Origin of the sequence: Gilliamella apicola (assembly GCF_003202655.1) — a bacterium.
GTDB classification, from domain to species: Bacteria; Pseudomonadota; Gammaproteobacteria; order Enterobacterales; family Orbaceae; genus Gilliamella; species Gilliamella apicola_R.
The window spans coordinates 57,672-115,342 of record NZ_QGLR01000013.1 but is presented as its reverse complement, the minus strand read 5'-3'; the positions used below and the strand labels follow the sequence as shown (position 1 = coordinate 115,342).

The 57,671-nt window shown below is 37.2% G+C and carries 48 protein-coding genes and 1 tRNA gene (2 of these 49 cut by a window edge); 25 read left to right on the top strand and 24 right to left on the bottom strand.

Annotated features, from left to right (window positions below):
* The 11 genes from DKK70_RS11850 to truB all read left to right on the top strand — a co-directional run.
* A protein-coding gene (locus DKK70_RS11850) for an anthranilate synthase component 1 (protein WP_110434202.1) crosses the window boundary here: on the top strand, positions 1-685 show its end. The gene continues 878 nt to the left of window position 1, outside the view; the window shows 685 of its 1,563 coding nt (coding positions 879-1,563); the start codon falls outside the window, past its left edge; its stop codon occupies positions 683-685.
* Entirely contained in the window at positions 685-2,316 is a 1,632-nt protein-coding gene (trpD, locus tag DKK70_RS11845) for a bifunctional anthranilate synthase glutamate amidotransferase component TrpG/anthranilate phosphoribosyltransferase TrpD (RefSeq protein WP_110434201.1), read from the top strand. The genes DKK70_RS11850 and trpD overlap by 1 nt, the downstream gene beginning before the upstream one ends.
* Before the next feature lie 15 nt (positions 2,317-2,331).
* Entirely contained in the window at positions 2,332-3,714 is a 1,383-nt protein-coding gene (gene trpCF, locus DKK70_RS11840) for a bifunctional indole-3-glycerol-phosphate synthase TrpC/phosphoribosylanthranilate isomerase TrpF (protein ID WP_110434200.1), read from the top strand.
* Positions 3,715-3,737: 23 nt separating this feature from the next.
* On the top strand, positions 3,738-4,931 hold the full coding sequence (gene trpB, locus DKK70_RS11835; RefSeq protein WP_034882724.1) for a tryptophan synthase subunit beta: 1,194 nt from the start codon (positions 3,738-3,740) through the stop codon (positions 4,929-4,931).
* Positions 4,928-5,734 carry a tryptophan synthase subunit alpha gene (trpA, locus tag DKK70_RS11830; RefSeq protein ID WP_110434199.1) on the top strand — a complete coding sequence of 269 codons (807 nt, stop codon included), beginning with the start codon at positions 4,928-4,930 and terminating at the stop codon, positions 5,732-5,734. Before trpB ends, trpA begins: the two co-directional genes overlap by 4 nt.
* A 222-nt stretch (positions 5,735-5,956) precedes the next feature.
* Positions 5,957-6,033 (top strand) — tRNA-Met (locus DKK70_RS11825).
* Positions 6,034-6,223: 190 nt separating this feature from the next.
* Positions 6,224-6,685: a ribosome maturation factor RimP gene (rimP, locus tag DKK70_RS11820; RefSeq protein ID WP_110434198.1), complete on the top strand. Its 462-nt coding sequence runs from the start codon at positions 6,224-6,226 to the stop codon at positions 6,683-6,685.
* Positions 6,686-6,702: 17 nt separating this feature from the next.
* Positions 6,703-8,178 (top strand): transcription termination factor NusA, encoded by a 1,476-nt coding sequence (gene nusA / locus DKK70_RS11815; RefSeq protein WP_110434197.1) that lies wholly within the window; start codon positions 6,703-6,705, stop codon positions 8,176-8,178.
* A 17-nt stretch (positions 8,179-8,195) separates the two neighbouring features.
* Positions 8,196-10,865, top strand: a complete 2,670-nt coding sequence (infB, locus tag DKK70_RS11810; protein ID WP_110434196.1) for a translation initiation factor IF-2 — start codon at positions 8,196-8,198, stop codon at positions 10,863-10,865.
* A gap of 81 nt (positions 10,866-10,946) precedes the next feature.
* A complete protein-coding gene (gene rbfA, locus DKK70_RS11805) occupies positions 10,947-11,324 on the top strand; it encodes a 30S ribosome-binding factor RbfA (RefSeq protein WP_034882735.1) in 378 nt (125 codons plus the stop codon).
* A gap of 66 nt (positions 11,325-11,390) precedes the next feature.
* Positions 11,391-12,293, top strand: coding sequence for a tRNA pseudouridine(55) synthase TruB (gene truB, locus DKK70_RS11800; protein ID WP_110434195.1), 903 nt, complete (start codon positions 11,391-11,393; stop codon positions 12,291-12,293).
* A 32-nt stretch (positions 12,294-12,325) separates the two neighbouring features.
* Here truB and DKK70_RS11795 read toward each other — a convergent pair whose 3' ends face one another.
* On the bottom strand, positions 12,326-13,375 hold the full coding sequence (locus tag DKK70_RS11795; RefSeq protein ID WP_181415997.1) for a LacI family DNA-binding transcriptional regulator: 1,050 nt from the start codon (positions 13,373-13,375) through the stop codon (positions 12,326-12,328).
* 179 nt (positions 13,376-13,554) lie between these two features.
* Between DKK70_RS11795 and DKK70_RS11790 the strand changes: the two genes are divergently transcribed.
* Genes DKK70_RS11790 through dnaB form a run of 3 tightly spaced genes read left to right on the top strand, consistent with a single transcriptional unit; the run spans position 13,555 to position 16,806 of the window.
* On the top strand, positions 13,555-14,562 hold the full coding sequence (locus tag DKK70_RS11790; RefSeq protein ID WP_110434193.1) for an aspartate-semialdehyde dehydrogenase: 1,008 nt from the start codon (positions 13,555-13,557) through the stop codon (positions 14,560-14,562).
* Positions 14,549-15,340 (top strand): tRNA pseudouridine(38-40) synthase TruA, encoded by a 792-nt coding sequence (truA, locus tag DKK70_RS11785; protein ID WP_110434192.1) that lies wholly within the window; start codon positions 14,549-14,551, stop codon positions 15,338-15,340. Before DKK70_RS11790 ends, truA begins: the two co-directional genes overlap by 14 nt.
* Positions 15,341-15,387: 47 nt before the next feature.
* Positions 15,388-16,806 carry a replicative DNA helicase gene (gene dnaB, locus DKK70_RS11780; protein WP_110434191.1) on the top strand — a complete coding sequence of 473 codons (1,419 nt, stop codon included), beginning with the start codon at positions 15,388-15,390 and terminating at the stop codon, positions 16,804-16,806.
* A 58-nt stretch (positions 16,807-16,864) separates the two neighbouring features.
* Here dnaB and DKK70_RS11775 read toward each other — a convergent pair whose 3' ends face one another.
* The 6 genes from DKK70_RS11775 to DKK70_RS11750 all read right to left on the bottom strand — a co-directional run bounded on the left by DKK70_RS11775 (position 16,865) and on the right by DKK70_RS11750 (position 25,067).
* Positions 16,865-17,701: a metal ABC transporter permease gene (locus tag DKK70_RS11775; protein WP_110434190.1), complete on the bottom strand. Its 837-nt coding sequence runs from the start codon at positions 17,699-17,701 to the stop codon at positions 16,865-16,867.
* Positions 17,698-18,558, bottom strand: coding sequence for a metal ABC transporter permease (locus DKK70_RS11770; protein WP_110434189.1), 861 nt, complete (start codon positions 18,556-18,558; stop codon positions 17,698-17,700). Before DKK70_RS11770 ends, DKK70_RS11775 begins: the two co-directional genes overlap by 4 nt.
* Positions 18,558-19,454, bottom strand: a complete 897-nt coding sequence (locus tag DKK70_RS11765) for a manganese/iron ABC transporter ATP-binding protein (RefSeq protein ID WP_110434188.1) — start codon at positions 19,452-19,454, stop codon at positions 18,558-18,560. Before DKK70_RS11765 ends, DKK70_RS11770 begins: the two co-directional genes overlap by 1 nt.
* Positions 19,454-20,374 (bottom strand): metal ABC transporter substrate-binding protein, encoded by a 921-nt coding sequence (locus tag DKK70_RS11760; RefSeq protein WP_110434187.1) that lies wholly within the window; start codon positions 20,372-20,374, stop codon positions 19,454-19,456. Before DKK70_RS11760 ends, DKK70_RS11765 begins: the two co-directional genes overlap by 1 nt.
* Positions 20,375-20,716: 342 nt before the next feature.
* Positions 20,717-22,732: an autotransporter outer membrane beta-barrel domain-containing protein gene (locus DKK70_RS11755; RefSeq protein WP_110434186.1), complete on the bottom strand. Its 2,016-nt coding sequence runs from the start codon at positions 22,730-22,732 to the stop codon at positions 20,717-20,719.
* Positions 22,733-22,973: 241 nt separating this feature from the next.
* On the bottom strand, positions 22,974-25,067 hold the full coding sequence (locus DKK70_RS11750) for an autotransporter outer membrane beta-barrel domain-containing protein (protein ID WP_110434185.1): 2,094 nt from the start codon (positions 25,065-25,067) through the stop codon (positions 22,974-22,976).
* A 235-nt stretch (positions 25,068-25,302) separates the two neighbouring features.
* Between DKK70_RS11750 and DKK70_RS11745 the strand changes: the two genes are divergently transcribed.
* Positions 25,303-26,226, top strand: a complete 924-nt coding sequence (locus tag DKK70_RS11745) for an L-lactate dehydrogenase (protein ID WP_110434184.1) — start codon at positions 25,303-25,305, stop codon at positions 26,224-26,226.
* A 498-nt stretch (positions 26,227-26,724) separates the two neighbouring features.
* Here DKK70_RS11745 and DKK70_RS11740 read toward each other — a convergent pair whose 3' ends face one another.
* A complete protein-coding gene (locus DKK70_RS11740) occupies positions 26,725-27,588 on the bottom strand; it encodes a hypothetical protein (protein ID WP_110434183.1) in 864 nt (287 codons plus the stop codon).
* Positions 27,589-27,599: 11 nt separating this feature from the next.
* Positions 27,600-28,580: a Gfo/Idh/MocA family protein gene (locus DKK70_RS11735; RefSeq protein ID WP_110434182.1), complete on the bottom strand. Its 981-nt coding sequence runs from the start codon at positions 28,578-28,580 to the stop codon at positions 27,600-27,602.
* A 357-nt stretch (positions 28,581-28,937) separates the two neighbouring features.
* Here DKK70_RS11735 and DKK70_RS11730 point away from each other — a divergent pair, with 357 nt between their 5' ends.
* The 4 genes from DKK70_RS11730 (at position 28,938) to DKK70_RS11715 (ending at position 36,025) form a co-directional block, all read left to right on the top strand.
* Positions 28,938-29,588: a DUF7424 family protein gene (locus DKK70_RS11730; protein ID WP_110434181.1), complete on the top strand. Its 651-nt coding sequence runs from the start codon at positions 28,938-28,940 to the stop codon at positions 29,586-29,588.
* A 724-nt stretch (positions 29,589-30,312) separates the two neighbouring features.
* Positions 30,313-31,569: a hypothetical protein gene (locus tag DKK70_RS11725; RefSeq protein WP_146210876.1), complete on the top strand. Its 1,257-nt coding sequence runs from the start codon at positions 30,313-30,315 to the stop codon at positions 31,567-31,569.
* 650 nt (positions 31,570-32,219) lie between these two features.
* Positions 32,220-33,722, top strand: coding sequence for a hypothetical protein (locus DKK70_RS11720; RefSeq protein WP_110434179.1), 1,503 nt, complete (start codon positions 32,220-32,222; stop codon positions 33,720-33,722).
* A gap of 956 nt (positions 33,723-34,678) precedes the next feature.
* Positions 34,679-36,025, top strand: coding sequence for a hypothetical protein (locus DKK70_RS11715; RefSeq protein WP_110434178.1), 1,347 nt, complete (start codon positions 34,679-34,681; stop codon positions 36,023-36,025).
* 325 nt (positions 36,026-36,350) lie between these two features.
* On the opposite strand, the gene ilvA is transcribed toward DKK70_RS11715, so the two are convergent.
* The 5 genes from ilvA to ilvG form a co-directional block, all read right to left on the bottom strand.
* Positions 36,351-37,883 (bottom strand): threonine ammonia-lyase, biosynthetic, encoded by a 1,533-nt coding sequence (gene ilvA, locus DKK70_RS11710; RefSeq protein ID WP_258363944.1) that lies wholly within the window; start codon positions 37,881-37,883, stop codon positions 36,351-36,353.
* A gap of 1 nt (position 37,884) precedes the next feature.
* Positions 37,885-39,735: a dihydroxy-acid dehydratase gene (gene ilvD / locus DKK70_RS11705; RefSeq protein WP_110434176.1), complete on the bottom strand. Its 1,851-nt coding sequence runs from the start codon at positions 39,733-39,735 to the stop codon at positions 37,885-37,887.
* Between the two features lie 124 nt (positions 39,736-39,859).
* Positions 39,860-40,789 carry a branched-chain amino acid transaminase gene (locus DKK70_RS11700; RefSeq protein ID WP_110434175.1) on the bottom strand — a complete coding sequence of 310 codons (930 nt, stop codon included), beginning with the start codon at positions 40,787-40,789 and terminating at the stop codon, positions 39,860-39,862.
* 157 nt (positions 40,790-40,946) lie between these two features.
* Complete coding sequence (gene ilvM / locus DKK70_RS11695; RefSeq protein ID WP_110434174.1) at positions 40,947-41,177, bottom strand: acetolactate synthase 2 small subunit; 231 nt, start codon at positions 41,175-41,177, stop codon at positions 40,947-40,949.
* Between the two features lie 3 nt (positions 41,178-41,180).
* Entirely contained in the window at positions 41,181-42,857 is a 1,677-nt protein-coding gene (gene ilvG, locus DKK70_RS11690; RefSeq protein ID WP_110434173.1) for an acetolactate synthase 2 catalytic subunit, read from the bottom strand.
* Positions 42,858-43,334: 477 nt separating this feature from the next.
* Here ilvG and DKK70_RS11685 point away from each other — a divergent pair, with 477 nt between their 5' ends.
* The 4 genes from DKK70_RS11685 to DKK70_RS11670 all read left to right on the top strand — a co-directional run bounded on the left by DKK70_RS11685 (position 43,335) and on the right by DKK70_RS11670 (position 46,225).
* Positions 43,335-43,769: a hypothetical protein gene (locus DKK70_RS11685; protein WP_110434172.1), complete on the top strand. Its 435-nt coding sequence runs from the start codon at positions 43,335-43,337 to the stop codon at positions 43,767-43,769.
* A gap of 118 nt (positions 43,770-43,887) precedes the next feature.
* A complete protein-coding gene (locus DKK70_RS11680) occupies positions 43,888-44,376 on the top strand; it encodes a hypothetical protein (protein ID WP_146210875.1) in 489 nt (162 codons plus the stop codon).
* A gap of 306 nt (positions 44,377-44,682) precedes the next feature.
* Positions 44,683-45,570 (top strand): SDR family oxidoreductase, encoded by an 888-nt coding sequence (locus DKK70_RS11675; protein WP_110423889.1) that lies wholly within the window; start codon positions 44,683-44,685, stop codon positions 45,568-45,570.
* A 178-nt stretch (positions 45,571-45,748) separates the two neighbouring features.
* Positions 45,749-46,225 (top strand): hypothetical protein, encoded by a 477-nt coding sequence (locus tag DKK70_RS11670; RefSeq protein ID WP_110434170.1) that lies wholly within the window; start codon positions 45,749-45,751, stop codon positions 46,223-46,225.
* 56 nt (positions 46,226-46,281) lie between these two features.
* Here the strand turns inward: DKK70_RS11670 and DKK70_RS11665 are convergent, their stop codons facing one another.
* The 6 genes from DKK70_RS11665 to DKK70_RS11640 form a co-directional block, all read right to left on the bottom strand.
* On the bottom strand, positions 46,282-47,505 hold the full coding sequence (locus DKK70_RS11665) for an MFS transporter (protein WP_110434169.1): 1,224 nt from the start codon (positions 47,503-47,505) through the stop codon (positions 46,282-46,284).
* Between the two features lie 286 nt (positions 47,506-47,791).
* Positions 47,792-48,904 carry a ribosomal protein uL16 3-hydroxylase gene (locus DKK70_RS11660; protein WP_110434168.1) on the bottom strand — a complete coding sequence of 371 codons (1,113 nt, stop codon included), beginning with the start codon at positions 48,902-48,904 and terminating at the stop codon, positions 47,792-47,794.
* Entirely contained in the window at positions 48,897-49,679 is a 783-nt protein-coding gene (locus DKK70_RS11655) for a YchF/TatD family DNA exonuclease (protein WP_110434167.1), read from the bottom strand. Before DKK70_RS11655 ends, DKK70_RS11660 begins: the two co-directional genes overlap by 8 nt.
* A gap of 21 nt (positions 49,680-49,700) precedes the next feature.
* Entirely contained in the window at positions 49,701-50,870 is a 1,170-nt protein-coding gene (gene lapB / locus DKK70_RS11650) for a lipopolysaccharide assembly protein LapB (protein ID WP_110434166.1), read from the bottom strand.
* A gap of 12 nt (positions 50,871-50,882) precedes the next feature.
* Positions 50,883-51,188, bottom strand: a complete 306-nt coding sequence (locus DKK70_RS11645) for a LapA family protein (protein WP_110434165.1) — start codon at positions 51,186-51,188, stop codon at positions 50,883-50,885.
* Positions 51,189-51,263: 75 nt separating this feature from the next.
* The gene (locus DKK70_RS11640) at positions 51,264-51,983 is read right to left on the bottom strand and encodes a phosphatase PAP2 family protein (protein WP_110434164.1); all 720 of its coding nucleotides are present in this window, start codon (positions 51,981-51,983) and stop codon (positions 51,264-51,266) included.
* Between the two features lie 100 nt (positions 51,984-52,083).
* Between DKK70_RS11640 and ribA the strand changes: the two genes are divergently transcribed.
* Entirely contained in the window at positions 52,084-52,689 is a 606-nt protein-coding gene (gene ribA / locus DKK70_RS11635; RefSeq protein WP_110434163.1) for a GTP cyclohydrolase II, read from the top strand.
* Between the two features lie 75 nt (positions 52,690-52,764).
* Here the strand turns inward: ribA and DKK70_RS11630 are convergent, their stop codons facing one another.
* From DKK70_RS11630 to zipA, 4 genes are all read right to left on the bottom strand, one after another.
* A complete protein-coding gene (locus tag DKK70_RS11630; protein WP_034884944.1) occupies positions 52,765-52,953 on the bottom strand; it encodes a 2-hydroxymuconate tautomerase in 189 nt (62 codons plus the stop codon).
* A 9-nt stretch (positions 52,954-52,962) separates the two neighbouring features.
* Entirely contained in the window at positions 52,963-53,478 is a 516-nt protein-coding gene (gene luxS / locus DKK70_RS11625; protein WP_110434162.1) for an S-ribosylhomocysteine lyase, read from the bottom strand.
* A gap of 68 nt (positions 53,479-53,546) precedes the next feature.
* Positions 53,547-55,607 (bottom strand): NAD-dependent DNA ligase LigA, encoded by a 2,061-nt coding sequence (gene ligA / locus DKK70_RS11620; RefSeq protein ID WP_110434161.1) that lies wholly within the window; start codon positions 55,605-55,607, stop codon positions 53,547-53,549.
* 165 nt (positions 55,608-55,772) lie between these two features.
* Positions 55,773-56,669, bottom strand: a complete 897-nt coding sequence (gene zipA / locus DKK70_RS11615) for a cell division protein ZipA (protein WP_375334990.1) — start codon at positions 56,667-56,669, stop codon at positions 55,773-55,775.
* A 376-nt stretch (positions 56,670-57,045) separates the two neighbouring features.
* Between zipA and DKK70_RS11610 the strand changes: the two genes are divergently transcribed.
* A protein-coding gene (locus tag DKK70_RS11610) for an efflux RND transporter periplasmic adaptor subunit (protein WP_110434159.1) crosses the window boundary here: on the top strand, positions 57,046-57,671 show its 5' portion. Its footprint extends 568 nt past the window's final position; 626 of the gene's 1,194 nt are visible here — the first part of the coding sequence; the start codon lies at positions 57,046-57,048; the stop codon falls past the right edge of the window.

Genomic DNA, 57,671 nt, shown 5'->3' with positions numbered 1-57,671 from the left:
GTTTTATATGCAAGATAAGGATTTTACCCTATTTGGCGCTTCACCTGAAAGTGCACTTAAATATAACAAAGCCAATAATCAAGTAGAAATTTATCCTATCGCCGGTACCCGTCCTCGTGGTTTAACAGCCAATGGCGAAATTGATTATGACCTAGATAGCAGATTAGAGTTAGAGATGCGTACCGATAAAAAAGAGCTTGCTGAACATTTAATGCTGGTTGATTTGGCTCGCAATGATTTAGCCCGAATCTGTCAGCCAGGAAGCCGATATACCAAAGAGTTATTAAAAGTGGATCGTTATTCCTATGTTATGCATTTGGTTTCGCGAATCGTTGGTCAGTTAAGGCAAGATCTTGATGCCTTGCATGCTTATCAAGCCACCATGAATATGGGAACATTAACTGGCGCACCAAAAGTTAGAGCAATGCAGTTAATTGCTGAATCGGAAAAGATAAAACGAGGAAGTTATGGTGGGGCTGTTGGGTATTTTACTGCTAATGGTGATCTTGATACCTGTATTGTCATCCGCAGTGCCTATGTGGAAGATGGTATAGCAACCGTACAAGCCGGATGTGGGGTGGTTTTAGATTCAGAACCACAAGAAGAATCGGATGAATCACGTAACAAAGCTCGTGCTGTTGTTCGCGCGATTATGGCAGCGCATAATGTAGAAGGTGTATTCTAATGGCTAATATCTTATTTATTGATAATGTTGATTCGTTTACTTATAACTTGGTTGATCAGTTACGTCATAATCAACATAACGTGACAATTTATCGCAACACTATTCCCGCCGATGTGATCATTGAAAAATTATCACAAATGCAAAATCCTATTTTAATGTTATCCCCAGGGCCGGGAGCGCCAAGTGAAGCAGGTTCAATGCCGGAACTACTTAAACGTTTAAAAGGAAAATTACCGATCATCGGTATCTGTCTTGGACATCAAGCGATTGTCGAATCTTATGGCGGTATGATTGTGCCCGCAGGTGATATCTTGCATGGTAAAGCCTCATTAATTGAACATGATGAGCAAGCGATGTTTAAAGGTTTACCCAATCCATTACCGGTGGCACGCTATCACTCATTAAAAGGTGAAAACATTCCAAAAACACTAACCGTTAATGCTATGTGTAATAATATCGTTATGGCGGTACGTAATGATGAAGATCGGGTTTGTGGTTTTCAATTTCATCCTGAATCGATTTTAACCATTCAAGGGGTAAAATTATTAGAGCAAACTATTGAATGGGCACTTAATCCAGTTCAAAAACAACCGCAAGCAAAACAAGAGGCAATTGTCGATAAGCAAGAATATAATATCCAACCGATTTTAAATAAATTGTATTTAGGACAGGTATTATCTCAAGAAGAGAGTAAAATACTGTTTAATCTTATAATTCAAGGTAAAATCGAACCAACAGTTTTGGCAACTGCGATTATAAGTATGAAAGTGCGAGGCGAAAAACCAGATGAAATCGCTGGTGCGGCGCAAGCCTTACTTGAAAATGCCGATGCTTTTGAAGTTCCTGATTATGATTTTACCGACATTGTCGGTACCGGTGGTGATGGTACTAACAGTATCAATATCTCAACAGCCAGTGCCTTTGTTACTGCTGCTTTAGGGTATAAAGTGGCCAAGCATGGTAATCGTGGTGTATCAAGCAAATCAGGATCATCAGACGTGTTATCCGCGTTAGGTATTAAACTAAATATGTCAGCGGAAGCATCGAGAAAAGCGCTTGATGAATTAGGGGTGTGCTTCTTGTTCGCTCAGCAGTATCATTCAGGTTTCCGTCATGCTGCTCCAGTGCGTCAACAATTAAAAACACGAACAATTTTTAATGTTCTTGGGCCGTTGATTAATCCATCTCGACCAAAACGTATTTTACTCGGTGTTTATCACCCTGATTTGATAAAACCGATTGCAGAAACATTAAAAATGTTAAATTATACTCATGCTTATGTGGTACATGGTGCCGGTATGGATGAAGTCGCGATTCATGGCGAAACCCAAGTTGCTGAAGTAAAAAACGGCGAAATTCGCTATTTCACCCTGACACCACAAGATTTTGGTTTACAACAATACACCTTAAAAGATATTGAAGGTGGTACGCCGGAAATGAATCGCGATTTATTGCTAGCGATTTTACAAGGACAGGGTAAACCCGCCCATGAAGCAGCGATTGCCGCAAATGTGGCGATGTTGATCAGTCTATTTGGTGAGTCAGATTTAAAACAAAATGCCCAACGCGCAATTGAATTGATGCATAGTGGCAAAGCCTATGAGCTTTTACAGAAGTTAGCAGCAAGATAATAAGTGGAGAATATAATGGCAATTGCAGCATTAACCGAAAATGTTGAAATGGCAACAGTGTTAAAAAAGATTATTGCAGATAAACAACTATGGCTGGCTGAACAGCAAGCTAAAAATCCACTGGCTAACTTTAAAAGCAAAGTTGTACCAAGTGATCGTGATTTTTATCAAGCATTAAATCAACCGAAAACGGTATTTATCTTAGAGTGTAAAAAAGCATCGCCATCAAAAGGTTTAATTCGTGATGATTTTGATCCGGCAACGATTGCTAAAGTTTATAAAGATTATGCCTCGGCAATTTCAGTTTTAACCGATGAAAAATATTTTCAAGGTAGCTTTGAATTTTTACCAATGGTGCGTAATGAAGTTACTCAACCGGTACTTTGCAAAGATTTTATTATCGATGAATATCAAATTTATTTAGCGCGATATTATCAGGCGGATGCTATCTTATTAATGTTATCGGTGGTAAATGATGATGAGTATCGCCATCTTAGCCAAATTGCTCATCAACTTAATATGGGGGTTTTGACTGAAGCCAGTACGGAACAAGAAGTTGAGCGAGCCATTTATCTTGGTGCTAAAGTTATCGGTATTAATAACCGTAATTTACGTGATTTATCAGTTGATTTAAATCGGGTAAAAATATTATCTAAATCTATTCCTGATGATCGGATTATTATCAGTGAATCGGGGATTTATACCCATAATCAAGTTAAAGATCTTAGCCATTATGCTAACGGTTTTTTAATTGGTAGTGCGTTAATGTCTGAACCAAACTTAACCTTAGCTATCCGTAAAGTGATGCTAGGAGAAAATAAAGTGTGTGGTTTAACCAGAGCGCAGGATGCTATCACCGTTTATCAAGCGGGGGCGGTTTATGGTGGATTAATCTTTGTGGCAAATTCACCAAGATATATCACAGCAACTAAAGCACGTAGTGTTATAGCAGCAGCTCCGTTAAATTGGGTCGGTGTATTTAAAAATAGTGATATTGAAGATGTTTGTGAAATAGCTAAACAACTATCACTTTATGCGGTGCAATTGCATGGTCATGAGGATGATAATTATATTCAAACACTTCGCCAACAATTGCCGGCAGCCTGTCAAATCTGGAAAGCATTAAGTATCGGCGATAGTATTCCAAATCATGATAATCCATTGGTATCAAGGTATATATTTGATAATGGCGCCGGTGGAACAGGTAAAAGTTTTAATTGGTCGCTATTACGTGGCAAAGATTTAAGTAACGTCATTTTAGCTGGTGGTATCAATCCGCAAAATGTTAGTGAAGCACTCGCTACCGATGTCATAGGTGTTGACCTTAACTCGGGCGTTGAAGTTTCACCCGGCATTAAAGATAAACAAAAAATTACAGCAGTATTTGAACAAATTTAACTAATTATATTGAAGGAATGGTTATGTCTAAATTAAATCCTTATTTTGGCAAATTTGGCGGTCAATATGTACCGCAAATTTTAATGCCAGTGCTTGAACAACTTGAGGATGCTTTTATATCGGCGATACACGATCCGAGTTTCCAAAAAGAATTTAACGATCTTTTGGTTAACTATGCAGGTCGTCCAACAGCCTTAACACTATGTAAAAATCTCACTGCTGGGACCAAAACCAAACTTTATTTAAAACGCGAAGATTTAGTTCACGGTGGTGCGCATAAAACAAACCAAGTATTAGGCCAAGCGCTCTTGGCTAAAAGAATGGGTAAAACCGAAATTATTGCCGAAACGGGTGCTGGTCAGCACGGTGTTGCTTCGGCATTAGCTTGTGCATTATTAGGCTTAAAATGCCGAATCTACATGGGAGCCAAAGATGTTAAACGTCAAGCACCGAATGTATTTAGAATGCGACTGATGGGCGCCACCGTTATTCCGGTGGAAACAGGTTCAGCAACGTTAAAAGATGCTTGTAACGAAGCACTACGCGATTGGTCTGGTAGTTACCAAACCGCACACTACATGTTAGGTACGGCTGCTGGTCCGCACCCATTCCCGACTATTGTGCGTGAATTCCAACAAATGATTAGCCGTGAAGCAAAACAACAAATTTTGGAAAAAGAAGGGCGATTACCAGATGCCGTTATTGCTTGTGTTGGTGGTGGTTCAAACGCTATTGGGATGTTTGCTAATTTTATTGATGATAAATCAGTCAGATTAATTGGTGTTGAGCCAGGTGGGCATGGTATTGAAAGTGGTGAACATGGCGCATCACTTAAACATGGCAAACTAGGCATCTACTTCGGTATGAAAACACCAATGATGCAAACCGACGAAGGGCAAATTGAAGAGTCTTATTCGATTTCCGCAGGGCTTGATTTTCCAGCGGTAGGTCCACAACATGCTTATTTAGATAGTATTGGGCGAGCAGAATATGTCTCTGCCACTGATGACGAAGCCCTTGAAGCATTTCAAGCTTTATCACGTCATGAAGGGATCATCCCAGCTTTAGAATCATCACATGCATTAGCATATGCACTGAAAATGATTAAAGAAAATCCAAACAAAGAGCAACTACTAATTGTCAATCTATCTGGTCGTGGTGATAAAGATATCTTTACGGTTTACGATGTATTAAAAGCAAAAGGAGAAATAGAATGAGTCGTTATCAAAAACTGTTTGACCGCTTAACAGTCGAAAAACGAGGTGCATTTGTTCCTTTTGTTCCTGTTGGCGATCCCAATCCCCAACTTTCATACCAAATTATTCAAACCATGATTGACGCCGGAGCTGACGCGTTAGAATTAGGTATTCCTTTTTCTGATCCGATGGCGGATGGTCCAACCATACAAAACGCCAATATTCGGGCTTTTAATGGTGGTATAAACGTTGAAAAATGTTTTGAAATCTTAAGCAAAATTCGCACAAACAATCCTGATGTGCCAATCGGATTATTAATCTATGCTAATTTAGTTTTTAAAAATGGTATTGATAACTTCTATGCTAAATGTGCCAAAGCTGGAGTGGATTCGGTATTAATTGCTGATTTACCGGTTGAGTATGCGGAAGAATTTACTGGCGCCGCCGAACAACATGCTATTGCGCCAATATTTATTTGCCCACCTAATGCTGACGATGATGTGATCAAAAATATTGCTAAACATGGTAAGGGGTATACTTATTTAGTATCGCGAGCAGGGGTAACTGGTACGGAAAATCGAGCTAATAAACCACTTACACATTTACTCGAAAAATTGACTGAATTTAAGGCTCCACCAGCAATTCAAGGGTTTGGTATCTCAGAACCGGCTCAGGTCAGTGAAGCGATTAAATCAGGTGCAGCAGGGGCTATTGCCGGTTCAGCAACAGTTAAAATTATTGAGAACAATCTTGATAATCCAGAAAAAATGCTGAGCGAATTAGCCGCATTTGTGAAAACCATGAAAGCAGCAACGCCAAAATAACTTTACCAAATGATTAATCCGCTATATGTATTAAGCGGATTAATTCACTTGAAAAATGACCAATTGAACACATATTAATCGCAACTAAAGATTAATCTTGATTGTCTACAATTCAAAATTATAGCAATTTAGTTTTCAATAACTTTAAGGTTTTTTTGTTAATTATGCTATGATTTTCGGTTGCAATTTTTACAAAAGACAGTATAATCTTCAGCCATCTATCGCGGGGTGGAGCAGCTTGGTAGCTCGTCGGGCTCATAACCCGAAGGTCGTTGGTTCAAATCCAGCCCCCGCAACCACTTAAATTTTCATTCATATTAATCTATCCCATTTTTATTGTCTGAAAGTTCGAATCAAGTGGCTTCATTATATTATGTTTTAAATGTAGCCTCGCTTGTCGAGGTTTTTTTATATGTTATGATTTAAACGCGAGTTTAAAAGGAATGTTGGGCTTTATGCCCTTTTTTATTTTCTGCAGTGGAGGTTTGTTTGGCTAATTTAGAACAGCAATTGACCGATATCATTCGAGAGCCTGTTAATGCCCTTGGTTTTGAACTAGTTGGGATTGAATACATTCGTGGTCGTTACCCTGTTTTGCGCGTATATATTGATAGTGAAAATGGTATTACCGTTGATGATTGTGCTGATGTTAGTCGACAAATTAGTGCGGTACTTGATGTAGAAGACCCTATCAAAGATGCTTATAATCTTGAGGTTTCGTCACCAGGTATGGATCGGCCTTTGTTTACGCTTGAACATTATCAACGTTTTGTTGGTGAAGAAGTCACAATCAGTTTGCGTATTCCGGTTGCCAATCGCCGCAAGTGGAAAGGACAGATTAAAGCCATCGATAATGAAATGATTACTTTAATCGTCGATGGTAGTGATGAAGTGTTTGCCTTTAGCAATATTCAAAAGGCAAACATTGTACCTAATTTTAACCTTAAATAGAGTACGGGTGTAAAAGGATGAATAAAGAAATTTTAGCTGTTGTAGAAGCGGTATCAAATGAAAAAGCACTTACCCGAGATAAGATTTTCGAAGCGCTAGAAAACGCGTTAGCAACGGCAACTAAAAAGAAACATACTGTTGATATTGATGTTACCGTAAAAATTGACCACAAAACCGGAGATTATGATACCTTCCGTCGTTGGTTAGTGGTTAATGAAGTTACTCAACCTACTAAAGAAATCACACTGGAAGCAGCAAAGTTTGAAGATCCAGATGTGAAAATAGGTGATTATGTTGAAGAACAAATTGAGTCAGTCGCATTCGACCGTATCACGACGCAAACGGCTAAACAAGTTATTGTACAAAAAGTTCGTGAAGCTGAGCGTGCTATGGTTATTGACATGTTTAGAAACCGAATTGGTGATATCGTAACCGGTATTGTTAAAAAGACCAATCGTGATAGTGTTATCCTTGATTTAGGTAATAACGCTGATGCGATGATGTCTCGCCACGATATGTTACCACGTGAAAACTTTCGCATTGGTGACCGTGTGCGCGGCATTTTATATCTTGTTGAACAAGATAATAAACCAGCGCAACTCTGTGTTAGTCGTTCCAATCCTGAAATGATGGAAGAACTATTCCGCATTGAAGTGCCAGAAATCGGTGAAGAGATGATCGACATCAAAGGTGTTGCTCGTGACCCAGGTTCTCGCGCTAAAATTGCCGTTAGCAGTAACGACCGTCGTATTGACCCGGTTGGTGCCTGTGTTGGTATGCGCGGCGCGCGGGTACAAGCGGTTTCGAATGAATTTGGTGGCGAACGTATTGATATCGTTTTATGGGATGATAATCCAGCCCAATATGTCATTAATGCGATGGCGCCAGCCGATGTAGTATCTATTGTGGTTGATGAAGACAAACACACTATGGATGTTGCCGTTAATGCCGATACCTTACCGCAAGCTATCGGGCGTAATGGCCAAAATATCCGTTTAGCATCGCAACTTACTGGTTGGACGTTAAACGTAATGAGTACTGAAGATTTACAAGAAAAACATCAAGCGGAATCTTTTGCAGCCATCAATAATCTAATGAAATATCTAGATATTGAAGAAGAACTTGCACAACTTTTAGTCGAAGAAGGCTTTACTTCACTAGAAGAACTTGCTTATGTACCAGTTGATGAGTTACTTGAAATTGAAGAACTTGATGAAGAATTGGTTGAAGCATTAAGAAATCGAGCAAAAGATGCATTAACAACAATTGCTCTTGCTCAAAGTGGTAACAAACAACCTGAACAAGATCTTTTAGATCTACCAGGTATGACACAAGAATTAGCCTATCAATTAGCGCAGCATGATATAGTCTCTTTAGAAGATTTAGCTGAACAAGGTACAGATGACCTTGCAGATATTGAAGGTTTAACAAGCACACAAGCTGGCGATTTTATTATGGCTGCCCGTAATATTTGTTGGTTTGCAAATGAATAATTGAGGGAAAGTAATACATGACCAAAGTATCAATCGAAACACTGGCTCAAGAAATAAAGACACCAGTGCAAACACTTTTGCAACAGTTTGCTGATGCTGGTATGAAAAAAACTGCATCTGACACTGTGACCCAAAAGGAAAAAGAAGCTTTGCTTGCGCATTTAAAACCTCAGCAAGGCCCAACAAAATTAACTTTGCAACGTAAAACACATTCAACACTCAATGTGTCTAGCGGTGGTGGTAAGAGTAAAGAAATCAAAGTTGAAGTTCGTAAAAAACGTACGATTGTTAAACAAGATCCCGCTGAGTTAGAAAAAGCACGTCTTGAAGCGGAACAAAAAGCCAAGCAAGAAGCTGAATTAAAAGCGCGTAAAGAAGCTGAAGAAAAAGCAAAATTAGCGGCTGAAGAACAAAAGAAACGTGAAGAAGAAGCTAAAGCTGAGGCTGAAGCTGAAGCTAAAAAACGTATGCAGGAACAGAAAGCTAAAACTGCTCAGGAACAAGCTGTTGATCCAAAAGTCAAAAAAGCACAAGATGAAAAAGCACGCTTAGAAGCAGAAGCAAACGAAATCAAGCGTAAAGCGGAAGAAGAAAACCGTCGTAAACTTGAAGAAGATGCCAAACGTATGGCAGAAGAAGCGCGTAAACTTGCTGAACAATATAGCGACAGCGAAGAGACAGATAATAGTGACGATGACGATTATCATGTCACTACTTCTAAATATGCTCGTGCTGCTGAAGATGATACCGATCGTGAAGTTGAAGGTGGTCGTGGTCGTGGACGCGGTAATAAACAAACTAAACAGAAGAAATCGAGCAAGTTATCAGAAGGTAAAGCAGAGCGTGAAGAAGCTCGTGCCGTTACTCGTGGTAATCACAAGAAGAAAGGCAAAAGTTCTTTACAACAAAGCTTCACAAAACCAGTTCAAGCTATCAATCGCGATGTGGTTATTGGTGAAACCATCACAGTTGCTGAACTAGCTAATAAAATGGCAGTTAAAGGCTCAGAAGTGATTAAAACTATGATGAAAATGGGTGCCATGGCAACCATCAATCAGGTTATCGATCAAGAAACTGCGCAACTTGTTGCTGAAGAAATGGGACACAAAGTGGTACTTCGTCGTGAAAACGAACTTGAAGAATCATTAATGAGTGACCGTGATACCGGTGCGGAAAAAGTTTCTCGTGCGCCAGTTGTAACCATCATGGGGCACGTTGACCATGGTAAAACCTCATTACTTGACTATATTCGTAAAGCAAAAGTGGCGTCAGGCGAAGCGGGTGGTATTACTCAGCACATCGGTGCTTACCACGTTAAAACTGCTAGCGGTGAAATCACTTTCTTAGATACTCCGGGTCATGCCGCGTTTACCTCAATGCGTGCTCGTGGTGCTAAAGCCACCGATATCGTGGTATTAGTGGTTGCTGCCGATGATGGTGTGATGCCACAAACCATCGAAGCGATTCAACATGCGAAAGCCGCAAATGTGCCAATTGTTGTTGCGGTAAACAAAATTGATAAACCAGAAGCAGATCCAGAACGTGTTAAAGGTGAACTCGCTCAATATGGCGTAATGTCAGAAGATTGGGGCGGTGACACTCAGTTCGTTCATGTTTCAGCGAAAGCAGGTACCGGAATTGACCAACTACTTGAAGCAATTCTATTACAAGCAGAAGTCCTTGAACTTACAGCTTATGAATCAGGTATGGCCAGTGGGGTGGTTATCGAATCCTTCCTTGATAAAGGACGTGGTCCGGTTGCGACTGTACTGGTTCAATCAGGTACCTTACGCAAAGGCGATATCGTACTGTGTGGATTTGAATATGGCCGTATTCGTGCCATGCGTAACGAATTAGGTAAAGAAGTGACCGAAGCTGGACCTTCAATTCCGGTGGAAATTTTAGGTCTTTCTGGCGTACCGTCAGCAGGTGATGAAGCCACTGTTGTTCGAGATGAAAAGAAAGCCCGTGAAGTTGCCTTATATCGTCAGGGTAAATTCCGTGATGTTAAACTTGCTCGTCAACAGAAAGCGAAACTGGAAAACATGTTTACTAACATGACGGAAGGTGACGTATCTGAACTTAATATCGTTCTTAAAGCTGACGTACAAGGTTCGGTTGAAGCGATTTGTGATTCATTACTTAAACTATCAACAGATGAAGTTAAAGTTAAAATCATTGGTTCAGGCGTAGGTGGTATTACCGAAACGGATGCATCACTTGCAGCCGCATCTAACGCAATCATTCTAGGTTTTAACGTTCGTGCCGATGCGTCAGCGCGTAAAGTTGTCGAAGCAGAAAACTTAGATCTCCGTTACTATTCGGTTATTTATGACCTAATTGACGAAGTCAAACAAGCCATGAGTGGTATGCTTGCTCCAGAATACAAGCAAGAAATTATTGGTCTTGCTGAAGTGCGTGATGTATTTAAATCACCTAAATTTGGCGCAATCGCTGGTTGTATGGTAACCGAAGGTGTGGTTAAACGTCATAACCCAATTCGTGTATTACGTGATAACGTGGTTATTTATGAAGGCGAACTTGAATCATTACGTCGCTTCAAAGATGATGTTAACGAAGTTCGTAACGGCATGGAGTGTGGTATTGGTGTTCGTAACTACAATGATGTTCGCGTTGGCGATACTATCGAAGTCTTTGAAACTGTCGAAATCAAGCGTACTATTTAATTAATTGGTTAATTAATAGGTTAACATGTGATAAGCAAGGTTTTTTAAGCCTTGCTTAAACATATTTTAAGGAAAATAGATATGGCAAAAGCATTTAATCGATCATCTCGCGTGGGACATGAATTACAAAAAGAGATTGCGATTATTTTACAGCGCGAAATCAAAGATCCACGTTTAGGCATGGTAACTGTTTCCGGTGTAGATATCTCACGTGACCTCTCTTACGCAAAAGTATTTGTGACGTTTTTAAATGATGATGATCCGCAAGTTATCGAGCAAGGATTGAATGTCTTAAATGATGCAAAAGGGTATATTCGTACACTAATTGGTAAGGCGATGCGTTTGCGAATTATTCCTGAAATTAAATTCTTCTATGATGAGTCGCTGGTTAAAGGCATGCAGATGTCGAGTTTAGTCTCGGATGTTATCAAACAAGACAACGAGCGTCATAAAGATTAATAACTAAAAACTGCTCAATGTTGTAAAAAATATTGAGGAGTATGATCCATTTCAGATTAAATATTAATGATGAATATAAAGAAAACTCGCCGTGATGTTCACGGCGTTTTGTTATTAGACAAACCGCAAGGCATGACATCAAACGATGCCTTACAAAAAGTGAAAAGAATATTCAATGCTAAAAAAGCAGGACACACTGGTGCGCTCGATCCATTAGCAACCGGAATGTTGCCGATCTGTTTTGGTGAAGCGACTAAGTTCTCACAATACTTATTAGATTCTGATAAACGTTATCGCGTGATTGCTAAATTAGGTGAACGTACCGATACGTCTGATGCTGATGGTCAAGTAATCTGCACTAAACCGGTCAATGTCACTCAAACACAAATCGATGAGGCCTTAAGCCATTTTCGCGGTGATATTTTACAAGTGCCTACCATGTTTTCGGCTTTAAAATATCAAGGCAAACCACTTTATGAGTACGCTCGCCAAGGTATTGTCATTGAGCGAGAAGCCAGACCGATTAGCGTTTACGAAAATCAGTTTATCCAATACGATTTTGCTAAACAGGAATTAACTTTAGAGATCCATTGCTCAAAAGGGACTTATATTCGAACCATTATCGATGATTTAGGTGAATTACTTGGCTGTGGTGCGCATGTGATCTATTTAAGACGCTTGCAGGTATCAAATTATCCCGTCGATAAAATGATCAGCCTAGATGAGTTGCAAAATATCAGTGAAAAAGAACCATTACTTATGCCTGTCGATAGCCCATTACAAGCGAGCCGAAAAGTGGTATTGAGTGAAAGCCAAGGGAAAGATATCTTATTAGGTAGAACCGTTACTGTTGAAAGCTCTGTACCCGTTGAAACATTAGTGAGAATTTATATGGAGCAACAATTTATTGGTGCAGGAAGCCAAATCCTCAATAAATTATCGCCAAAAAGATTGATATCAATCTCCTAACTAATAGGTTATTTGATATAAAAAATAGACGATTATTTAACAAAAAACATTTCGGTATCGATAATATGACATTGTGATAATGATGTCATATCTTGTTTAAGAATTTGACATAATAACTGGGCTGATTTACAACCCATTTGGTATAAAGGTTTATTGACTCTACTTAGCCGATCTAACTCATTATATTGAAGATCATTGGAATAGCTAATATAAGTAATTGCAAGCGGATGTAGCAGTTGCGATTGACTCTCTTTAGCTTGGTGTAATGCACCAAAAAGTGAGCGATAACTCGATATATAATTTTGTGCATGATAGCTATCGCAATCAAAACAAGATAGGCTACTATGATCCTCAAAAATAATCGCTGATGGTGGCTTATTGCTTTGAAGTAAACTCCTAACGGCTTCTCGCCCATGTTCATAGGTTAGGCAACCTTGAATGATATAATCAGTATCGATTGGCATATTAATGCGTTGCAATGCCTGTTGATAGCCCTGTAAAAAAAGGGAGGAGTTGGCATTTTTATCGCTATTAACAAAAATGGCGATTTTATTATGCCCTTGATCAATCAAATGCTGAGTGGTTTGAAAACCAATGGTCAGATGATCGAAATGGACACACGAAAAGTTATTCTTAAAGTGATTAACAAATATGATTGGTGGTAATGATTTTTTATAATTATACAACTGGCTGAAGTAGGGTGCTTGATTGATAATTATAATACCAATAAAGCAATTTTGTTTAATATATTGAATTAAATGATAAATATCATTTTTGGCATGATAAGAAAATTGCCAATAAAACCATTGAAATCCAGTTTCATGTAACACTTGTTCAATACCAAAATTAATCAGACTTTTAGAGATGAGCTGGTTATCAATAATTAAAATTTTATTGCTTTGATGTATTAATTGGTAGTCTTTTAAATTTTTTGATATATCAACATTTAAAGCCTTCATCGCTTGGTAAACTAGAAGTTGAGTTTGTGGAGCTGTTAAGTTTGGTGTTCTTAATACTCTTGATACAGTAGCAATTGAAACCTTCGCCTTTCGGGCTATGACCGATAATGATGTTTTTGTCATAATCATCAATAAAATTAAATAATCGATAAAATTACTTTAGCGAGAATTGTCGAAGTTGTAATTAATAAAAATTCAATTTTTCGAGCAAGATTCCAAATTTTAGAAAATATCTTTTTTCAAAAATCTTTAACAATAAAGTGGTATAATTGCCACTAAATTTTTTAATTCGGGTTTATTATATGTCTGCATGGAATATCGCCATTGTTGGTGCGACAGGACAAGTGGGTTCTGCGCTAATTGAGTTATTAAATAACTCAAAAACTATTGAAATTGAAAATCTCTATTTAGTCGGTAGCGACAACAGCGCCGGTGAAGTTGTACGCTTTGCGGGTAAAAATTTAACCGTGATTGATAGTCAACAAATGGATTGGAGCCAATGCCATTTTGCCTTTTTTGTTGCTGGCAGTAAAACCAGCGAAAAATATGCTCAAACAGCCGCACAAGCAGGTTGTATTGTTATCGATGCTAGTGGCTTTTTTGCTGATCAAGATCATATTCCATTAATTGTGCCTAAAGTAAATAACAGTGTATTGACCGAATATCGCAATGAAAACATCATTGCTGTAGCTAGTCCAACGGTATCTCAATTATTGCGCTGTGTGGCGTCATTAGCTGATATCCAATTGTTAACTAATCTACATGTAAGTAGCTTTATTCCATCATCACTATATGGCAAACCAGGTATTGATGAACTTGCAGGACAAAGTGCTCGGTTACTTAATGGTATGCCAGTTGATAATGAGCTGTTTGACAATCAATTGGCTTTTAATCTATTACCAATTTCTCATGAGTCTGATCACCGAAGTTTAGGTGAACATTCGCAGATTAACCAAATTCGTAAAGTGATAAGTAATTATGATTTACCTATCTCTATTGAATCAGTTATTGTGCCGGTATTTTACGGATTGGCTCAAGCGGTGAATGTTTCCAGCAGCTTACCAATTGAATTAGATATGGCTCGTTTTAGTGAATTTGGGGTAGAAGTGAAAAGTGAAGATTTACCAACCCCAGTAACCGAAGTAAACACCGAAGCTGAAAACAACTTAACCATTAAGCTGGCTAATTTACGACACAGCTATGGCAATTATGAGCAAATTCAATTTTGGTCAGTGGCGGATAATATCCGTTACTTAGGTGGACTAATGTTAATCGAGACGCTTGAGATCTTAATTAATGACTACCTGTAAGATTGCATTAGGTATCGAGTATGATGGCAGTGGCTATTTTGGTTGGCAACGTCAACAGCACGTTGACTCTATCCAACAAAGATTAGAATCTGCCTTATCAGTGATCGCCAATGAAACCATAACGGTATTTTGCGCCGGAAGAACTGATGCCGGCGTCCATGCAACAGGGCAAGTTATTCATTTTGAAACCACTGCTCAGCGTGCACAAGGAGCATGGACAATGGGTGTCAATTCCCATCTTCCTGACAATATCGCTGTACGCTGGGCAAAAAGTGTTGATGATAGTTTTCATGCTAGATTTAGCGCAACAGCTCGCCGTTATCGATATGTGATTTATAACCACCGTTATCGTCCGGCTATTTTAGCTAAAGGGGTATCACACTATTATCTGCCATTAAATGAACAACTCATGCATCAAGCAGCACAATATTTATTAGGTGAAAATGACTTTTCATCGTTTAGAGCGGCGCAGTGTCAATCACGGACACCTTGGCGTAATATTCATCATATTGCAGTTACAAGACAGGGCGAATATGTTATTGTCGATATCAAAGCCAATGCCTTTGTTCACCATATGGTGCGTAATATTGTCGGGAGTTTGCTAGAGGTTGGTGCTGGCAATCAACCACCGCAGTGGATCGATGAGCTATTAAAAGCTAAAGACCGTACTCAAGCGGCAGCAACAGCAAAACCAGAAGGTTTATATTTGGTTCAGGTGGATTATCCATTAGAATATCAAATTCCTAAATGTGCTTTAGGACCATTATTTATACAGTAAGCCAATTAGCTAACGATTAAATTAATTTAAATAAAAAGATGAATGCAATGAATACTGATGATTCAAATAAAGAACTGAAAAATCAAGACGCAAAAAAATCAAAAGTACAAAATATTAAATTGCCGCCTCACTCTATCGAGGCCGAGCAGGCTGTACTAGGCAGTCTAATGCTAGATAATCAGCGTTGGGATGTTGTTGCTGAAATGATTACTGACCGTGATTTTTATTCTCGTCATCATCAACTTATCTTTTCAGAAATGCATACCCTAGTCAGTCGTGGTACCCCGATTGATTTGATCACACTTTCTGAAAGCTTAGAAAGTAAAGACCTACTAGTCGATGTCGGCGGATTTGCTTATTTAGCAGAGCTTTCCAAAAACACCCCTAGCGCCATTAATGTGGTGGCGTATACGGATATCATTCGTCAACAAGCGATATTGCGTGAACTGATTAGCGCTTCAAATGAAATAGCTGACAACTGCTACTCAACCGAAGGTCGAGATAGTACTGAAATTTTAGATTTGGCCGAAAGTAAAATTTTCCAAATTGCCGAAAGTCGTACTACGCAAGGTGAAGGGCCGAAAAATATCACTGAGGTGCTAGAAGCTACTGTGGCAAAAATTGAAGAGTTGTTCCAACGCCCACATGATGGGGTGACTGGAGTATCAACCGGCTTTCTTGATTTAGATAAAAAAACCGCAGGTTTACAGCGTTCAGATTTAATTATCATTGCGGCTCGTCCATCAATGGGTAAAACTACTTTTGCGATGAATCTTTGCGAAAACGCAGCTATGATGCAAGAAAAACCAGTTCTTATCTTTAGTTTAGAGATGCCATCTGAACAGATTATGATGCGTATGTTAGCGTCGTTGTCACGCGTTGACCAAACTCGTATTCGTACTGGTCAATTGCAAGATGATGATTGGGCAAGAATATCGAGCACCATGGGCTTACTCCTTGAGAAGAAAAATATCTATATCGATGACTCATCCGGTTTAACACCTATGGAGTTGCGTTCACGGGCAAGACGAATCTACCGTGAACATAAAGGTTTAAGTATGATCATGGTCGATTACTTACAGCTAATGCGAGTGCCAAATATATCCGAGAACCGAACGCTTGAGATTGCGGAAATTTCACGTTCATTAAAAGCTTTAGCGAAAGAGTTACAAATCCCCGTCGTAGCTTTATCACAGCTTAACCGTAGCTTAGAGCAACGCGCTGATAAACGGCCGGTTAACTCAGACTTACGTGAATCTGGATCTATTGAACAAGATGCTGACGTGATTATGTTTATCTATCGTGATGAAGTTTATAACGAAGCATCGGAACATAAAGGTATTGCTGAAATCATTTTAGGTAAACAGCGTAATGGTCCAATAGGCAAAGTACGCTTAAAATTCCAAGGTCAATTCTCACGGTTTGATAATTATGCTGATGCCGGTAAATATTTGGATGATGAATAGTTAAGCCTTAATAACTAGTGTAAATGTTGAATAATGCAAAGCATTTACACTAGCTCAATTAATGCCTTACTTTATGATTAACATAGACTCGATAAAACTGAGCCATAACAAAGATAAACGCCTGTAAAATTACAATACAAGCACTGGTTGAGGCATCTAAATGAAAACTGATTAATGTACCGGTTACCGTCGAAAAAGCTGATACAATCACCGCAATCACTAACATCTTCTCAAAACGTTTGGTTAACAAAAATGCAGTAATACCTGGGGCGATTAGCATTGCAATAACTAAGATAACACCAGCGGCTTTTAGTGAGCCAACAATGGTTAACGCCAATATACTCAATAAACCATAATGTAATAATTTAACAGGCAAACCAACCACTTTCGCTTGCACCGCATCAAAACAGTACAACATCAGATCGCGTCGTTTAATAATAACTAAAATCGAAACAATACTCGCAATGGCGATGATTTGTATTAATTCTTGATAACTTGTTCCTAATACGCTACCGAATAAAATATGGTTCAAATGTTGCGATGTTTCAACTTTAGAAAATAGTACCAAACCAAAGGCAAACATCCCCGAAAAGACAATTCCCATTACGGTATCCTCTTTTATTCGACTATTTTCCTTAATGTATCCGGTAGCGACAGAACAAAATAATCCGGAAGTAAACGCACCTATTATCAGTGGGATACCGGCCAAATAAGCGAGTACAATGCCTGGTAATACGGCGTGAGAAATAGCATCTCCCATCAATGACCAGCCTTTCAACACTAAAAAGCACGACAGCAGGGCACAAACAATTCCAGTAGCTAAAGCGGCCAAAATAGCCCGTTGAACAAAAGGAATGGTTAAGGGATGATAGATAAGTTCCCATAATGCGGTCATAGAGATCCCCCTCGTCTTGCTTGTCTAATTCGGCGTCGGTTGGAAAGCAAACCTTGTTTAGGTGCAAATAAGAAGACGGTTAAAAAGACTAATGTTTGTAGTGTTACTATTACGCCACCGGTTTCGCCATTTAAAAAGTAACTGATCCAAGCGCCAATGGCACTGGTTAGCGCACCAATAATTACCGAAATAATTAATAACCGTGAAAACCTATCGGTAAGTAGGTAAGCGGTTGCCCCTGGGGTTACTACCATCGCAATAACTAAGATTGCGCCGACGGTTTGCAATGCTGCCACAGTACAGGCACTTAGAATGGTAAAAAATAGGATCTTTAACGCTAATGGTCTTAAGCCGATGGAACGAGCATGGGTTTCGTCAAAAAATACCACTAACAGATCTTTCCAAAAAAAGAGAAGCAAAATAAACGAAACCAAAATAATGATTTGCACTTGCCACATATCACTATCATCAATTCCCAAAATGTTACCAAAAATAATGGTTTGAGCATTAATGGAGGTTGGGTTTAGGGAAATAATTAAAAGTCCAATAGCAAAAAAGGTTGAAAAGATAAACCCAATAATGGCATCTTCTTTTAAGCGGGTAAAAGCACGTACAATCGTTATTGACAAAGCAGCTAACAATCCAGTAAAAAAAGCACCGACCGAATAAGGCAAACCGAGCGCATAAGCACCGGCCACACCAGGCACGACAGAGTGCGAAAGGGCATCGCCCATTAATGACCAACCTTTTAACATCAAAAATGCCGATAAAAATGCACATGCGGCACCAACAATACTACTTACCCAAATGGCTTTTAACATAAAACCATAGGTAAATGGTTCAAGAAGTAGTTCCATTAGTGTTGCCCTTTAGTTTCAATAACCGTTGGTTCGACAAGTAAATCCTGATGAGCAGAATTATCACTGCCTTCACCATAAAATACTGCGGCACGTTCATCATCGGTTAAAATTGACATCTTGCGAGGATCTTCATCTTGGTGCAATTGTTCGCCAGATAAACTTAAATAACGTAGTGCACCACCAAACGTTGTCATTAGATTTTGTGGTGTAAAGGTGGTTTTGGTTTCGCCAAAAGCTAACACTGTTTGGTTGATTAATACCACTTGATCACAAAATTCAGGCACACTACCTAAATTGTGGGTAGAAACTAAAATCAAATGACCTTCATCTCGCAGAGCTTTAAGCAGATCGATAATGGCATTTTCGGTTTTAACGTCAACGCCGGTAAATGGCTCATCTAACAATAAAACCTTACCTTGTTGAGCTAAAGCTCTTGCCAAAAAGACCCGCTTTTTTTGACCGCCAGAAAGTTGACCGATCTGGCGATGTTTAAAATCCAACATATTGACTCGGTCTAGTGCTAAATCGACCTGTCTCTTGTCTTCTTTACTCGGTATTCGTAAAAAAGACATATGACCATAACGACCCATCATCACTACATCCGATACCAAAACTGGAAAATCCCAATCGACCTCCTCGGTTTGCGGAACATAAGCAATAATATTTTGCTTTAATGCCTGTTTTACCGAGATATTATTAAATGTCACCTGACCTTTAGTAGGTTTTATCATCCCCATAATGCTTTTAAATAGTGTTGATTTTCCACTACCATTAACGCCTACCAGCGCACAGATTGTGCCACCATTTAGCCGAAAACTAGCATCATGAATCGCAGTGTGACCATTATTATAAGTCACGGTAATATCATCAACATTTAAGCAAATTTGTGTCATTATTTTTCGAATCCTTTAGCGATTGTTTCAACCGTTACTTTTAATAAATCGATATAAGTTGGAACTGGACCATCTTTGGTCGAGAGTGAATCGACATAAAGCACACCGCCATATTTAGCGCCGGTTTCTTTACTTACTTGCTTAGCAGGCTTATCGGAAATAGTACTTTCACTAAATAACACAGGGATATTATTCGCTCGGACTAAATCAATAAGATTTTTAACTTGCTTAGGTGTTCCTTGTTGCTCGGCATTAATTGGCCATAGATATGCTTCTTTAAGATTATAATCACGGGCTAAATAACTAAATGCACCTTCACTAGTGACTAACCAACGTTGTGATTCGGGGATCTTCGCTAAACGCTCACGTAGTGGGGCATCAAGTGCCTTAATTTTCGCCACATATTCTGCGGCATTCTTATTATAAATCTCGGCATTTTTTGGATCATATTTAACCAAAGCGGCTCGAATATTTTCAACATAAGTTAAAGCAAGGGTTGGTGACATCCATGCATGTGGATTGGGATTACCTTTATAACTACCTTCTTGAATTGGCATAGGATCAATACCTTCTGTCACAACAACGGAAGGCACATTTTTGACATCCTCAAAAAAACGTTCAAACCACAGCTCTAAATTCAAACCATTCCACAACACCAAATCAGCAGAAAGGGCTTTAGTAATATCTTGCGGAGTTGGATCGTACTCATGAATTTCAGCGCCGACTTTAGTAATTGATTCAACAACCGCGGCATCGCCAGCTACATTTTGAGCAATATCTTGGATAACGGTAAATGTGGTAACCACTTTAAATTTTTTTTCATCAGCTGATGCTGAGTTAGTTAAGCCGGTCAAAATCAACAGCGATGTTAAAATCGCATTTAATAATGTTTTACGGCTTTTAAAAAAATTGAATTTCATTGATGGATCCTTATTGTATACTATCTGCTCGAACTTAATCGGACACAGAAGATAAGTTATAGATAAAACGATCAAAAATGTGTGAAATCGCTTTTTTGATCACTCCCTAATACTTAAAAAATGCAAAATCATGTTTTAAATGTTAATGAGAATTATTATCATTAATAAAATAAAAGTCAAATTTTTTATTACTCAATATTAAATAAAAATACAAAAAAAACGTAGATAGATACATCTATTAGAATGATAGTTAATGTAGTGTCAAAGGCGAGATAATTGGAAATTCCCACGCCAAATAATCAACGTGGGATGAATAGATAAAAATTTAAGCTAAATAATGAATTAAAAAGAGTAACGATATCCACCATTAACCTGTAATAAATCAAATTTATTACCCGGAGAACTTTCTAAATCCAAATAGATATTATGTTTTTGGTTGAAATTAGCGTTTATGCCAACACCATTATTCCACCAATTACCTTTGAATGAGTGGCTTTCTTTATGATTATTTAGTTTATAGTAGGTATCACCATCAAACTCTCTAACGATACCGGTTTTAGCATAAATATTGATACTATTTTCATCTGAATTAAATTCATAGCCCAAAAGTGCTGATGCTCGGCCAATTAATGAATTGTAATTACCTAATTTAACTTTAAGTCCATTCGATGCATTAATTGAATTATCATTTTGATGGCTGTAAGAGAATTGCGTTTGTGGTTCGATATAAAAATCATTAATTTTGAATTTTTGACCTAATTCCATTGATAAGCCAAGCCCATTAGAGTGTCCTGTACCTTGAATGTGGTTATTAGCGGTATCTTTAACTTTAAAGTGATTTTTTTGCCGATCATATTTGACTACACCGTCAATATAAAAACCACTGTTATCTAAATAAGTTGCATATATCCCGGTGTTGAATGAACGTAATGACCCATCACCATTTTTATAATCAGGATTGCCATAAGTTTGCCCGACAAAAGCCCCAATAACCAAAGGTGAATTTTCAGATAGTTGTTTATCTGCACCAAATTGGAAACCATGGTAACTCATATCAAATTTGCTTAATTTACCGCCAGAAAACGAATCTAATTTACCAGTAAAACCTCGTAACCAAACATCCCCAAACTTACCACTAGTGCGCATATCACCTAAACGTTTTAAAAGGGTTTGAGTTTCAACATAATTCATTAAATAATTGGCATTAAGAAAACCAGCACTGGCCATAGCTGATGAAGTAATCGGCTTAGCAGTTAGCACATAATCTTTCCCATCTTTATCTAAACTATACTGATAACCACCAAGCTCAACATCATGATTAGTTTTAAATTCAGCGGTATTTGTCGCATTGTCATCGATTTCAACTAAAGTTAACTTTTCATTACCAGTAGTTTGCGCAGAACCATTATTGATTAAGTTTATCGTATGGGTGCCTTCTGCTGAGACAGTTCGGTTGGCGTCAGATGATTTTGAGATAATAATTTTATCACTTTGTTGTGAAGCAATATCGGTGCGTAAATTAAACGTCGAAGCCCCTTTTAAATTCTCAATTACTAGCTCACCAAAGTTATTACTTCTGGTAAAACTAGTGAAGGTAATATTTCCTTGACCGGATAGTTCAGTTAAATAAGAATCGTCACCCTCAAGTTCCCAAGAAGAACCCTTGGCGAGATTCATTTTTATAATTCCGGTGGTATCTTGACCAGGGTAGTCGGGATCATCTGGATCACCAAATGCTGAAACCTCACCGACAATTTTAGAACCAGCAGCTAGGTCTAATATAACCGTACCACCAAATTCTGTGAATATATCGCCTTTTATTATTGATTTATTATTTATTTTTAAGGTTCCATTATTAGTAACAAAAATATCGCCACTAATATTTGATTCACCATTTAATGTTAAGTTTGATCCTAATATGGTAATTGCTCCACTTTCGTTATGAGCATCAACGGTTAAGGTTGTTTTTCCATTAATAATAACCGTTGCATTATCATCGTGTAAACCAATAGCATCAAAATACTCCCCTCTCATGTTAATATTGAGGTCGCCATTAAAAACAGTAGACGAAGAAACTCCATTGGTCATAAAAGCTCGAAGACCGTCAATTGTCATTCCATCATTGACTGATGAAAAACCATCTCTTGACATATTTATTGTGACATTTTTTTCAAATACTGTATTACTCCCTGATTCGATGTCTATATTTGAATATACAGAATCTCCATTTTTTTCTATATCATGCGTTACAGGAATATTTACTTCATCAGTAAATATTTGTGTGCCTTGTAATTTTAAAGCGTTAACCGTTAATGGCATTGCTAGGGATAATAATATAATTAATTTCTTTTTTTTCATCTCTTTTCCTTTTTCTTTTCTATTTCCTTTTTTATACTTTAAAACAGCCTAGCATATTGAAAGGTGTCACTAATATTAGTAATTATGATTGCTGAATAATTATTAAAAAATTTTTATGTTAATTTTTTAAATCATATTAGATTAAAAGTCACTTGAGTATTTAATTTACTGATTACTGAAAAATCACACGCTTAATTAATATGCGTGTGATTGATATAAAAAATTTAAATAAAATCATAAATTAGAAAGAATAGCGGTAGCCACCATTAACTTGTAATAAATCAAATTTATTACCCGGAGAACTTTCTAAATCCAAATAGATATTATGTTTTTGGTTGAAATTGGCGTTTATGCCAACACCATTATTCCACCAATTACCTTTGAATGAGTGGCTTTCTTTATGGTTATTTAGTTTATAGTAGGTATCGCCATCAAACTCTCTAACGATACCGGTTTTAGCATAAATATTGATACTATTTTCATCTGAATTAAATTCATAGCCCAAAAGTGCTGATGCTCGGCCAATTAATGAATTGTAATTACCTAATTTAACTTTAAGTCCATTCGATGCATTAATTGAATTACCATTTTGATGGCTGTAAGAGATTTGCGTTTGTGGTTCGATATAAAAATCATTAATTTTGAATTTTTGACCTAATTCCATGGATAAGCCAAGTCCATTAGAGTGTCCTGTACCTTGAATGCGGTTATTAGCGGTATCTTTAACTTTAAAGTGATTTTTTTGCCGATCATATTTGACTACACTATCAATATAAAAACCACTGTTATCTAAATAAGTTGCATATATCCCGGTGTTGAATGAACGTAATGACCCATCACCATTTTTATAATCAGGATTGCCATAAGTTTGCCCGACAAAAGCCCCAATAACCAAAGGTGAATTTTCAGATAGTTGTTTATCTGCACCAAATTGGAAACCATGGTAACTCATATCAAATTTGCTTAATTTACCGCCAGAAAACGAATCTAACTTACCAGTAAAACCTCGTAACCAAACATCCCCAAACTTACCACTAGTGCGCATATCACCTAAACGTTTTAAAAGGGTTTGAGTTTCAACATAATTCATTAAATAATTGGCATTAAGAAAACCAGCACTAGCCATAGCTGATGAAGTAATCGGCTTACCAGTTAGCACATAATCTTTCCCATCTTTATTTAAACTATATTGATAACCACCAAGCTCAACATCATGATTAGTTTTAAATTCAGCGGTATTTGTTGCATTGTCATCGATTTCAACTAAAGTTAACTTTTCAATACCAGTGGTTTGTGCAGAACCATTATTGATTAAGTTTATCGTATGGGTGCCTTCTGCTGAGACAGTTCGGTTGGCGTCAGATGATTTTGAGATAATAATTTTATCACTTTGTTGAGTGGCAATATCGGTGCGTAAATTGAACGTCGAAGCCCCTTTTAAATTCTCAATTACTAGCTCACCAAAATTATTACTTCTGGTAAAATTAGTGAAGGTAATATTTCCTTGCCCTGATAGTTCAGTAATATAAGAATAATCGCCTATAATTTCCCAAGAAGAGCCTTTGGCGAGATTCATTTTTATAATTCCGGTGGTATCTTGATTAGAATAGTCAATATCATCAGAGGGATCAAATGCTATGACATTGCCAACAATTTTAGAGCCGGCGGCTAAATCCATAATTACCTTACCTCCATAATCAGCCCATATATCGCCTTTTATTATGGATTTATTTTTGATTTCTAATAATGCATCTCCATAAGATTCAATGTTACCATTTATGTATGAGTCACCATTAAATATTATATTTGTTCCTTCTCCAGCTAAGTAGATAGCATCAAAATTATTATCTATATGCGTTTCACCATTAAATACAAGTTTTCCGCCCGTTACGAAAATAGTCTCATCATCATCAGAATATCTACTATCAACGCTCAAGTTTGCTTTCCCATTAATTATTACGGTACTATTTTTATCAGCTAAATATATTGCGTACACATCTTCACTTTTCATTTTGATATTGAGATCTTGTTTAAAGATGGTAGATGATGGTGCCGTTATAGTCGGTGATATTAACCCTTGAATTCCGCTAATAAAAAAATTATCATCTTCCGATAATTGATCTCTAGAGAGGTTAAGTGATACGTTTTTTTCAAAAACAGTATTACTTCCAGAAGTTATATTTATGCCCGATGTAATCTTATTCTCAAAAGTTTCAAAATCATGGGTAACAGGAATATTGACTTTATCAGTAAAAGTTTGGCTGCCTTGTAAATTCAGCGCGTTAACAGCTAGGGGGGTAGCTAGGGATAGTCCTATAAGTACTCTTTTCTTCATTGATTTGTTCCTTCTTTCCTTAGTTAATCAAAAAGTCTAACATATAAACACTAACCGCTCAAAAAATATTCGCTAACATTATTATAATTAATGATTGTTAAAAGATTTATATAGATACTTATATGAACAGTTAGGCAATTGTTGTTTATGTTGGATAAAAGTATATGATGAGAGGTAATCAATGACATTGTTAGAGATATCTATAATTTGACAACTTAAATAGGTAGGATTAATTATGAAACTACGTAAAGTGATGGTTATTGGGGTAGGTAATGTTGGTTCAACCACAGCTTATACATTGGTAAATCGTGGTTTTTGTGAAGAGATCGCACTGGTCGACCTTAACAAAGATCTAGCTTACGGCCATGCGCAAGATTTACTTGATGCCGCAGCCTATCGACAAAACATGATAAAGGTCAGCTTGCGCGAATCAACGGACTGTGCTGATATTGATATTGCGATTATTACTGTTACCTCGGGATTGGCGCAAAAAAGTAGGGCAGAAGAATTGGCCGGCACCTCTAAAATCATGGCGAGCATTGTTCCCAACATGATGAAAAGCGGATTTAAAGGGATATTCTTAATCGCCACAAACCCATGTGATGCCATCACTTACCAAGTCTGGAAATTATCTGGTCTACCTCGTCATCGGGTTATTGGTACTGGTGTCTGGTTGGATACTGTTCGCCTACGTCGATTGCTCGGTGAGCAAATGGACATTGGTCCACAAAGTATTGATGCATTTATTGTTGGCGAACATGGTGATTCGCAATTCCCTGTTTGGTCTCACTCCTCGGTTTACGGTATCAATCTTAACGATTTAGAAAGCAAAAAAATTGATTTCAATGACATTGGGCTAAAAGCCAAAAACAAAGGCTTCGAAATCGTCAAATATAAACATTGCACCGAATACGGCATAGCCAGTACCATTACTGAAATCTGCCAACACATCTTCACCAACAGCCACCGGGCTTTAGCACTAAGCTGTGTGTTAGATGGCGAATATGGTTATAAAAATGTCGCCATTGGTGTTCCAGCAATCCTTGATCAACATGGTATTAAAAAAGTCATTGAACTCGACTTTAGCGATAACGAAAAAGAACTATTTACAAACAGTATTAATATTGTGAAGGGTTATATTGAACATATAAATATCTGATTTACCTAACTAATTATGATTAGTGGGCGTTTTCAAACTTATTATTGTTAATTGATTACGCCCAATTTCATTTAAATCTTTATCATTTAATTAAGCTTTCATGTGGAAGATTAACAATACGATTTAGATTTTTTATCATTGTTAGTTGACGTTTGCCATTTAAAATTTAATAAATTTGCTTAGGTTGATTAATTGCATAGCTAAATTCTTAGCAGTTAATTCTTGTTGTTTCATGCTTAATTTTATGGCCTCCATAAGATCAGCTAATGTAATTGGATAGTGCTCACTTTGCTATTTTTCAATCAATAATGCCATAGTTTCTAAAAAAATCAGACTCTAGACTGACTTATGTATACGCTTTATCAAAAAAGGTTCAATTAACGTTGGAGCTTTTTGATAATCTTTTTCTGGATTAATTGGTGTAACTGTTTCCATAGCTTTGCCCGAAAACATGAGGTAAGCGTTTTTTTAAACGCCTTTGCTCATATTTCATCATTGTTAATCTTGCTTAATCGTTTTAAGCACATTATCCCATTTTTTTAATTCGGATGAATTGAAAAAACCTGGATCACCGTTTTCAAGATAAAATGCTAATTCTTTATAAGTTTTTAGATTTTCTGAAATAGGATAACAAGCTAAATAATCATCAAACGCCACAATATCTTCAGCATAGGCAAATTGTTGTTTAGTGAGTTTAGTTAAATAGCCGTTTAAATTAAATTCTGTACAATTAGGGTATTGTTGTTTGCGTTGAAATTGGTTATCGCTAAATTGATAAGTGATATTGGCGTTGGATTCTGCATGGTAAACATTATCGACCACCTCAATCATATAATTTAGCTCATAATGAGCTACGATATGCACATTAAATAAATTATCGAAAACTAAAGCAGAATAGTCAAATATATGATCTTCATGACCGGTATGTGCCGAAAGTATCAACTCGTCTAAATACTCGCCATCTTGATTAAATGCATTAAGTAAATATAAATCCTCATAAAAACCTTCGCCTAAACTATCAAAAGTGAAATGGTAAAGAATAAATTGAGTATTCTCGATGGTAAAACGACCAACAGCGGTTAAGTCTTGCAAAGTAAAGTAGGATTGCTCTGCAACGACAGGTTTATCATAGTAGCTAAAATCATCATCAGCAAAATGAAAAAATCGGCTATCTACATATTGTCCTTTAGCTAGATTATGGGTATCAAAAGGCATATTTAAAACAGGCAAACTTTGATAGAAATCGTTAAAGTTTTCGAAATGCTGACGCTGATTATATTGCACTTGGTTGCTATTGGGTTCAGCAAAGGAATAAAAACTGAACAATAAGCTAAAACTTAAAAGTAGTGTAAATTTTTTCATCTTATTTTCCATTAAAAATCATCAGCGGGATATTGTACGCCGATTTGTTTCCTTATTTCAGTTAACATCAATGACGATAGTAAAGTCTGCTCCAAACCTTTATGATCAATTTTTCGTTGTTGATAAAGCTTGGCAAACTCAAGCGCCTCGTAATACATCTCATTGTCTTGCTGTTGGATACTAATAATTTGTTTTTCACCTTGACGAGGATAATAGGTGACTTGTTCGCATACCGAAAGATGATCAATAACCAACGCACCATCTTCGCCCTGAATTTCGCTAGGAATATAAGAGTTGGTTACCTTTGAATGCCAAATGATCACATCAAAATCCTCATAATTACACAGCACACTACCATGCGCATCAACACCAGACGCTAATAAGCTTGATGTGGCATAAAACTGATTTGGTTTTCCCCACAAACCAAGTCCAAAATTGAGTGGGTATACACCAATATCCATTAAAGAGCCATTAGAAAACTCAGGATTAAAGGTATTGGGATTATGACCATTTAAATAACTCTCATAACGGGACGAATATTGGCAGTAATTCAATAGCGCTTTACGTAACTTACCTAATTGGGGAAGATAACTTTTGATTAATTCATAATTGGGTACATAAAAAGTTTTCAAAGCTTCGAAAATAATACACTGATTTTGTTTAGCTATCTTAATCAATGCCTGAGTTTGTTGATAATTCGAGGTTAACGGTTTTTCACAAATTACATCTTTACCGTGTTCCAACATTAATTTAGCTTGTGAAAAGTGCAATGAATTTGGGCTGGCAATATATATTACATCGACATTTCGATCACTGGCTAATTGTGTTAAATCATCAAACACCATCTTTGCCCGATATTTATCAGCAAATACTTGAGCTTTAGTTAGATCTCGCGAATATACCGCAACCAGTTGATATTGTTTTGATTTCAATGCGGCATCGATAAACTTTTCAGTTATCCAATTGGTGCCAATTATTGCAAGTTTAATCATTGTTCACCTTTTGTTCTAATTTGCCTTGGTTAGTGGGAGTTTCATAAAATCAGTAATTAAGTGTTATTAAAATAGAATGGAGTATAGCAAAACCGATTAATTTGAAAAGCGATAATCTTTCAAACATTTTACCAATTTTTTATCTCTATTTTCATCACGTTGAAATACTATGTTTACGATTAAATAAACTCTTATGAAAAAAATAATTCAGTAGTTACTAAATTTAGCGGCTATTTGCTTTTGGGTCATATTTATTATCTTATGAATTATTTTTGTTAGTTATAATGTTAACTTGAAATATTGCAAATAAAATATAATAATTCTAACAAAATTGTTTTTAATAAAAGGAAGTAATACATGAAAAAAATACTCATTTCGCTAATGTCAGTCGTTTTATTATCCGGTTGTAAAGTAGAACTAGCCCCAACTGTTAATTTAAGCGACATAAATAGTGATACCGCGAAAACCATCCAATCAAAATTAATTGTTGAAGTAACTTCGTGTACTGATTATAAAGATTCTCGCAATGAATCATCCAGCTTAATTGAAGCGAAAAAAGGGATTACCGACGTATTTAGTGATGCCAAATATGTTGAATGTTATAGAGAAAATATGGACTCAAAAGCATTATTTGAAATTCCTATAACTGTCGGAGGAAAAGAGTTTACCGGTGATATTCAATTAGCTAATGCTGATTTTGGTGGTGGCTTAGTGATAAAAATGTCTCCAAGCTTAAAAACTAAAATCGATAAAGCTAGCAAGGCTGGTATGTCTAAAATACAATCATCTGTGACAGTAAAATTAAAAAATGATACTAGTTCAAATGTTGATATTGTGGCACATTCAGTTTACTTAAATGACAAACCAGTAACCATATCGACTTACACACTATTAGCAGGAAAAGAGAATACATTTAAATTATCCGATGTCTCAGTATCATCTGCATTTGATAATGGTGTATCAATCATTTATGAAGATTTAAATAATAGAATGAAGTTAGAAAAATAAAAACTAACATCTAACAAAATAATAAAACCCTCGTATGAGGGTTTTGTATTCTTTCAATGCTAAGCAAATAAATTTAGCAAACTCACTGATATCTAAACTAAATCAATATATAGTTGCTTTTTGAACAAGTATGATATTCAAATAGATATCACGCCATGTCTCTATATATGGATAAATTGACTTTAACAAAATCAAGTAAAAATTTCGTTTCTTAAATATCCTCAATAGCATCATCTCAAAAAGTTGATGTCTCTTTTGCAATAGCATAAGCAAAAAAAGCATATGGTTTATTACATCTGCAAACTAGTTCTTTATTAAAGTTAGCAAATAGACGAAGAAAATGGGTTGCGGGGATTTTTTTACATCTTTATACTATCTTAGTATTTTAAAAGAAGTTAGAGGCTATAGTTTAGTCGCTCAAAGTCATAAAATGTAAATTAAACATAAAGTTATTTGACAGGAACGTCGAAATGGATTATAATTTTCAACACCCAACACCCAACACCCAATCTGGACAACCTATAATTTAAATTCGGTTAAATTAAGCGCCCAACTTTTATTTTTTGCTCCAATCTATTTTTTATCAAAATTGCACGGAATTTTGCAATTTTTTGTGCGGCGATTTTTATATCGCTTCCTTTTTTCCCGGCGAATCCTTTTAAGATCAATTTTTTGTTTGTTGTTAATAACTTCCTATTCTAGCCTTGCCTTAACCGCTAAAACAATGAATATAATTAATGGCAATGCGCCTTATTTAACCTTCGATGGTGGTCGTACCCAAGCGAAAAACACCAATGGTCTGCTCGAGATATCTCTTTCTGATGGTAGCTCATTTACTCCCTCATTCCCTAATTCAAAAAACAATCCTATCGTTTTACCTGTTGCAGGTCAGAGTTTTGCGGATATCGATATGTTGGTACCAACGAACACAGACTCTATTGCATTAAGTTCACTTATTGGTCCTCCTTATAATTATTGGGGGGATGATGATGGTGATGGTCAAGGGATTAATGGTATTACTGCTACCGGTAGTTTAAGCTTATCCATTGTTGATAGAGATAATCAGCCAGTTGCTCGCAACACGAAGTTAGAGATATGTAAAGGACCTTATAAATTAACCTTATCTAATACTAGTGGTTCATTAAAAACACGTTATGGTGTGCCTAATGAAAGTCTTTTTAGTGCGAGTAATGTCACTTATTATATTAATCCTAAGTCAGTACCAGAGATTTGTTTTGTTAGACCTATCATGAGTGCTAATTTTTCATCAGGTAAATATGCAGGTCCAGCTTCCATATGGGACCCTCGTAATGGTTTTCTTCCCCAGTCAGTTACGCCATCGTCTTATGGTTTAAATTTCCCTACAACGGGAGCTAATAATTTATATTTTGATTTAGATATAGGTGGTGTAGCTCAACCTTTAACGTGGAAGGCGGTTTCAGCTAATGGTGATATTAAGGTAACGATGACCAATTCAAAACGGGATAGTGTTCGGATCACATTAACTGGCCCAGTCGCAAAAGACTCGCAATGGAGTTTAGATAACCCGGGTAATATCGATAAACCATCTTTGCCTCAGGTAATTGAGTTAGTCGGTCTTGACAGTAATAATAATGAAGTCCTTAAGTATGGTTTTGTGTTAAAGCATTGGTTCGTAAATCGCGGTAATAGAATGTACACTTATGCTAGTATGTCATCTTGGTGTACTAATATTGGTTATCGTTTGGCTAAAATTAAAGATTTAACTAATGCTAATTATAATAATTTAGGTGCTACACCTTCGTCATCGGGCAATCATCTTCAGCGTACCATTGGAGCCGGGTTCTTCTCAGAGTGGTCCATTCCCGCTTCTTACAAGGGTGGCAACTTCGTCAACTATTACTATTGGACAAGTGATCCAACGAATTTTATCGTTGTAGCGCATACAGGTGAGGTGAAGGAGTTGAGAACTGAAAGCTACGGGGTTTGCGTCTATCCTTAGCTTTTGGTTCTTAATCCTTGGGTGCAGGTGTTGAGGATAGGAAAAATCGAGTTAGTTAGCTATAGAATAATTGCCTTTAAATGACGTTGAGTCAACGAAGTGAGCGATAAAAAGTGATTTATAAACGTTAGCATGAACTATCCGCTCTAATTGGGCGGATTTATGTTTGAGGTATATTTTTTGGGGCTAAAAATATGTGAGGAAAGTGTTTTTTGGCAAAATTTATCATTTTATATATTAAATTACTAAAACTGCATTGAGTCGAATAATTAAACAAAACACTTAAAAGGTTTAGGAAACATTTTTTACAGTTCAAAATCCGATATAAAAATTCCGAATATCGAGCATAAACGTATAAAAAAGATTATTTTTACCTAAAACAAAGCTTTTTATCGTCAATACGCTTAAGTTCGTAAGGATAGGTAACGAGTGTATTCTTTAGTTAGAATGACTTTAAGGCGATGCGATTTTAGCGCCTTTAGCGATCCTCTTTATTAAAGTTAGCAAATAGACGAAGAAAATAGGTTGCGGGGATTTTTTTACATCTTTATACTGTTCTGATTTTTTAAAAGAAGTTAGCGGCTATAGTTTAGTCGCCCAAAGTCATAAAATATAAATTAAACATAGAGTTATTTGACAGGAACGTCAGAATGGAGTATGATTCCCACCCCCTAACATGGACAACCTATAATTTAAATTCAGCTAAGTTAAGTTTACAACCTTTATTTTTCACTCCAATTTATTTTTTATTAAAATTTTGCGGAATCGTGCGAGTTTTATCGCGATCATTAGATCGTTGCGTTTTATTCCAGCAGATCTTTTTAGGATTAATATTTGGTTTATTGTTAATAACTTCCTATTCTAGCCTTGCCTTAACCACTAAAACTACGAATATAATTAATGGCAATGCGCCTTATTTAACCTTCGATGGTGGTCGTACTCATGCGAAAAACACCAAAAGTTTGCTCGAGATATCCCTTTCTGATGGTAGATCATTCACTCCCTCATCCGGTATTTCAAAAAGCAATCCTATCGTTTTACCTGTCGCAGGTCAGAGTTTTGCGGATATTGATATGTTGGTACCAACGAACACTGATTCTATTGCATTAAGTTCACTTATTGGTCCTCCTTATAATTTTTGGCGGGATGATGATGGTGATGGTCAGGGGATTGATGGTATTACTACTACCGGTAGTTTAAGCTTATCCATTGTAGATAGAAATTATCAAACAGTTGCTCGCGATACGAAGTTAGAGATATGTAAAGGACCTTATAAATTAACCTTATCTACTACTAGTGGTTCATTAAAAACACGTTATGGTGTGCCTAATGAAAGTCATTTTGGTGCGAGTAAGGTCACTTATTATATTAATCCTAAGTCAGTACCAGTGATTTGTTTTGTTAGACCTGCCATGAGTGATAGTTTTTCAGCAGGTAAATATGCAGGTCCAGCTTACATATGGAACTCTCGTAATGGTTTTCTTCCCCAGTCAGTTACGCCATCGTCTTATGATTCAAATTTCCCTACAACGGGAGCTAATGGTTTATATTTTGATTTAGATATAGGTGGTGTAGCTCAACCTTTAACGTGGAAGGCGGTTTCAGCTAATGGTGATATTAAGGCAACGATGACTAATTCAAAACGGGATAGTGTTCGGATCACATTAACTGGTCCAGTCGCAAAAGACTCGCAATGGAGTTTAGATAACCCGGGTAATATCGATAAACCATCTTTACCTCAGGTAATTGAGTTAGTTGGTCTTGACAGTAATAATAATGAAGTCCTTAAGTATGGTTTTGTGTTAAAGCATTGGTTCGTGAATCGCGGTGATAAAAGGTACACTCATGCTAGTATGTCATCTTGGTGTACTAATATTGGTTATCGTTTATCTAAGATTAAGGATTTAACTAATGCTAATTATAATAATTTAGGTGCTACACCTTCGTCATCAGGCAATCATTTTCAGCGTACCATTGGAGCCGGGTTCTTCTCAGAGTGGCCCAGACCCGTTTCTTACAAGGGTGCCAACTTTGTCCACTATTACTATTGGGCGAGTGATTCAACGAATTTGGGTGTTGTAGCGCATACAGGTCAAGTGGCGAAGCTTACAGCGAATAACGCAAGCTATCACGGGGTTTGTGCCTATCCTTAGCGCTTATTTGTTAGTCCTTGGGTGAAGTTGCTGAGTATAGGAAAAATCGAGTTAATTAGCTATAGAATAATTGCTTTTAAAAGACAATGGATTAACGAAGTGGACGATAAAAAAACGATTTTCAAGCGTTAGCATGAACTATCCGCTCTAATTGGGCGGATTTATTTTGAGGAATGATATTTTTTCAGTAAATATTTTATTCAATAAACATCGATTGATGATATAGATTTCCTGATTTTTTACCAAAAGATAACCTATTTTATAAAATCCGAAATGAATTTTAATAACAACAATTTTCTATTGTTCTTTATTCTTAACAGTTGTTGTATTAGGGAGGTTATTAATATTTGTTAACTAGTTATTTCTAATCAATAAATATCTACTGACGATATGGACATCCTTGATGAATTTGACAAAAGAATAACCATTTTATAAAGCGCTAGCGAATCTATTCAACAGTAATTTTTTATTGTTCTTTATGCTAAATAGATTTTATATGGGGTAATCGTTTAGATTATCAATTTCGCTGGCGTTGAAGAAACTGTTACCATTTTCAATCTTATTAAAAATTCATTACATTTCAATGTGTTATTTGTCACCTTTACGAAAGTTAACAATTAAAAATAAAAAAATGTTGCATCGTGTTTTTTCAGTCACTATACTTTTTTCACCGTTTAATGTAAGCGGTTAAAATCTAAATGATAAGCATAAAATATTAAATAAATCAAAAGATTAATTGACAGGATTGTCGAAATGGATTATAATTTTCAACACGCAACACGCAACACGCAACATGGACAACCTATAATTTAACTTCGTCAAAGTTAAGTTCGCATCTTTTATTTTTCACCACAATTAATTTTTTATCGAAGTTGCACGGAATTCCGCGAAATTTATCGCAATTCTGTCATCGTTCCTTTTTATCCCGGCAGATCTTTTTAGAGTTATCGTTTGGCTTGTTGTTAATAACTTCCTATTCTAGCCTAGCCTTAACCGCTAAAACCTCGAATATAATTAATGGCAATGCGCCATATTTAACTTTCGACGGTGGTCGGACACAAACGACAAATACCGATGGTCTGCTTGGGATATCCCTTTCGAATGGCGATAAATATACACCTACAACCAATAATTCAAGTTTAACCAATCCTATCGTTTTACCTAGTGCTGGTCAGAGTTTTGCGGATATTGGTATGTTAGTGCCAACGAATACCGATTCTATTGCATTAAATTCACTTATTGGTCCTCCTTATAATTACTGGGGAGATGATGATGGTGATGGTCAAGATATCAATGGTATCACTGCTACGGGAAATTTAAGTTTAACTATTTCTGATAAAAATAATCAACTTGTGGCGCGTAGCCAGATACTGGATATTTGTAAAGCACCTTATAAATTAACCTTATCTAATACGCAAGGTATATTAAAAACGAGTTATGGTGTCCCAAATGAAAGTCGCTTTAGTGCAGGTAGCGTCACTTATTATATTAATCCTAAGACATCGCCAACACTTTGTTTTGTAAGACCTAACTTGAATAACGGTAAAAGTTATTTTGCAGGTCCTGTTTCCATTTGGAACCCTGATAAAGGTTTTATTCCTCAGTCATTTACGCTTTCATCATACGATTCAAATTTTCCTACTACTGGCGCCCATAATTTGTATTTTGATTTAGATATAGCTGGTGTTGGTCAGCCTTTATTGTGGGAGGAGGTTTCTCCTAATGGTGATATTAAGGCGACAATGACCAATTCAACAAATACTAGTGTTCGAGTCACCTTGACTGGTCCAGTAGCAAGCGAATTACAATGGCCTTTAGATAATCCTAGTAACATCCTTAGGCCATCTTTGCCACAGATATTTGAGTTAGTCGGTCGTGATGGCCTTGGTAATACCGTTGTTAAGTATGGATTTAAGTTAAAGCAATGGTTTGTCAATCGTGGTGCTGCGAGTTACACTTATATTAGGGCATCATCTTGGTGTACTGCTATTGGATATCGTCTACCTGAGATAAAAGATTTAACTAACGCGTCATGTCAAGGAGTGAATTCTGGTTCTCTCTGTCAAGGTGCTGTTGGTGCTACTCCATCGTCACCTAATAATTACTACCAGCGTCATATTGGTGCGGGATTTTTTACGGAGTGGGGCTCCGCCAGCGATTATAGAGATGCCAACTTTACCGTCGGTGGTTATTTTACAAGTGAGGCGATAAGCGGAGAAGCCTCTCAGCCTGTCGTTGGTTCGCAAAGTGGTAACGTGACTCGCCATTATAATGGTGGCAAAGTGCTTTGCGCCTATCCTTAACGTTTATTTATTAGTTCTTAATTTGCGGGTAGAAGAGCTGGAGATAGCAAAACAGAGTTAGTTTAGTAAAAAGAAAATAATTGTGTTGTAAAGACAATGATCTGTTGAAATTATTGATAAAAGCGATTTTAAGGTGTTAGTGTTAATTATCCGCTCTAATCGGGGGGATTTATTTTTGCGGAAAGGTGTTTTTTTGATAAAAATATTTGAGAGACGGAGGGAGTATTTTAAATCGACCAACCCTAACATTATTTACAGACAATTAAGTGTTAATGAATAATATTTGTTGCGGAAAATTGCCTCTAATTTTTTAGAGGCAATTGAATTATTTAGTGGTTAAAAATAACTTAAGCGAGAGATTTTCCGTTTCATTATGGAAAGCGTAATCCAACTCGGTTAAGTGTTTGGTGAAGGTACTGTGGCTAGCTTTGTCAATTTCAAAGGCAGCTAACACCCGACCATAATCATTGCCGTGGCTACGATAATGGAACATTGAGATATTCCAGTTAGTCCCTAATGTTTGTAAAAACTTGAGAAGTGCACCTTGTGATTCTGGGAATTCAAAACTGTAGACTTGTTCCTCAATAGGTTGGCAAGGTTTGCCACCAATCATATAACGCACATGCAGCTTGGCCATTTCGTCATCAGTTAAGTCGATAACATGATAATCGGCAGCGGTAAGCTCTTGCATGATTTCTTCTTTCTCATTGCTCTTGGCAATTTTAACGCCAACAAACACACAAGCTGATTTGTCATCGTGGTAACGGTAGTTAAATTCGGTTACCGCGCGACCACCGAGCAATTGGCAGAACTTGAGAAAGCTACCTTTCTGTTCAGGAATAGTGACAGCTAAGAGCACCTCGCGTTTTTCGCCCAATTCACAACGTTCTGATATATAACGCAAATTATGAAAGTTTAAGTTAGCGCCAGATAGAATATGGGCTAAGTTTTCGCCACTAATGTTGTGTTGTTCAACATATTTTTTCATTCCCGCTAAGGCCACGGCGCCTGAAGGTTCGGCAATGGCGCGTACATCGTCAAATAGATCTTTAACGGCGGCGCAAATTTCGTCACTATCCACCGTGATTATGTCGTCGATATATTGTTGACAGAGCCTAAATGTCTCATCACCAATACGTTTTACTGCCACGCCTTCGGCAAATAAGCCGACTCGTTCTAAATCAACTGGGTGACCAGCAACTAATGCCGCTTTTAAACAGGCTGATTCTTCTGGTTCAACTGCAATTACCTTGATTGATGGCATGATTTGTTTGATTAATACGGCAACCCCCGCGGCAAGCCCACCACCACCGACAGGCACAAAGATGCGATCAAGTTTGGCATTTTGTTGCAGTAGTTCCATAGCGATACTGCCTTGTCCCGCGATGACTAATGGGTGGTCGAAAGGTGGAATAAAGACGCGGTTTTGCTCTTTGGCAAGTTCCATCGCTTTGGCTTTGGCTTCGTCGAAGTTGGCGCCATAAAGTAGAACTTCACCACCAAAACCTTTTACCGCTTCGACTTTGATGTCGGCAGTATTTAATGGCATAACAATTAGTGATTTAATGCCTAATTTTGTTGCTGAAAATGCCACACCTTGGGCATGGTTACCGGCTGATGCGGCAATGACACCGCATTGACGTTCTTCCGGCGTAAGGCTAGCAATCATGGCTTGCGCGCCACGGATTTTGAAACTGTGAACGAGTTGACGATCTTCTCGCTTAACAAACACTTGGTTTTTTAGTCGAGATGAGATTTTTTCCATATATTCAAGTGGAGTCACTTGAGCGACATCATATACAGCGCTGCGTAGGCTAGCCTTTAAATAGTCAGCGCCGGTTAGTTTGTTATTATTCACATTAACCACCTAATTTACTTTTATCACGTACCGCACCTTTGTCGGCACTGGTTGCTAAGCTTGCGTAAGCTTTTAGGGCATATGAGACATAACGGTCACGGTTATGCGGCGTAAAGGCTTTATCACCGCGGGCTAGTTCTGCCACACGGCGACGTTCTAATTCATCCTCTGGTACCATGATGTTTAGTTTTCGATTTGGGATGTCGATATCAACAATATCACCATCACGAACTAAACCAATCACGCCACCGTTAGCAGCTTCTGGCGAGATGTGACCAATGGATAAACCTGATGAACCACCAGAGAATCGACCATCGGTAATTAATGCACAAGCTTTGCCAAGTCCCATTGATTTTAGATAACTTGTTGGATAGAGCATTTCTTGCATGCCAGGGCCACCTTTTGGTCCTTCATAAATGATAACCACCACATCACCTTCAACTACTCTACCGCCTAGGATTGCATCAACGGCATCTTCTTGGCTTTCATAGACTTTGGCCGGACCGCGGAAGACTAAGTTTTCCTCTGCAACGCCAGCCGTTTTTACAATAGCGCCATCCTCAGCTACGTTACCGTATAAGGTTGCTAATCCTCCATCTTGGCTATAAGCATGAGCTTTGTCGCGGATACAGCCGTTTTGCCGGTCATCATCTAGCGTATCCCAATAGCAATCTTGTGAGAAAGCTTTAGTGGTGCGAATACCTGCTGGGCCACTGCGATACATTTTTTTGACGCTTTCATCAGTGGTTTGGGTGATATCATATTTGGCAAAGGTTTCTTGTAAGTTTAGACCAAGCACGTTATGGACATTGCGATTAAGTAATCCTGCCTTGTCTAACTCTGACAAAATCGACACGACACCACCGGCGCGGTGTACGTCTTCCATATGGTAAATGGCGGTACTAGGGGCCACTTTACATAGGTGAGGGACTTTGCGAGATAGTCGGTCAATATCAGACATGGTAAAGTCGATTTCGCCTTCTTGTGCGGTGGCAAGTAAGTGTAATACCGTGTTGGTTGAACCGCCCATGGCGATATCAAGCGACATGGCATTTTCGTAAGCCGCTTTGGTTGCGATAGCGCGCGGTAAGTAGGATTCGTCATCCTGTTCATAATAACGCTTGGTAATTTCAACAATGCGTCTAGCGGCATTTAAAAAGAGTTGTTCACGCTGTTTGTGAGTAGCAACAAGTGAACCATTACCTGGCAAGGATAAACCTAATGCTTCGGTTAAACAGTTCATTGAATTAGCGGTAAACATCCCTGAGCATGATCCACAGGTCGGGCAAGCAGATTGTTCAATTGCGTCACTATCGGCATCGCTAACATTTGGGTTGGCACTTTGGATCATGGCATCAACTAGGTCAAGTTTGATGATTTGATCAGATAGTTTGGTTTTGCCGGCTTCCATAGGTCCACCCGATACAAATACAGTGGGAATATTTAAGCGCAGTGAGGCCATTAACATGCCAGGGGTAATTTTGTCACAGTTAGAGATGCAGATCATAGCGTCAGCACAATGGGCATTAACCATGTATTCTACTGAGTCGGCGATAAGCTCTCGAGATGGTAGTGAGTAAAGCATACCGCCATGTCCCATGGCGATACCATCATCGACAGCAATGGTATTAAATTCTTTGGCAATGCCACCGCAGGCTTCAATTTCTTTTGCTACCAGTTGACCAATATCTTTTAAATGAACATGTCCCGGTACAAATTGGGTGAATGAATTAACCACCGCAATGATGGGTTTACCAAAGTCTTCATTTTTTACGCCTGTTGCACGCCATAAGGCGCGGGCACCCGCCATGTTGCGACCTTCAACCGAGGTTGCTGAACGATATCTAGGCATTTATTGCTCCCAAGTTTTTTAATGCAAGCGACCGATTTCTTTCGGTACCTATTTGAGTTTTCGATGAATAATAATTGTTAAATAATTACCACACCGCTGATTAGTTCAGCGGTGTTTGGTTTACTTATTTAACTGGATCTAACCAACCGTATTTGTCTTCAGTTTTACCATTAAACAATCCGAAGAATGTTTGTTGGATTTTTTTGGTAATTGGGCCACAACGACCAATACCAACTTGGATACGGTCAACACTTCGTACTGGCGTGATTTCGGCAGCGGTACCTGTCATAAATACTTCGTCTGCAAGGTATAGTGATTCACGAGAAAGTGTTTGTTCACGTACTTCAATGCCTAAATCATGTGCAAGGGTGATGATAGCATCACGGGTGATCCCCGGTAGTGCTGATGATGATAGTAATGGGGTAAATAATATGCCGTCTTTAACGATAAATAGGTTTTCACCTGAACCTTCAGAAAGCTGACCGTTAACGTCTAAGGCAATCCCTTCTTGGAAGCCATTAGCGCGCGCTTCTGATCCAATGAGTAGTGATGACAGATAGTTACCACCGGCTTTAGCTGCCGCTGGGATAGTGTTAGGCGCAAAACGGTTCCATGATGATACCATAGCATCAATACCTTGTTCTAAGGCGTCTTCACCAAGGTAAGCCCCCCACGGGAATGCGGCAATCATAACATCGGTTTGGTAACCGGCTGGTGGAATAACGCCCATGCCAACATCACCAATAAAGACTAATGGACGGATGTAGGCGCTTTTTAGGTTATTTTTTTTGATTACCTGACGAGTTGCTTCCATGATCTCTTCAAGAGAATAAGGGACAGGAAAACGATAAATTTTGGCTGAGTTTAATAGGCGTTGGGCGTGTTCTTTATGACGAAAAATGGCTGGGCCTTTGTGCGTTTCGTAGCAACGAACACCTTCAAATACTGAAGTACCATAATGTAGTGCATGTGACATAACGTGAATTTTTGCATCTGCCCATGGAGTCATTTCACCATTTAACCAAATATAATCAGATTTTGCTGTAGTACCCATTTTTTGTTTTCCTCTTAAATTTTAACTTTGTTAAGCATGTATTTTGCTTTTATCAATTTAATGTAAAGCATTATACATCACTTTACTGTTTGTTTAACTGTTAATATTGTTACTTTTTTAATTTAACTTGTTGTTTCACCAAAGAATATAGTGACACTTATTCTAACGAAATTACATCTTCCAATTTAGTTATCTGGTTTTGTAATGACGATAACGTCCGTTCGGTAGTTAATGTTAGTGTTAAGGTGAACAACTGATTATCAATTGATTGCATCTGCATTTGCTCAATATGACCACCGCGATGACGAACAACGCGTAAAATACGTTCAAGAGAACCCAATCTATCATTGGCGGTTATGGTAAATTGGTGTGTCGCTTTTTGATTCATCACTTACTCCTTGTTACTTTTATCTAACATGTTTTCGTTAGCGGCACCCGGTGGAACAAGTGGCCATACGTTTTCAAGCTCATCAATACAAACGTGCAGTAGATAAGCGCCAGATGAATTGAATAGGTTATCGAGTGCTGGCTCGATTTCCGCTTTTTTACTGATGGTTTGCCCAGGAATATCAAATGCTTTGGCTAACATTAAAAAGTCTGGGTTATCCGATAAGTTAGTTTCGCTATATCTTTCATTAAAAAATAGTTCTTGCCATTGTCTTACCATGCCTAGGCGTTGGTTGTCGATGAGGACAATTTTGACCGGTAGTTTTTTACGTTTGATGGTAGTTAGTTCCTGTACGTTCATCATGAACGATCCGTCACCTGATACGCAAATTACCATGTCATTGGGTCTAGACATTTGGGCGCCAACAGCAGCCGGTAAACCAAAGCCCATAGTTCCAAGCCCACTTGAAGTAATAAAGTTCTGTGGATGGGTAAATGACATGTGCTGTGCTGTCCACATTTGGTGTTGCCCCACATCGGTGGTAATCACCGTGTTAGCCGGTTTACGCTCAGAAATGCGTTTTAGTAGTGCCGGCGCGTAAATGGCCTCTCCTGGATGATCGTAACGTGTTGGATGTTGGTCTTTGAGTTGTTTTATTTTGTTATGCCAATCAGCAATCGATACGGTTTGGTTTAACAAAGGTAAAACGTGTTTAATATCACCTTGTAAACCTAAGTGAGTTTGACGTAATTTGTTGATTTCAGACTGATCGATATCAACATGGATAACTTTGGCATGTTTAGCAAATTCGTTAAGTTTGCCGGTTACACGGTCGTCAAATCTTACCCCTAAGGCAATGAGTAAGTCACACTCTTGTACGGCTAAGTTGGCCGCTTTAGCACCATGCATACCGATAAGCCCTAAATAGTAAGGGTTGTTTAAATCAGCAACACCAAGTCCTTTTAAGGTCGATACGCTAGGAATTTGGGTTAGTGCCATAAACTCACGTAGCTCGTTGATTGCTCCAGAAAGTCCAACACCGCCGCCAATATAAAGTATCGGTTTTTGTGCTTGGCTTATCATTTGTTGGGCTTGTTTTATCTCGTCAAGTGAGATTGGATATAATTGAGCGTTATCAGAAGGCGTTTTTATTGTTGATGGCGTTAAATAGGTTTGGTAATCATGGTCGGCAAGCTGAATGTCTTTCGGGATATCGATTAATATTGGTCCCGGCCTGCCCGAATTAGCTAAATTAAAGGCCTCTTGTAAGGTATTTGGTAACTGGGTGGCATCATTAATCAAATAGCTATGCTTAGTGCATGCTAAGGATAATCCTAAAACATCAACTTCTTGAAAGGCATCTGTGCCAATAAGTGTAGTTGGAACTTGTCCGGTAAGCGCGATAACCGGTACGGAGTCAATTAATGCATCAGCAAGGCCGGTGATGATATTGGTTGCACCGGGACCTGATGTGGCAATACAAACGCCGATTTTACCTGTGGCACGGGCATAACCAATGGCTGCCATAGCTGCGCCTTGTTCATGACGACAGAGAACGTGTTCAATTCCACCATCATAAAGGGCATCGTATAGAGGCATAATTTGACCACCAGGATATCCAAAAACGGTGGTAATGCCTTTTTCTTTTAAGGTTTTTACTATCCACTGTGTTCCTAACATTCATTCCTCACTTTTTACTTTTGCTCATGCATTGTTAATGTCAAAATTGTTCATAAAAAAACCCCCGCTTTTTTGGGGCGGGGGTTTTGAAATATGATAACCATATATTTAACTCAAAAGACGCCCCCGCGTAGGAATAATGACCACGCTGACAATAATGTTAATGAGGACGACGATGAGTGAAAAATTCATAATGTTTGTGTAATTTTTTTGTCAATTTCTAAAATATTTATCCAAAATACTCGTTTTAAAAAAAAGTGCAACTATTTTTTTGTTGTTTTTGTAAAACTTCAGCAATTTGTTGTTATCTTAGTTAAAAAAATTGTGCAAATGAGATTTTGAGCGGGTAAAAATGATTGTTTTGGCATTTTGAGAAAGGTTAGTGTATAAATATCACACATTATTCCTAGCAATACTTCAACGTTATTTAATTAAGTCTTGAAAATTATTTTTTATTAACTAATAAGAGATATCATTATGAAAATATTTAAATCGTTTGTGTTTTTTGTGGTGATTTTTTTAGTATTTAGTTGCGATAATAACAAAAAAAATACTGTGGTTAAGAGTAATGATTCCCTTACGGCGGTGCAAAATTCGATGATTGAACCAATGAAGAAAGCGTTACCCATCGAAGTTGATGAATTAACCACTCTAATTGGTGTTGATAAGGATAAGGAGCGAAATATCATCAATTACCAATATGATGTTAAAAATACCCCAGAGCATACTTTGTTGTTACCCAGTACCCTAGATACAATTCACCAAGCACTTTTTAATGCTTATTGTGAGAATACTGAGGAGATGCAACAGTTGAAAACGGCATTTCCAGATGGAGCTAATTACCACTATTTTATTGATAATAAAGAGATTGTTGTGGTTGAATTAACACCAACGGATTGTCGAGTTAAATAACTATCTGTGATTGCCAATCATAATAATTGATAAAATGATCACTTATCACAATAGTTATAAGATATAGGCTAACTAAGGATTAGGAATGCGGAAGATTATTTGTTTTATTGTGTTGGTCATGTTCCAATTTGGTTGTGATAACTCACCGCTTGAAAAAAATAAAATTGATAGGCTTGTGGAGAATATTGGAGCTGAAAAAACAGGTAAGTTACTTCAACTGATCGATCAAGCTGATGATGAAAAATTTAATACTTTAAAGAATAATAAACCTTATGATTTAAATGATGAAAAAAAAGCTGCCATCAGTATACTTAAGCAAATATTACCTATTAAATTTAATGATAACCTAATTTGGTTTGATATTGAGGCGGATAGTAATGTCCTCGTTTATAAAACGGCAGTTGAAGGGATAACTAAAGAGGATTTACTGACAAGTGAAAATATAAAAAAAATTGGTAAAGCTATTACTGAAATTTATTGCCAAGATAATGCTCAGATGAAAAACGTGAAGAAATATTTTAGTGAGGGTGTCGAATTTATGTTTTATATCGAAGGCCAAAAGCTTTTACTTCTTAAGATCCCTACTGATTGCAAAATTAACAGATAGTTATTATTAAGCTAGCATTGCTAGCTTAATATCTATTTATTTGCTACACTACTTTCGATGTTAAATTTTCACCCATTATGGTTTTAGCATTTGTTGTATCTGTCCTCGCTAAGCCATTCAAGGAAGTTTCTGTTTTCTCAGTTGTCAATGATTTTAATTTTTTAAAAGTGATATAATTAATTGAATTAATTAAGTATTTTAAAGATATAAAATATACTCGACAATAGGATTTTGTGATTATTAATTGATTTTATTTAAGTTATATTGAATTTGTTTTCAAATGCATGTTTAACTTAGGAGAAAATTATGAGTAAGCAAACCTATAATCCCACAACTAAATATCATCATGACAAGTTTCCTAAACAAAAACAAAATCCTCCTGGTTTACAATATGAGATGAAACCCGTACCAGATTGTGGTGAAAAGAGTTATCAAGGCCATCAACGTTTAGAAGGTCGAAAAATGTTGGTTACTGGTGGTGATTCTGGTATAGGTCGTGCAGCGGCTATTGCTTATGCTAAAGAGGGCGCAGATGTTGCAATTAACTATTTACCGGCAGAACAGAAAGATGCTGAAGATGTAGCTAAAGTGATTGAGTCTGTAGGACGAAAGGCGGTGTTGATTCCTGGTGATTTGAGTTCTGAGCCATTTTGTAAAAAATTAATCGAGGAAGCCCATAAAAAATTAGGTGGACTTGATAATCTAACCTTAGTAGCCGGTAAGCAAACCGCAGTAGAAGATATTATGCAATTGACTACGGAACAAATCATCAAAACCTTTGAAATCAATGTGTTTTCACTATTTTGGGTAACCAAAGCGGCATTAGGTTATTTAAAACCAGGTTCGACGATTATTACCACTTCTTCGGTGCAAGCTTACCAACCAAGTGGTAACTTATTGGATTATGCTTCAACCAAAACGGCGATTATTGCGTTCACTCGTGGCTTAGCTGCGCAATTAGGTAGTAAAGGTATTCGTGTTAATTGTGTAGCACCAGGTCCAGTATGGACACCATTACAAATTTGTGGTGGTCAACCAAGTGAAGTGATTCCAGAGTTTGGTAAACAAACACCACTAAAACGTGCGGGGCAACCGGTAGAACTAGCTGGCGTATATGTGCATTTAGCATCAGAAGAATCTAGTTATACTACTGCCGAAGTGTATGGTGTCACTGGTGGTATGCATATCAATTAATCTGCATTAAATATGATGTTAAAAAGGGCTTTGATAAGCCCTTTTTATTGATAATTATATTAGTTTAGTTGCTTTTATCTTGCTAAAATATAAGTGTGTTTTTTAGTTAAATACTTTACAATTTTATCCGTTATTAAGTTAATTGGGTTGTTAATAAATTATATAAAAAGGAATTAGTATGAAAGGGTTAAAAATTTCAGCATTTGTATTAATAGGTGTGGCACTATTCGGCTGTGATAATTCAAAAGGTAAAACAGAAACTGAGTCTTCAACATCCTCTACTCCGGCTACTCAAGCTTCAGATGCTACAGCCGCGAGTCGACCAGATTTGAGTAAAACTCAAGATTTGATTATCAATGAAGCAAAAAGTCAATTGCCGAAAAAAGTTGATGCAACTTCTACTGTAGTGGATATTCATAAAGAGGGAGATGCGATTATCTATAAATATGTGATGGATGTCGCTAAAGATGAGATGGATGTTGATGTAAGTAAACAAATGACTGGAGATGCGCTTAAGCAATTATATTGTCTAAAAAACAATGATTCATTAGATTTATTCAAAGCGGCTTTTCCAGCTGGTGCAGTTCACAATTATTATATTGGCGATGAAATAGTTTTTAGTATTCCATTAAAACCAGCTGATTGTAATGATTAATTAAACGGTGACAAATAAAAAGAAGAAACAGGGCAATTAGCCCTGTTTTTTTATGGTTATTCTAGTGCCTTGCCTTTTGTTTCTGGAATTAAGAATATAAAGGCTGCTGCCGATAGTAGGTATGCTCCTGATAGTAATGCTAATGCATAGCTAATTGAGTAAATGGTTGCTAAATACGCAATCAATACTTGCGATATGCCGGCAATCCCACGACCGACGTTGAAGATGATATTTTCAGCACTTGAGCGCGCATCAGTGCTATAGTGTTCAGCCAGTAAAGCGCCATATCCACCCATCATACCGTTAACAAAAAAGCCAATCACTGATCCAAAAATAATTAGAATGGCGACCTCTTTTTGTTGAAAATAGAACCATATTGAAACGGCTGAGACTAATAAAAATACGATGTAAGAAGGACGGCGACCAAATTTGTCACATAGCCAACCAAAAATTAAGATCCCTAATGACATGCCGATAGTGGTTGAGATAGTCCAAAACATGGTATTTTTAAAAGGTAGATGATATTCAGAGGCAATCATATTTGGCATCCAAACCATTATGCCATAAAAGCCAAAATTCTGTACTGCACAGGCAATGGTTAAACCGATAGTGGTAGCAGTGATTCTTGGGTTTTTAAAAAGTTTGCTAATGGCGATGTTATTTTGATTCTGATCTTTTAGATTCTGCCAAATTTCGGGTTCTTTTAATCCTTTACGTGTCCATGCCACAAACAACGCGGGTAATACGCCCATGGCAAACGCCCAACGCCATCCATGTACTTCACCAATAAAATTAACCGTTAATGCCGCAAGAATTATACCAACTTGGAAGCCTAGTGCCACAATTGAAGTTGCTCGTGAGCGTTTATGTTTTGGCCAGCTTTCTGAAACTAGCGTCATGCCGATACCAAATTCACCACCTAGGCCAAGTCCACTTAGAAAACGAAAAATAAGGAAGCACTCATAGTTGGGTGAAATTGCACAAAAACCCGTGAATAATGAGAAGATTAAAATTGTCCATGAAAATACTCTAACTCGGCCATATTTATCGGCAAGGATACCAAAAAATATTCCACCTAATACGGCACCTAACAATGTGGCTGAAGTTAAAGTGCCAAGATCGGCTTTGGTTAGGTTAAAACTGGTGGCAATTAGACTGAAACAGACACCTAAAATCATCATATCTAAGCCATCTAATGCATAACCTACGGTTGATGCAAATAGGGTACGTTTTTGGTAGGGGGTGATTTGTTCGTTTTGCTTGGTCACGTCAATGTTCATGTTTACCTCAAGTCATTTATAGTGGATCAGCGTTTCTTATTTAACAAATTTCTTCAAATTGTTAATTAAGGGGGAGTTTGGAGCGGGGCAAGTATATACTTAAAAGTGAGAAAAATCCAAATGAAAAGGCGAAATTGGCCGGTTTTATTTTATTTTTTGTCGATTCGGCAAAATTATTCGGCTAATCTTGGTAAATATCTCATTTTTGAGACAAATTAGCCGATAATTCCAGCAGATCGTGACAATTTACCCTCGAATTTTTACTTAATAATCTTGGTATAAGATGTTACTCTTCGTCAAAATACCAATAACCCAGATTAACGAATTCTAGCATGACGTTTAGGGTTTGTTCATCTTGCAATTGTTCGTAGTAAAGTACTTCCGATTCACATAAAAGATCGATGGTTTCCATTGGTAATGGTATTTTATTACCATTGATGTATGCGGTATCGTCTATTTTTACAATACGTATGCTTGGCACACGATATAGTTCTGCTCCAGATTGCAATATCTCTTCAAATTCATCTAAGTCATAAGCAGGATCGACAGGGATGATGTTGAGCTCATGCATCGGCATGGTGATGTGTTTGCCAAACCAATCATTGAATAGGGCGGGGTTTTTAATGAGGTCGATCATTTGCCCTTTTAGCTTTTCAAGTTCGTATGGTTGGATTCGATACGGATCGCTAGGTAACTTTAAGTCAGGGTCTTGATAGAAGATGCCATTAGGTAAGTTATCGATTACATAATCAGCAAAGCCACTAAGTAGTTCTTGTGATGTTTGGGTTCTAAAACCAACAGAATAACTAAGCGATTCACCAATTGATACGCCATTATGTGGAAAGCCGATTGGAATATATAAAATATCACCTGCAGTGATTTCTTCATCGATAATTGGCAGATAATCTTCTACATGCAGTAGCGCTTTGTGGGCACTAAACTGTTTGTAATTAGGATTACGATCGCCAACTTGCCATCGACGACAACCTTTGCCTTGGATAATAAATACATCATAATTATCAATATGGGGCCCAACGCCAGCTCCCTGAGTAGCGTAGGAGATCATAAGGTCTTCAAACTGCCATTGAGGGATACATTTAAATGGTTCCACTAAGGTTGCTGCTTGTTTGTGCCAATGGTCCACTGCTTGTACAAGAAGACTCCAATTTTCCTCACCTAAGTGGCTGTAATCAATAAATGGTCCGTAGTTAGCATCCCATATCCCATTTTTGTTGGTAACGATTCGGCTTTCAATTTCTTCTTCCATGGCAAGACCAGCCAGTTCTTCAGGGGAGATAGGGTCGATAAAATTGCTAAAAGCATCGCGTAAAATGACGGGTTTTTTTTGCCAATAATTGGTTAAAAAATCATCCCAATCGATGGTTAATTTGTTACTCATTAAATGCCCCTTGTAAATTAAATAATTGACAAAAGTTGGTTGTCGTTTGTTGTGCAATGGTCTCCAAAGAGACGCCTTTTAATGTGGCTAAGTAGTTGGCCACTTCGCGAACATAAGCTGGTTGGTTTTCTTTTCCACGATAAGGGACTGGCGCTAAATAAGGCGAGTCAGTTTCAATCAGGATACGATCTAAAGGTATATATCTGGCTACTTCACGTAAAGATTCCGCATTTTTGAAAGTGATAATGCCTGAAAATGAGATATAAAAACCGATATCTAATAGTGCTTTGGCCGTATCAATGTCTTCGGTGAAGCAATGTAACACGCCGGAATAAGCCTGCTCTTCTTTTAAAAGTTTAAGTGTATCTTCTTTGGCGTTACGGGTGTGAACAATGATCGGTTTTTTTAATTGTTTGCCTAATTTTATATGTTCGATAAAGTTGGCTTGTTGTAACTCGATGTTGTCTTGCTGATAGTAATAATCAAGACCGGTTTCTCCAAGCGCGACAACATTGTCTTCTTGAGCAAGGCGAACAAAACGGTCGGCATCATAGGGTTCATCATCCAAATTAAGCGGATGGATCCCACAAGAAAATGAGCACTGTTTTTTATATGGTGTTAACATTGTTTTCATCGACTCATAATCTGACAATGTAGTGGCAACACTTAGACAATGCTTTACATCGTTGTGTAGTGCTTGTTGCAGAACGCTATCAAGCGTTTTATTCGTATAGTCCAAACTGTTTAAATGACAGTGTGAATCAATTAGAAACATATTTAACTCTTTTTAATTATTTCAATGATGTTCGAAATCACGAACTGGTTTTATGGTTGACCATGAGCGACAGCCCGGACACAACCAGTAAAGGGTATTAACCGTAAATCCACATTTTTGGCAACGGTAATTGGGAACCGATTTTATCTGTTCACCGACCATATTGCGAAGTAGTAATAAACTTTCTTTGGCTTTTCCCTGTTCGGCATCGGCAACATGGTAATCCATTAAGCGATAAAACCCTTTTAGATTAGGGTGTTTTAATAATTCACGATAAAGATAATATTGCGCCGCATCAAGTCCGTTATCTTTTTCAACCATATCTGCAAGCATCAGTTCGGCAACATTTCCGGTATCTTGTTGGACACAAATTTCGAGAAATTGCTTAAATTGTTGTGGTTGGTTAAGTTTTGCGTAACAGGCTTTTAACAGTGGTAATGCTTCACCAATGAAAGCTTTGTCTTGGTGTAAGATTTTTTCAAAACATTCAATTGCTTGTTCACATTTATCTTGCGACATAAGTACTCGTCCTAGCATTAGTGATGTTCGGGCGCAGTTATTATCAGCAGCCGCAGATTTTTTTAATAAGTTATAAGCTTGATCTAAATCATTATTATTGATAGCGAGGGCAGCAAGTTCACAATAAAATTGGGCAATCTCAATTTTATAGTTAACTTTGCCAAGTTTGACCAATCTGCTCGCCGCATTAATCGCATTGTTCCATTCACTGGTTGATTGATAGATGATTATCAGTTGTTGTAAGGCATATTGTTGAAAGTCTTCTTCGTCGATTAGCTGTAAAAACATCTCTTCTGCACGGTCATAAAATCCTGCAGACATGTAATCTCGACCAAGTTGTTGAATGGCTAAAAGTCGTTGTTCAAAGGTCAATGATGGACTTTCCATTAATGCTTGGTGAATACGTATTGCACGGTCAACTTCACCGCGTGAACGGAACAGATTGCCTAGAGTTAAATGTGCTTCTAGTGTACCGTCATCTTCTTTAAGCATATCAAGAAAGAGATCAACCGCTTTATCTTTTTGGTTAGACAAAAGAAAGTTCAGACCATCTACATATTCCCGAGATAGTCGATTTGATTGATTTAAATATTTTTGTTTGGCATTTCTATCCCCCATGTACCAACCATATGCAGCGGCTATCGGGAGTAACAGAAATAACAATTCAAACATAATTACCTATTTTTAATTGGTATTGGTTAAATTTGTTTTTTGATGATTAGCGATATCTTCATCATATTTCTTTTGTAATTTATCTAGTTTTCGTTTAGTTGAAGAGTGTTTGAATTTTGACTTTAAAAAAAATATACCTGTTAATACCCAACCAACTAAAAAGCCTGAACCAAATAAAATAGCAAGTAATACCGACAACTTAACCTCGGTTTTAGCAATTAAATAGTTAAATGTTACTATTTGATTATTAGCTGAGCCTATTGTCATCGATATGGCTAATAGGAAAACTATCAAAAAAATTGATATGACTAATTTCATAATTTAAACCTTATTATTTTATTCAAAATGTCTTGCTAACCAAAAACTTTTTTATAAAACTCATCGCTTATAAAATTATCTGACTACTATATGCCATTTTTTAGCATAAAAACAGCAGATTAATGAAATTCCCCACGCTAGCACTATTCCAAGTATTAAATCATAGGCTGTGTGCATACCTAGTAATAATCGACTGGTTTCAATAAATAACGCCCAAATAACCATAGTTACAGTAATAATTAATTGTCGTCTAAAGCCAAATAATGCTATTGCTAAAAAAGCCCAAGTTGTTGCAAATAATGTATGTCCAGAAGGAAAAGCGTAACCTGTTTCGTTTTGCCAATGTTGAGCCAACCAAGTTGGAATAGTGTTTGAATTAGCAAGTAATTGTTCAATAGTGGCTTTTCGTTCTGCCCTTGTTTGTGAATAAAATTGTTTATCATTAAAATGATATTCTTTAGCTAGCCATAAAACGTATGGTCTTGATTCAGCAGTCTGTTGTTTGATAAGGCTTTTAATAATCTGTCCGCCTAACATCGCACTAAATAAAATTAACAATAATAATGAGATTGTTTTTTTAGTTTTATTGGCTAATAGTAAACAAAATAATAGAAACAATAAACCCGATGTAATGATCGCCCAAGGAAAGCTAGCTGTTTCGGTTAACCAAAAAAAATATTTAGATGTACTATTTATTGACGTCGGCTGCCACTGCCAATTTACGGCTGTTACAGATAACGGTATAATTAGAAATATTATTAATACCGCTATTGTTTTTTTTATTACTAACCCCATTTAGAAACTCAATTAAGCGTAAAATTTGACTTATTTTAACATGGAAGCACGATTTATTTTTATAAAATATTCCATGTTATTACTGAATTTGGAGATAATAATGCAATTAAAACGTGTTGCACAAGCTAAACTGCCAACACCATGGGGATGTTTTACTATTGTTGGTTTTGAAGAAATTGCAACAGGTAAGGATCATGTGGCATTAGTGTTTGGAGATGTTAATGATCAAACATCAATTTTGACCCGTGTACATTCAGAATGTTTAACTGGCGATGCATTATTTAGTTTGCGTTGTGATTGTGGCTTTCAATTAGAGGCCGCATTAAAGCAAATCGCTAAAGAAGGAAAAGGGATTTTAATTTATCATCGTCAAGAAGGACGTAATATTGGATTATTAAATAAGATCAGAGCTTATGCCCTTCAAGATCAAGGTTTAGATACAGTTGAAGCCAATGAGCAACTAGGTTTTGCGCCTGATGAACGTGATTTTACTTTATGTGCAGATATGTTGACGTTACTTGGGGTTTCACAAATTCGATTATTGACTAATAACCCTGAAAAAATAAAAGTACTTGAGCAAGCAGGCATTAAAGTTACCGAGCGCGTTCCTTTGGAAGTAGGCGAGAATGCCAATAATGAGCACTATTTAGCGACTAAAGCAAATAAATTAGGGCATTTATTGCATTTGCACCCTGGCAATCACTAGTTTTTTGATTGGCACGATTTAAATTATTCAACCTCAATAGTTAATATTGAGGTTGATTTTTATATATTGATTTAATTAATCTTTATCGCAACGAAGCACACCACCATTAGCAATTTGGTCTTTAGAGACTTCGTGCATAATAATTTGTACCGCTTCTGGTTTGCAGTTAAGTGTTTCGACAATTGCTGCGGTTACTCGTTTAGCCATTTCACGTTTTTGTTCGATGGTACGTCCTTCTAAGAAGTCGATAACTACATTCGGCATAAATTTCTCCTAGTGATTAATGTTGGCAAGTTGTGCATCCGTTAATGCAATGTCTTGATTATGGCAAATGCCAATACCTGATTGGATGATTTTTTCGGCAATGGCTTTGGCTTCATCTAATGAGTGCATAGTGTAGGTTCCGCATTGGTATTCATTTAATTCAGGTATTTCTGATTGTGATCTTACATTTAGCACATCATGCATCGATTTTAACCAAGCATCAACGACTAATGATTCATTAGGTTTACCAATTAAGCTCATATAGAAACCGGTGCGGCATCCCATTGGTGAAATATCAATAATTTCAATTTTATCACTGTTTAAGTGGTCACGCATAAAGCCGGCAAATAGGTGTTCTAATGTGTGAATCCCTTTTTCAGGTAAAAGTGCTTTATTAGGGATGGTAAAGCGAAGATCAAATACAGTAATGTCATCACCTTTAGGTGTTGCCATGGTTTTAGCAATTCGCACAAAAGGGGCTTTCATTTTAGTATGATCGACTTTGAAACTGTCTAATAAAGGCATAATATTCTCCTTAGTTTGTGATCAAGCTTTTTTGATTAATTAGCTTGATTTATTCCACTATTTTTTATTCATTGATTTAATAAGTCTATCATTTCTTGTTCATCAATAACTTTTATTCCAAGTTCTTCTGCTTTGGTTAGCTTTGAACCTGCGGCTTCACCAGCTATCACTAAGTCAGTTTTTTTAGAAACGCTACCAGTGACTTTCGCACCAAGTTTTTTTAATTTATCTTTAGCTTCATCACGGGTTAGTTGTGATAATGTTCCGGTTAATACTACGGTTTTACCAGTAAATGGTGAGTCGATCGTTAACGCTTGTATTTCGACATCTGGCCAGTGTATACCGATTTCTGCACTGGTTAGTTGCTCAATGACGTCGCGATTATGCGGTTCTTGAAAGAAGTCGACAATACTTTCAGCAATTACTTCACCAACATCATTTACAGTTTGAAGCTGTTCTAATGAGGCGTTTTCGATGGCCGATAAATTGCCTAATTGGTTAACTAGATTTTCGGCGGTAACTTCGCCTACATTTGGTATGCCAAGTGCGAAAATAAAGCGATTTAAGCTGGTGCTTTTTGATTGTTGTAAAGCATTAATTAAATTATTAGCTAATTTTTCCCCAACTTTATCTAATGAGCATAACATTGGTAAAGTGAGTTTATAAAGATCAGCTGGTGTTTTGACATAATCTTTATCAACGAGTTGTTCAATTAGTTTATCACCTAAACCATCAACATTCATTGCTCGGCGAGATACAAAGTGTTTTAAGGCTTCTTTACGTTGTGCTGGACAAATCAATCCGCCGGCACAACGGGAGATCGCTTCGCCTTCATCTCGAACGATAAGCGAACCACAGATAGGGCAATGAGTTGGGAATATGATCTCTTTGCTGTCAGCAGGCCGACGATCTTGAATAACCGCGACAATTTGCGGAATTACATCTCCGGCTCGGCGTACGGTTACATAATCACCTTCACGAATACCTAAGCGGACGATTTCATCACTGTTATGTAATGTCGCATTGCTAACGATCACACCGGCGACAGAAACTGGCTCTAATCTCGCTACTGGCGTGATGGCTCCAGTTCGCCCGACCTGAAAGTCGACTTTGTTGAGCTTGGTTACCTCTTCTTGTGCGGGAAATTTAAATGCGGTGGCCCAACGCGGTGCTCGAGCAACGAAACCCAGTTCCTCTTGTTGAGCAATACTGTTGACTTTAATCACCACGCCATCGATATCAAAACCGAGAGACATTCGTTGCTCACCAATTTCATGAAAATAGGCGAGAGCTTCTTGAGCACCTTGACGAATTTGAACTTTGTCACTTACCGGTAAGCCCCAAGCTTTAAATTGCATTAAACGGTCATAGTGATTATCTGGTAGGGTTGTACCTTCATTAATACCCACACCATAACAGTAGAAAGAGAGTGACCTTTTGGCGGTGATTTTAGGATCTAATTGTCTTAATGAGCCGGCGGCAGCATTACGCGGGTTAGCGAAAGTTCTTTCGTTGCGTTTTTCTGCTTCAGCATTCAATTTGGCAAAACCTTTATGTGTCATAAAGACTTCACCACGTACTTCTAACCGAGTAGGGATGTTTTCACCTTGTAATACCAATGGAATGGTTTTTATGGTTTTCACGTTCGCGGTAATATCTTCTCCAGTGGTACCATCGCCACGCGTTGCAGCTCGAATAAATCGTCCATTTTCATATAATAAACTTACAGCCAAGCCATCAAGTTTTAACTCGCAGCAGTAATCAACCGATTGGCTGTCACTAAGGTGTAAGCGATCTTTTACTCTTTTGTTGAAAGCGTTAAAACTCAATTCATCAAAAACATTATCGAGTGATAGCATCGGTAATTCATGTTTGACCGAAGCAAATTGCGATAATGGTACGCCACCCACACGCTGTGTTGGTGAGTCTGATGTGATGAGTTCAGGATGATCGTGTTCTAGACTTTGTAGTTGTTTTATTAATTTATCATATTCCACGTCGGGGATTTCTGGTGCATCAAGCACATAATAACAATATTCATGATGTCTTATCAGATTGCGTAAAGTAGCGATCTGTTCTGCTATATTTTGTTGAGATTCAGATTGATTTGCTAAATGTGTATTTGGCATGATTTTTAACTCTTAAATTAAAACGTAAGTTTTAGAATTAGCAATAAAATAGTACGTAACTAGATTTAGTACAATAGATGTTGTTAAAATTGTTGGTAAAACAATATAACATCGCTATTCCACTAACTTTAATTAGTGGAATAACTTAAAAATGTGTTTTCAGGATTAAATTTCATTACAAACTTTTTTAATACGTTCTTTATAGCTATTGATTTTTTGTGGTGTCATCATGTGATGTTCATCATCAAGAACTACACCATTGACATCGTCAGCTATGCGCTGTGCAGTTTGTAACATAAGTTTAAAATTTTGTTGATTATTACCGTGAGTTGGCGCAACCATAAATATTGACACCCCCGGTGTGGTAAATTCATGCATGGTTTCAGGATCCAAGTAACCAGGGGTAACCATATTGGCTAAACTAAATAATACTGGACCATTACCGGCTGGATCAACATGACGGTGGAAAATCCGCATATCGCCAAATTGGAATCCTGATTGCATGATACTAGCTAACAGTACATCACCTTGTAATGATTTATTATTTATACCAGTTACATTTAAGATAATAATATCAGTCTCCTGATCTTCATTATCTTCTTTGTTAAATTTTTCTTGTTTTTCGCTCGGTTTATCAGAGTGTGATTGTGTTGATTTGGATGCTTCGCTAACGTTATTCTCGATTTTTGGGGTTACAATCTCATCAGATAATATATCCGGTTGAAAATTGATAGTTGGCTCGTTAGTCGCATCATCGTCATTTGAAAACAAATCTTCTTGACGAGGTATCTGCTCTTCTTCCATAACGACTACTTTCTCGCTAGGATTATTAGTAGCAGTCTGATTGGTTTTACTTCTAGGCGGAAGCAAAATCACATCATCTTCATCCTCATCGCCGTAGATGTCTTCAAATTGCTGAGTATTTGGTGTCAAATTATCTTTTTTACCTGACTTAAATAAAGAAGAACGTTCCTTTTTATTGATCCAGAGCCCATGAATCAATAATGCAATAATGACCAAGGACGCAACAACAATTAAAACAGTACGTAAATTATCCATAATACCCATCTCAGAATTAAATTAAATATAGATTTAAATTATTCAATAATATAACTGAAAAAAAAAGTTAAAAAAATACCACAATAAAATTTTTTACTTTTTATTCGTAAGCTAAATCCGTACTCATTTATTACAGCACTAACAATTACAGCGCATATATTACTTTATTTCTGCGAATAATCATAATTCTCAATCTAATTTTTTTATTATTCTTGTTTTATCATCGATAAGTTATCAAATTTTTAGAACTCTGTGCTATTAAGACGTTAAGATACTTACAATCTATGCATATTTTTTGTAAAATCCCCGATCACTTTTGAATAATATTCATTGTTTTTTATTAAAAAAATAATTATCAAGTTACCGAGGTCTTTTTTATATGAGATTTAATAAGCTATTATTTACGCTGCCAATGGCATTAACTGGTCTATTGTTGTTAACAAGCTGTGATAATCAGTCCCAAGATGGTAGTGGCCAATTACCGAAGGTAACTGTTTTTAAAGTTGAACCTTTAAATTATACTCTTAAAATAAATCTACCGGGACGGGTTATTGCCTCACAAATAGCTGAAATAAGGCCACAAGTTAGTGGGATTGTATTAAAGCGTGAATTTGAAGAAAGCTCGAATGTTAAAGCAGGTCAATCACTTTACCAAATTGATCCTGCCATTTATCAAGCTAATTATGACAGTGCGACGGCTAGTGTCGCTAGCGCTAAAGCTAATGCTAATATTGCGCAACTTACCTTAAAACGTTACGCCGGTCTATTAAATACAAAATCCATTAGCCAACAAGAATACGATAAAGCGGCGGCTGATGCCAAACAAGCTGAAGCAAGTGTTTTAGTTGCTCAAGCCGCAGAACATGCGGCTAAAGTTAACTTGGATTATACTAAAGTCTATTCGCCAATTGATGGTTATATCGGTAAATCAAGTGTGACGGAAGGGGCGTTAGTATCAGCAGGGCAAGCTACACCATTAGCTTTAGTACAACAACTTGATCCAAT

Excerpts from the sequence above, each read along its gene's own strand:
- trpD (WP_110434201.1), top strand. The coding sequence starts at position 685 with ATGGCTAATATCTTATTTATTGATAATGTTGATTCGTTTACTTATAAC.
- trpCF (WP_110434200.1), top strand. The coding sequence starts at position 2,332 with ATGGCAATTGCAGCATTAACCGAAAATGTTGAAATGGCAACAGTGTTA.
- trpB (WP_034882724.1), top strand. The coding sequence starts at position 3,738 with ATGTCTAAATTAAATCCTTATTTTGGCAAATTTGGCGGTCAATATGTA.
- trpA (WP_110434199.1), top strand. The coding sequence starts at position 4,928 with ATGAGTCGTTATCAAAAACTGTTTGACCGCTTAACAGTCGAAAAACGA.
- nusA (WP_110434197.1), top strand. The coding sequence starts at position 6,703 with ATGAATAAAGAAATTTTAGCTGTTGTAGAAGCGGTATCAAATGAAAAA.
- infB (WP_110434196.1), top strand. The coding sequence starts at position 8,196 with ATGACCAAAGTATCAATCGAAACACTGGCTCAAGAAATAAAGACACCA.
- rbfA (WP_034882735.1), top strand. The coding sequence starts at position 10,947 with ATGGCAAAAGCATTTAATCGATCATCTCGCGTGGGACATGAATTACAA.
- truB (WP_110434195.1), top strand. The coding sequence starts at position 11,391 with ATGATGAATATAAAGAAAACTCGCCGTGATGTTCACGGCGTTTTGTTA.
- DKK70_RS11795 (WP_181415997.1), bottom strand. The coding sequence starts at position 13,375 with ATGACAAAAACATCATTATCGGTCATAGCCCGAAAGGCGAAGGTTTCA.
- DKK70_RS11790 (WP_110434193.1), top strand. The coding sequence starts at position 13,555 with ATGTCTGCATGGAATATCGCCATTGTTGGTGCGACAGGACAAGTGGGT.
- truA (WP_110434192.1), top strand. The coding sequence starts at position 14,549 with ATGACTACCTGTAAGATTGCATTAGGTATCGAGTATGATGGCAGTGGC.
- dnaB (WP_110434191.1), top strand. The coding sequence starts at position 15,388 with ATGAATACTGATGATTCAAATAAAGAACTGAAAAATCAAGACGCAAAA.
- DKK70_RS11775 (WP_110434190.1), bottom strand. The coding sequence starts at position 17,701 with ATGACCGCATTATGGGAACTTATCTATCATCCCTTAACCATTCCTTTT.
- DKK70_RS11770 (WP_110434189.1), bottom strand. The coding sequence starts at position 18,558 with ATGGAACTACTTCTTGAACCATTTACCTATGGTTTTATGTTAAAAGCC.
- DKK70_RS11765 (WP_110434188.1), bottom strand. The coding sequence starts at position 19,454 with ATGACACAAATTTGCTTAAATGTTGATGATATTACCGTGACTTATAAT.
- DKK70_RS11760 (WP_110434187.1), bottom strand. The coding sequence starts at position 20,374 with ATGAAATTCAATTTTTTTAAAAGCCGTAAAACATTATTAAATGCGATT.
- DKK70_RS11755 (WP_110434186.1), bottom strand. The coding sequence starts at position 22,732 with ATGAAAAAAAAGAAATTAATTATATTATTATCCCTAGCAATGCCATTA.
- DKK70_RS11750 (WP_110434185.1), bottom strand. The coding sequence starts at position 25,067 with ATGAAGAAAAGAGTACTTATAGGACTATCCCTAGCTACCCCCCTAGCT.
- DKK70_RS11745 (WP_110434184.1), top strand. The coding sequence starts at position 25,303 with ATGAAACTACGTAAAGTGATGGTTATTGGGGTAGGTAATGTTGGTTCA.
- DKK70_RS11740 (WP_110434183.1), bottom strand. The coding sequence starts at position 27,588 with ATGAAAAAATTTACACTACTTTTAAGTTTTAGCTTATTGTTCAGTTTT.
- DKK70_RS11735 (WP_110434182.1), bottom strand. The coding sequence starts at position 28,580 with ATGATTAAACTTGCAATAATTGGCACCAATTGGATAACTGAAAAGTTT.
- DKK70_RS11730 (WP_110434181.1), top strand. The coding sequence starts at position 28,938 with ATGAAAAAAATACTCATTTCGCTAATGTCAGTCGTTTTATTATCCGGT.
- DKK70_RS11725 (WP_146210876.1), top strand. The coding sequence starts at position 30,313 with ATGAATATAATTAATGGCAATGCGCCTTATTTAACCTTCGATGGTGGT.
- DKK70_RS11720 (WP_110434179.1), top strand. The coding sequence starts at position 32,220 with ATGGAGTATGATTCCCACCCCCTAACATGGACAACCTATAATTTAAAT.
- ilvD (WP_110434176.1), bottom strand. The coding sequence starts at position 39,735 with ATGCCTAGATATCGTTCAGCAACCTCGGTTGAAGGTCGCAACATGGCG.
- DKK70_RS11700 (WP_110434175.1), bottom strand. The coding sequence starts at position 40,789 with ATGGGTACTACAGCAAAATCTGATTATATTTGGTTAAATGGTGAAATG.
- ilvM (WP_110434174.1), bottom strand. The coding sequence starts at position 41,177 with ATGAATCAAAAAGCGACACACCAATTTACCATAACCGCCAATGATAGA.
- ilvG (WP_110434173.1), bottom strand. The coding sequence starts at position 42,857 with ATGTTAGGAACACAGTGGATAGTAAAAACCTTAAAAGAAAAAGGCATT.
- DKK70_RS11685 (WP_110434172.1), top strand. The coding sequence starts at position 43,335 with ATGAAAATATTTAAATCGTTTGTGTTTTTTGTGGTGATTTTTTTAGTA.
- DKK70_RS11680 (WP_146210875.1), top strand. The coding sequence starts at position 43,888 with ATGTTCCAATTTGGTTGTGATAACTCACCGCTTGAAAAAAATAAAATT.
- DKK70_RS11675 (WP_110423889.1), top strand. The coding sequence starts at position 44,683 with ATGAGTAAGCAAACCTATAATCCCACAACTAAATATCATCATGACAAG.
- DKK70_RS11670 (WP_110434170.1), top strand. The coding sequence starts at position 45,749 with ATGAAAGGGTTAAAAATTTCAGCATTTGTATTAATAGGTGTGGCACTA.
- DKK70_RS11665 (WP_110434169.1), bottom strand. The coding sequence starts at position 47,505 with ATGAACATTGACGTGACCAAGCAAAACGAACAAATCACCCCCTACCAA.
- DKK70_RS11660 (WP_110434168.1), bottom strand. The coding sequence starts at position 48,904 with ATGAGTAACAAATTAACCATCGATTGGGATGATTTTTTAACCAATTAT.
- DKK70_RS11655 (WP_110434167.1), bottom strand. The coding sequence starts at position 49,679 with ATGTTTCTAATTGATTCACACTGTCATTTAAACAGTTTGGACTATACG.
- lapB (WP_110434166.1), bottom strand. The coding sequence starts at position 50,870 with ATGTTTGAATTGTTATTTCTGTTACTCCCGATAGCCGCTGCATATGGT.
- DKK70_RS11645 (WP_110434165.1), bottom strand. The coding sequence starts at position 51,188 with ATGAAATTAGTCATATCAATTTTTTTGATAGTTTTCCTATTAGCCATA.
- DKK70_RS11640 (WP_110434164.1), bottom strand. The coding sequence starts at position 51,983 with ATGGGGTTAGTAATAAAAAAAACAATAGCGGTATTAATAATATTTCTA.
- ribA (WP_110434163.1), top strand. The coding sequence starts at position 52,084 with ATGCAATTAAAACGTGTTGCACAAGCTAAACTGCCAACACCATGGGGA.
- DKK70_RS11630 (WP_034884944.1), bottom strand. The coding sequence starts at position 52,953 with ATGCCGAATGTAGTTATCGACTTCTTAGAAGGACGTACCATCGAACAA.
- luxS (WP_110434162.1), bottom strand. The coding sequence starts at position 53,478 with ATGCCTTTATTAGACAGTTTCAAAGTCGATCATACTAAAATGAAAGCC.
- ligA (WP_110434161.1), bottom strand. The coding sequence starts at position 55,607 with ATGCCAAATACACATTTAGCAAATCAATCTGAATCTCAACAAAATATA.